Origin of the sequence: Paraburkholderia sp. GAS41, assembly GCF_050436545.1 — a bacterium.
Lineage (GTDB): Bacteria > Pseudomonadota > Gammaproteobacteria > Burkholderiales > Burkholderiaceae > Paraburkholderia.
This window is the reverse complement of the sequence record NZ_JBNDMK010000019.1, coordinates 1-57671: the sequence shown is the minus strand read 5'-3', so window position 1 is coordinate 57671 and position 57671 is coordinate 1. Positions and strand designations below refer to the sequence as shown.

The following is a 57671-nucleotide window of genomic DNA, read 5'->3' as shown; positions in this document are numbered from 1 at the left end:
TTTCTACGATAAGGAAGGAGTGCGTCAACATGTGGAATGAAGCAAGAAGCAATGCACCGGACGCGGCTTCGACGATCGTGCAACGCGCGCCATGCGAAGCCTGGCTGGAGTCGCCGCTGGTGGGCGTGGGCGATTTGCTGAAGACGCATCAGGCAGGCGCTTCGAAGAAATTCAATCTGAGCGAACGGCCGTTTCGCGATCTGGCGAATCTGCGCGGCGATGCGAATGATCCGGCTTTCGTCAGTGCCGTGGAAAGCGTGACCGGCTGCCGGCCGCCCGCCAAACCGAACACCGTGGCGCGTGGTAACGGCTACGACGTGCTGTGGCTGGGTCCGGACGAGTGGCAGGTGCGCTCGCATCAACAGCAGGGCGCAACGCTCGAGGCCCGGCTCACGCAGGCGCTGGCGGGACTGTTTGCGTCGGCGGTCGATATCGGCAGCGGTTACACGCTGCTCGAAGTCAGCGGCGAAAAAGTGCGCGACGTGTTATCGCGCGGTTGCCCGCTCGATCTGCATCCGCAGGTGTTGGCTGTGGGTCAATGTGCGCAGAGCCATTACTTCAAGGCCTCGATCGTGCTGATTCCGGTGAGTGACGATACCTTCGAACTGGTCGTGCGCCGCAGCTTCGCCGATTACTTTTGCCGCATCATGCTCGACGCGGCCGCGCCGCTGCTGGTGTGAAGGGGTTCGAAGCGGCCGTGACTTCGTTCTTCGCGGCGCCGCTTGTGATCGACGCGAGTTCATCGACTATCGCGGGAAATCCAGATGTCACGCGCACGCACCTCTGAACTGCTCAAACGGGCTTACGAAGCGGGCGATCGCGAAGCGGCGCTTGCCTTGCTGGAGCAGAGCATCGCATTGGGGCATAGACGGATCGCCTTGCTGCGATATCTGCAGGCGAGCTATCTGCGCGCCGCGCTCGACGCGCGTCATCATGACTATGTACGCGAGGTCGCTGCGCGCATGAGTCCGGCGACGTTGTCCAGACTGGTGGGCGAGGCCCGCGTGCGTGCGGCACGCGGCGCGGATGAACTGGCCGACAGCACGCGGACTGCGCGCGCCGCTTGCGCCGCGCAAGTGACGACCTAAAGAAATTCAACGGAGTTGCCGATATAAGAGCTAGCCGAAGAGCCTCACTTTACTGATCTCTTGCGGTTCCGAAGGGAATGGGAAGGAAAGGGAGGGGGATGACTAAGCGCGGCACAGCGAGCGTCGGTTCGATGAACGGCTTGCGTCGTAATCGATCGTCCGGGCGCATGGTTGCCCGTCTCAAGCTGGTGGTTCTGCTGGGAACCCTGGCGGGCTGCAGTGACGGCATTTCGCAGTCCGACGTGCAATTCGTGGTCGCCGCGCTGCCGTCGCAGTTCGTGTCGTTGCGCATGTACCATACGGCGCCTGACAACGCCCCGGCGTTCGGCAGTTCGGCGCCTCGCGTGCCGATGCGGCTACAGCAGGGGTGTGAGGCGATTCTGCATCTGCCCGGCGGTGACAGACGCGAGGCGGTGATACTGGACACGGGCAACGATGCATCCTTCGATCTCGATGCCATTCGTACCGCCGATGGCTGGAACGTGACATCCGACGGCCTCGCGCCGCCAGGCGACAACCCCGTCGCGTTTCGCACGCGGTTCACGAGCTGCCTGAGTGCGATCGAAGACAAGTATCGGGCGGAGCCGAACAAGGCGCCGTTCTCGGAGCCGCTGGTGTTCAAGTAACTCCGCCCAACTCTCGTCACTTCGCCGCCCTTCACGCCGGATGCAGCCCGCCGCGCAGCAACTGCCGCACGCGCGACAGATCCTGATCGACGTTCTCGGCCTGTTCGAACAGCATCGCGAGCCAGTCGACGAATGCCCGCACCCGTGGCGACACGCGCCGGCTCTTGACGAACGCCACCGACACCGGAATCGACGAAGGCCTCCATTGCGGCAACACTTCGCGTAGCTGACCCGCATCGAGGTACGGTTGCGCAGCAATGCGCGCCGGTTGAATCAGCCCCAGCCCCTCCAGCCCGCAGGTCAGGTAAGCCTGTTCGTCGCTCACGTTCAGGAAGCCGTCGACTTTCACGTTCAGCGCCGTGTCGCCCACTTCGAAATCCAGATCCACCGCGCGCCCGTTGTGCGGCGAGAGGTAGTGCACGGCAACGTGATTCTCGAGCGCGTCGAGATCCGCGGGCATGCCGTGCCGTTCGAGATACTCGGGACTGGCACAGGTCACCCGTTCGAGCATGCCAAGGCGCCGCGCTGCCAGACCGGAATCCGGCAATTCGCCCAGCTGGATGCTGCAATCCACCGCTTCGCCGACCAGATCCACCGCGCGATTGCTGACGCCGATCGCGAGATCGACGTTCGGAAAGCGCGCATGAAAATCGTCGAGCGCCGGCAACACCAGCGCGCTCGCCACCGCACCGGGAATCTCGACGCGCAGGCGGCCGCTCAACTGGTCGGTTGAATGACGCAGGCTCGCTTCCATATCGTCGATGTCGGCGAGAATCTGCGCGCAACGTTCGTAGTACGCAGCACCTTCGGGCGTGAGGCTCAGTCTGCGTGTCGTGCGTATCAGCAAGGCGGTGCCAAGCAACGCTTCGAGACTCTGAACCAGCGTCGTGGCCGTCGCGCGCGGCATATCCAGCGATTGCGCAGCGCGTGTGAAACTATGGGTATCGACGATACGGATAAAAGTGCGCATCGCCTGAATACGGTCAATCACGGGCAATCTCCTGTCATACAACACATACGCGGGACAATCCGAATCAAGGACAGACAGCCAACGCACCTCGTCCCGGCGGGGAGGCGTGTCGGCTTGCAGAAGCGAGGCGGGAGCAGGGCAGGCCGCCGCGACGGGCGCGGCCTGTGCATCACGGCTGGCGGGCGCTTGACCCGCCGGCGTGACGACCTGTTGAACTACCGGAATAAATCCTTGGGGTAAAACGACCGGCAGTTATTTCCGGAGCGAGTCGAGATCAATCACAAAGCGATATTTCACATCGCTTTTCAACATCCGCTCATACGCCTCGTTAATCTGTTGCATCGGAATAATTTCGATGTCCGATGTAATACCGTGCTCGCCGCAGAAATCGAGCATTTCCTGAGTTTCGGCAATGCCGCCAATCAGCGAACCAGCCAGACGGCGACGCTTCATGATCAGGTTGAACACCTGCGGCGACGGGTGATCGTGTTCCGGCGCGCCCACCAGTGCCATCGTGCCGTCACGACGCAACAGGTTCAGGAACGGGTTCAGGTCGTGCTGGGCAGCCACCGTGTTGACGATGAGATCGAAGCTGTTGGTATGCGCTTCCATCTCTTCGGGGTTCTTCGAAATCACCACTTCATGCGCGCCGAGACGTTTTGCATCTTCGACCTTCGATTGCGAGGTCGTGAACAGCACCACGTGCGCACCCATCGCACGTGCCAGCTTCACGCCCATGTGGCCCAGACCGCCGAGGCCGACGACCCCGACCTTCTTGCCGGGACCGGCGCCCCACGTGCGCAGCGGCGAGTAGGTGGTGATGCCGGCACACAGCAGCGGTGCCACACCGGCCGGGTCGAGGTTCTGCGGCACGCGCAGGGTGAAGGCTTCGTCGACGACCAGCTGGGTCGAATAACCGCCGAAGGTAATCGCACCGGTCTCGCGGTCCGCACCGTTGTAGGTGCCGACAAAACCGTTTTCGCAATACTGTTCGAGGCCTTCCGTGCAACTCGGGCAGGTCCGGCAGGAATCGACGAGACAGCCCACGCCGACGAGCTCGCCGGTCTTGAACTTCGTCACGTCAGGACCCACCGCCGTCACACGGCCGACGATTTCGTGCCCGGGCACCACCGGGAAAATCGAGTTCTTCCACTCGTTGCGGGCCTGATGCAGGTCGGAATGGCAGACGCCGCAAAACAGCACTTCCATCTGCACGTCATGGGCGCGCAGTTCGCGGCGCTGAAATTCGAATGGGGCGAGCTTCGATTGGGCGTCGTTCGCGGCATAGGCATAAGTCGTGGTCATGAGTGCTCCTGATGAGAGGGGTGACGCCAGGCGCCAGCAGCGGCGGGGGATGGGTGATCCGGCAGGGTTCCCATCGTAGGCGGCGAGCGGTACTTGGGGAATACCTGAATATCTCGAAGGTTTGCCTATTTCTCCTGAGGACGAGCGCTATAGGCCGTTTGATGCTAAATTTCAAGCCTTATTCTCTGCTGCATCAATAGGCACTGTCATGCAAACGACTCAAACCTGCCGCGCTGCCGTCAGTCCCGCCCAGCAGCACATGGTCGAACTGTTCGACGTTCTCGCGCCGGGCGAAGGCTTCACGCCGTCGTGTCTGGAGGGCGTCAAGTTCATGCGCTCGAACCGTCCCATGCCGCGCATGCCCGTGCTCTACGAGCCGAGCATCGTGATCGTGTGCCAGGGTCGCAAACGCGGCTATCTGGGCGAGCAGACCTATTTGTATGACGCGCAGCAGTACCTGGTATTGTCGGTGCCGCTGCCGTTCGAGTGCGAAACCGAAGCGAGTCCGGAGGAGCCTTTTCTCGGCATCTCGGTGCGGGTCGACCTGACCGTGGTCGCGGAATTGCTGATGGCGCTAAACGATACCCACGGCGCGACGTTCACCGAGCCGCGCGGCATTTATTCCACCCCGCTCGATCCCATCATGAGTAACGCGGTGCAGCGTCTGCTGGAAGCGCTGGCTTCGCCGCTCGACGCAAAGATTCTCGCGCCCGCCATCATGCGCGAGATCTGCTATCGCGTGCTGACCGGCGAGCAGGGCGACGCAATCCGCGCGGCGCTCACGCATCAGCATCACTTTGGCCGCATCGCCAAGGCGCTGCGGCGCATTCATGCGGACTATCAGGGCGAACTGGATGTCGATACGCTGGCGCGTGAAGCCGGCATGAGTCTCGCGGTGTTTCACGCGCAGTTCAAGGGCGTGACGTCGACCTCGCCGATGCAGTACGTGAAGACCACGCGCCTGCATCATGCGCGGCTCCTGATGGTGCAGGACGGTCTGAACGCGGGCGCGGCCGCGGCGCGGGTGGGCTATGAAAGCGCCTCGCAGTTCAGCCGCGAGTTCAAGCGGCTGTTCGGCCTCAGCCCCGTGGACGAGGTGAAGCGCATGCGCGCGGTATTCGATTCGCCGCCGCCGCGCGTCGCGCCGCCGGCGGCGAAATACGTGACGGCGGTGTGAGCGCCAGAGCGTCAGTCAGGTGCCAGGCGCTGCACGCCGCTGGCTCAGCGGATTTCTCTCGCCACGTTCTGTAACTGCTTGAAGGCGCGAAAGCGCGCCTCGTGCAGGGTCGCGATGTCGCCGCTTGCCGGTTCGTAGGTCTTGCTGATCTGCGACATGCTGGCCATGGCGGCGCGCACGTTCTCGAAGCGGCCGCCCGCCACACCGCCGAGCATGGCGGCACCCAGCAGCACGGGCTCTTCTGCCTGCGTGGCGAGCACGGGCTTGCCGGTTGCATCGGCGAGCAGCTGCCGCACGACATCGAGCCGCCCGGCACCGCCGCTGATCACCACACGCTCGATTGGCGCACCCGCGGTGGCCTGTGTTTCGATGATCTGCCGCAAGCCGTAACCGATACTGCAAAGGCCCGCCACGTAGAGGGCGACCAGGCTGTCGAGGTCGTCTTCCATGCCAAGGCCCGCGATCACGGCTCGGGCGTGCGGGTCGGCCAGCGGGGCACGGTTGCCGAGAAATTCCGGCACGACGTGCAGACCGTGCGCGAGCTTCACCGTCTCCGACAAGGCGTGCGCCGACTGCACCGCAAGGGCCGCGAGCATCACCGGCAGGGACTGGCCCGCCTGGTCCGCTTGCCGGCGGGCCTCGGGGGTCGCGGGATGCATCGAAAGCAGTCGTTCGATCGCTGCGCCGGCGACTGATTGGCCGCCTTCGTTGAGCCACGCATCGGGCACCATCGCCGAAAAATACGGGCCCCACACGCCGGGCACGAAGACCGGACTGCGGGTCGTCGTCATGGTGCACGACGAGGTGCCGAACACGTATCCGAGGCAGGCTTCGGGCGCGCCGTCCGCGCCCACTGTGCCAATCCCGCCGGCATGCGCATCGATCACGCCTGTCGCCACCGGCGTGCCGAGGTTGAGGCCGAGTTCGGTGGCGGCTTCTGCCGTTAGCCCGTTACCAAGTGGTGTTCCCGCATCGACGACCATCTGGCCGATGCGCGCAAACGCCTCGTCCGCCAGCACACCGAGTCCGATAGTGCGAAAGTAGCTTTCGTCCCAGCGCCGTTCGTGTGCGAGATAGGTCCATTTGCAGGTGACGGTGCAGGTGGAACGCGCGAGATCGCCGCTCGCGCGCCAGGTCAGAAAGTCGGTCAGATCGAAGAACTGCCATGCTGCCTCGAACACGGCGGGTCTGTTCTCGAGCAGCCACAGCAACTTGGGTGTTTCCATTTCCGGCGAAATCTTGCCGCCGACAAACTTGAGCACGTCGTGCCCCGTCGCGTTGATGCGCTCGGCCTGCTCCACGGCGCGATGATCCATCCACACAATGATGTCGCGCTCGGCCTGTTCGGAAGGACCTACCGGCAGGGACCGGCCATCCGCACCCAGCACGACGAGCGAGCAGGTGGCGTCGAAGCCGATACCGGCGATCTGATCCGCCGGCACCGCGGCCTGCGCCAGGGCGTCCTTCACGGAGTCGCAGACGGCCTTCCAGATCTCCGCGCTCGACTGCTCGACGATGGAACCGCTCGCATGGAACAGCGTGATGTCGCGTTTCGCCGAGGCGACCATGCGGCCGGCGAGGTCGAAGATGCCGGCCCGGGCACTGCCCGTGCCCACATCCACGCCGATGACATAGCGCGCGCCGGGCGTGCTGCCTGCCGCGCCGGAGGTTGGATTTTCGAAGGTCATAGCTTGCTGCCTGCTCGTTGCGGGTTGCTTGTTGATGGAGGCGTTCGAGACTGACCGCCTCGCGGACAGCGGGCCATGGCAGGCCCGTGAAGTTCACAGGTCTGCCGCGCGGGTCAGAGATCGACGCTATTTGGAAGGATAACGATATCGCGGATCGTCACATTGCGGGGCCGCGTCAGCATGAAGAGGACCGCATCGGCAACCTCTCTCGGCTGCATCAGGCTGCCGTTGGCTAGCGCCTCGTCCATCTTCGCCTTCGGCCAGTCGTCGAGCAGGGCGGTCACCACGGGGCCCGGAGCCACCGCGCCGACCCGCACACCGTGTTTGGAGAGTTGACGCCGGGTCGTATGGACGAAGGCCTGCACCGCAAACTTGGAGGCGGTGTAAATCGGCTCCCACACGACCGGGACGATGCCCGCGATGGAACTCGTGAAGATGATGTCGCCCGATTTCTGCGCGACCAGGTGCGGCAGCACCGCGTGGACCGAACGGAACGCCGCGTTGACGTTCAGGTTCAGCACCCGGTCCCATTCGTCCGGATTGCCGTCCACGATCTCGCCGCCCACGTAGGCGCCGGCATTGGCGTGGAAGATGTCGAGCCCGCCGGCGAGGTCGAGGATTTTCGGCAGCATTGCGGAGACTTCCGCCGGCTGCAGCAGATCCACGACGAGCGGCAGGGCGTTCGGCCCCAGTTCCGCGCACAGTTTTTCGAGCCTGTCCCTGGCACGGTCGATCAGGACGACCTTCGCGCCTTCCCCCATCAGCACGCGCGCGCACTCGAGGCCGATACCCGATGCCGCACCCGTAATCGCGGCAATTTTTCCCTTAATGGATTCAGACATTGACTGCTCCTCTATTGATTGGCTTACGCGCGGCCATGTGAGACGCGGGACTGACGGGCGAGCGAGTCGACGATCACCGCGATGGCCAGCACCGCGCCGGTAATCATGAAGCGCAGCGACGACGACAGGTTCAGCAGCGTAAGGCCGCTGGCAATGGACTGGATCACGATAATGCCGAGTACTGCTGAGTACGCGCTACCGCGTCCCCCGAACAGGCTCGTGCCGCCGATCACGGCCGCGGCGATCGCGTTCAGGTTGACGTCGCCGGTGCCGGCCTGCTGACTCGCCGAGGCAAGCCGTGCCGCTGTGAGCACACCGCCGAGTGCGGCGAGACTCGCACACAGCACGAACGCGCTGGTGTAAATGGCGCTGACGTTGATGCCGGCCCGCCTCGCGGCCTCGTGATTGCCGCCGACCGCATGCATCGAGCGGCCCCAGCGGGTACGCTTCAACCCGTAGTCCATTGCGACGGCGATGCCGAGAAAGATGCCGAACATCAGCGGCACACCGCGTCCCCGGTTCAGGTAAGCCACCACCGCTTCCAGCAGCACGGTGATGGCGAGGCTGCGCACCAGCAGGCTGCCCACCGAGGGCGCCGAGAGATTCGACGCATGGCGCCGTTCACGTGTACGCATCCCGAGCAGCAGCATCACGGCGCCCGGCACGAGCGCGAGCAGGTACGAAATGAGAGCCGGGATGATGATCAGTTGCCCGAGGTTGACCATCGCCGTGTCGTAGGGCAGGTTGATCGATCCGGTGGCGCCCAGGACGTAGAGTTGCATGCCAAGGATCGCGAGCAGGCCGGCCAGCGTGGCGACGAAACTCGGCATACCCAGGCGGTTGAGCAACAGGGCATACACCGCGCCGACCACCGCGCCAACGACGACGGCGGCAACGATGGCCAGTAGCACAGGCCAGCCATGATTGACCCAGAGCATGCCGACGAGGGCCGAAGCGAAGCCGCTCATCGACCCCACCGACAGGTCGATTTGTCCCACCATCAGGACGCAGACAATCCCTAGCGAAATCACGCCGACGGTCGAGCAGTCGAATAGCAGGTTGACGAGGTTGTCGGCGGAGAGAAACACTGGGTTCAGGCTGGTGAACACGGTCCAGATGATGACGAGGCCCGCGATGACCGGCAACGATCCCAGATCGCCTGAACGCACCCGTTCGACGAAGGCGGCAACGGTGCCGCCCACTCCGGCGGCATGCTTGACGCGCACATCGCTGCGATCGAGCAGGGTGGAGGGTTTGGCCGCGCCCTGCGGGTCAGGGTGAGGGGCGCCTTGCATTTCGTTACTCATGATGGTTCCTTTGACTAGGCGCCCTGTTCGGCCTGGCGCCGGCCGGCGCGACGCGACACAGCGTTCTCGGTGGCGCCGGTAATCGCGGCCACCAGTTCCTGATTCGAAGAGTCGGGATAGAAGACACCGTTGTTGCGGCCGAGGCGCAGCACGACGATGCGATCCGCCACGGCGCGGACGTCCTCCATGTTGTGGCTGATCATGATCACGGCATGGCCGCGGTCGCGCACCCGTTCGATCAGGTTCAGCACCTCCGCGGTCTGAGCCACGCCGAGCGCCGCCGTCGGCTCGTCGAGCATGATCAGCTTCGGATCGAGCAACAGCGAGCGGGCGATTGCCACCGTCTGTCGCTGGCCGCCCGAGAGCGAGGCAACCACGTCGCGCACGCTGGGGATGCGGGCGGATAGCTCGTTGAGCAGGGTCCAGGCTTTTACCTCCATGGCGACCTCGTCGAGGCGTAATGGATTCAGCTCGCGCCCGAGGTAGATGTTGGCGACGACATCGAGGTTTTCGCACAGCGCGAGATCCTGGAACACCGTGGCGATGCCGAGATCGAGCGCCGCGCCCGGATTGGATAGCGTGACTTCCTTGCCGCCGAAAGTGATCGTTCCCGCGCTGGGTTGATGGACGCCGGCGAGCACCTTCACCAAAGTCGATTTGCCGGCGCCGTTGTCGCCCACCAGGGCGACCACTTCGCCCGCGTGCACGTCGAGCTCGATGTCCGTCAGGGCCGAGACCGCTCCGAAGTGCTTCGAGACGCCGCGCAGGCTCAGCACCAGTTCACCTCGCGCGGACCGGGTTGTGGAGTTGTCAGTCATGGGACGGATACCTCTTCAGGAGTAGTGAGACCCGGCGCGAGCCAGATCCCTTGCAACGTCGTGCCGGATCAGTTCGTAATGCCAAGTTTCTTGCAACCGTCGGCGTAGCGGTCGGTGCACAGATCCTTTGCGCTCGCGAAACCCTTGTCGACGACTTCCGCCTTGAGGTTCTTCGCCGTGATGACCGCCGGTTTGAAGAGTTGCGTCGGCGTGTTGAAAAGCGTCGTTTCACCCTTCGGGGTCTGGCCGCTCAGGAAGCCCACGGCCACCTTCGCCGCCGCTGCCGCGACGATTTCGCTTGGCTTCAGAATCGTGTTGTACTCGTCACCTGCGATGATCAGTTGCAACCCCGCGAGCGTGGCGTCATTCCCCGTCACAGGCGGCACCGGGTTGACGCCGGCTGCCTTGAAAGCCGCGATCGCACCGCCACCGGTGCCGTCGTTGGCGGCCACCACGCCGACGATCTGCGAGCTGAATCGCGTGATCTGCCCGCTGACCCACTGCTGGGCCTTCGGCGGTGCCCAGTCAGGCGTGTCGTATTCGGCGAGCGTCTTGTAGCCGCTGCCCGCGAGGCCGGCGTGAATGCCCTTCTTGATCAGGCCCGCTGCCGCATCGGTCGGCGAACCGTTGACCTCGAGCACGCCGCCCTTGCTGGTCGGCACGTTGGTTTCCTTCAGATGTTCGACGAGCGACTGCGCGATGGCCTTGCCGATGCCTTCGTTGTCGAACGATACGTAGTAATTGGCAGGCGTCGAGGGCACCGGCCGGTCATAGGCGATCACCTTGATACCCTGGGCCTGGGCCATATGAACCAGCGACGCGGCGGCCGTCGAATCTACCGGGTCGAGCACGATCACCTTGGCGCCTTGCGCGATCACCGAGTTGAACTGCTGCTGTTGGGTCGAAACGTCGGCATTGGCGTTCTGATAGAGCACCTTGCAGTCAGGGCAGAGCTTGCCCATTTCAGCCTTGAAGCCGGGGAAATCGTGCTGTTCGTAGCGCGTCGAGGCCTGGTCGGGCATCAGAAAGGCGACCGTGCCGCTGGGCGCCGCCAGTGCTGCCGTGCTGCCCAGCAGAGTGAGGCTCAGGCTCAGCGCGCCCGCGCCGAACAGTGGGTGAGAGAGTCGGGTCATCAGGTGTCTCCGTTTATTAGAAAAATCCCGGCGTATTGGAGCGCCGTGGTTGGGCTACGGGTGAGGCTTCGGGAAAACAGTGGCTAGCTGAACGCTTGCTGGTCCCAGGCGGCGTCGGACGATTCGGTGGCGCTGGCGGCATTGAGTTGCTGCCAGCTCCGCCATTTCGAAGGGGACATCTCCTTGAGCAACAGGAACTGGCGGTTAAAGTTGGAGAGGTTGTTGAAGCCAACCTGATAGCAGATATCGGTGACGTTCAGTTCTCCCGACATCAGCAATTGGCAGGCCAGATTGATGCGCAGGCGATTGACGTACTGGACGAAGGGCACGCCGGTGTGGCGGCGGAAGTATCGTGAGAAGGCGCTGACGCTTTGCCCCGAGAGTTCAGCCAGTTCCGTTTCGCGTAATTCCTGCGACAGGTTCTTGCCGATATAGGTCAGCACATGATTGATGCGCGCTCCCGCGTAGCAAGCCGGATCGGCCTGATAAGCGGCACTCGCAAGCTTCGTCGGCTCGGCACTTTGCAGGAGCAGGTCGAGCAAACCAATAAACAGCGTGATACGCCGTATGCCTTGCGCACCTAGCATTTCGCGCATGACCGGTTCGGCGGCGGCGCCCGTTTTCTCCGTGAACAGGACGCCCCAACGCGACGCATCCAGTAAGCCTTCGAGGCGTTTGAGCTCGGGAAAAGCGAGGGTGGCGCGGGCGAGAAACTCGGCATCGAACTGCAGCACCATACCGCGTTCATCCACGCGGCCGCCGTGCGGCACACTGCTGACCCAGTTGTGCGGCAGATTCGATCCGACCATCACGAGATTGCCGGGCGCGAAGTTGCCGATGTAATCGCCGACAAAGTATTTACCCGTAGTCGCGGTAATCAGATGAATTTCGTACTCGGGATGGAAGTGCCAGCGCACCGTGCGATAGGGGTAGCCGTGCGACCAGACCTTGAACGATTCGTCGCGCGGCACGGCGACCAGTTCCAGATCCGGCTGGACGATGTTGGCGCTGCGGGCCTCCTGACGCGCCGTGGCACCCCGGGTGGTGTGCATGTGTCTTCCTCCTGAGCTGGCTTTTTTTTCGGGCCGTTCGCTTGAACCGTCTCGCGCAACGCCATGACTGGAAATTAGCGCTGTTGGAGCAGTCTCACCACTGAAAATAGGACCGCAAACTGATACTTTTTTGCATTCGGGTTAGTGCGTAGGGGGTTGGGAGTCAACTTTTGTGCAACGCAGCAGCCCAACTGCGGTGGGTTGCACTCACAGCAGATTGACTTTACCCGTGGCGAGATCGTAAACACCGCCGACCACGTTGTCTTTGCCCTCGCTGACGTAGCGGCCGATGATGGGCTTCGATACGCTCAAGCGGTTGGCGTTGAGGCGCACGTTCTCGACGGTCGCGCTCACCGCGCCGCAGTGGGTATGACCCAGCACGATGATGAGCGGCACGTGCAGGAATTTCACCCCGTACTCGAGACTGGCGAGGCCATCCTCATTGACGAAGTTGCCCGCCACGCGCACCACGAAAATATCGCCGGGCCCCTGATCGAAGGCCAGTTCCGGAGCGACGCGCGAATCCGCGCAACCCACGATCGCGGCAATCGGATACTGCGCCTCGGCGCGGTTCGCGCGGCCCGCCGAATAGTCCTTGTTGGAAGGCGCATTCGCGACGTAGCGCGCGTTGCCGTCCATGAGACGCGTGAGCGCCTCGGCCGGGGTGATCGCGTTGGGGGCATCGGCGTCCGCAGGTGCGGCGGCTCGCGTCGGGTTGGGGGCGAGGCCGGCCAGCGTCAACAAGGTGGCGCCTGCGAACAGCAATTGACGACGTGACGCAGAGAGCAAAACAGACTTGCACATGGCGCTTCTCCTTGCAAGAAGGGCAGCGCCGTGTGTGGTGCCGCTTCAATCCTCGTTGGACCCGCTCGCGACCAGATTCGCGTAGTGCGCGCGCTTTTCCTCATACATCAGCAGATCCGCGCGCTGTACTACGGCCTCGAGCCGTTCGCCATACTGACAGGTTGCCGCACCCATGGAAAAGCTCAGCAGCGAACCTGGGTAGAACTGATTGTTCAGTTCCACCAGTTGCCGGATCGTATCGATCATCGCCGCGCCGCCATGCTCATCGGTGCTGGGCATCAGGACCGCAAACTCGTCGCCGCCAATGCGCGCCGCGTGAAAGGGCGTTTCCATCGCTTTCGCCAGCACCTCGCCGGCACGCCGCAGCAGCGCGTCGCCGGCGGCGTGGCCGAGCTGGTCGTTGATCCGTTTCAGGCCGTTCAGATCGGCCATGATGACCGTCACCGGAAACGGCCCCTTGCGTTCGAGCCGGTTCAGCTCGTCGACATAGAACGAGCGGTTGCGCAGCTTGGTCAGCACATCGTGCTTGCCGAGAAACTCCAGATACGCCTCGGCTTTTTTGCGCGCGGTGATGTCGGTGAGCGCCACCAGAACCAGGTCCCAATCCTGCTCGTGCCCCGGCAGCACCGAGAATTGCAGATGCACGTGAACCTCGCTGCCGTCGAGCGAGTAGTTGACGACTTCACGTTGCTGGAACAGCTTGCCGTCCCACAGATCGACGAGTTGCTCGCGGAAATGCGGCCGCATGTCGTCGCGGAACACCTGCGGCAGATGGGCCAGCAAGGTCTGCTTGTCCGGCGCGGCGAACATGGCGAGCGTGTGCCGGTTGACATCGAGCACGTGAATTTCCTGCATGCAGCGTTCGACGAACTCCGGATGCACGTCTGTAAACACACGGAAGTCCGCGATGCCGGCCGCCCGCGCTTCATTGAGCAGACGTCGGACCGCGCTGAAATCCTCGACCCAGAGCGACACCGGCGAGTCTTCGAACAGGCCGCGCGCGTATTGCTCGGCGTTGACGAGGCGGTGACGCGCACCTTCCAGTTCGCTCACATCCTCCAGCGAGACCAGCACCCGGTCCCAGCGCCCTTCGTGGCCGGGCAGCACGGCGCCTTTGAGCAGGACATCGACCCGCCGGCCGCCAAGCGTGTAATTGACGGTCTGGCTCATGAAGTGCTGCTGGCCGGCCCACAACTGGCACAACTCTTCGAGGTGGGTCTTCAGCATATCGTCGCGAAACACGGCGCCGAGATTGGCGGTCAGCGTGGCGAGACTGTCCGCCTCGAACAGATCGAGGGTCTTGCGGTTGACCTTGATGACGCGGATGCTCTGCGCGCACTGCGCGACCCGCTCGGGATGCGCGCGGAAATGCGCGCGCAGATCGGTGACGCCAGCGGCGCGCCAGGCCTCGAATAGCGTATGCACGCCGCTGAAGTCCTCGAGCCAGAGTGAGACGGGGGCCAGCTCGAACATCTCCGAGTCGTCGCTGGCCGTCGCTACACCGCGCGGCATCTCTTCTGCACCAAGGGTATCCAGCATGACGAGTCCGTAATCGATAGTGTCGCTATTTTAAGACGACTTGGCGGACCGATGCTAACGCTGTTCCGGCGCGACCGGCCATCAGCCGATCAGTTTGAGTCCCGGCGGTAGCGATTCGCCGAACACACGGCCCTCGTCGGCCTCGTCGAGTTCGACGGTCTGGCTGACCATCTCGATCCAGTTGGCCGGCGCGTGCGCCGTTTCAAGCCGTTTGACGACAGTCGCCCGCACCGCATCGGGCACGTCGCGCGAGCGGTCGCCCGTCATGCGCGCAATCTGCACCGCCGCAAACGCGGCCGGTTCGACCTTCTTCCAGTCGAGCGCCAGGATGGCGTCGAGCCACGTCATCGCGACGTCCGGCGGCACGACACTGTGCGCGCTGCCGTAGAAGGGCCGGCGTGCGCCGATGCGGCCGACGGCCCACCACCCCTGGTGGTTCTCAGAAGGCTTCCTGAGCCGCTCGATGAGCCGTGCGCCGAGTTCGATCTTGCGTTGCGCGGGCACGCGTTCAAGCGAGGCTTCGAGGCGCACCATGTCTGCGTAGCCGGACTTGGCGGGATCGAACGGCAGCTTCGAGCGTGCCGTGCCGGCGGCCTGCATGAAGGCCACCGCGTCGAGCACGTCGAGTTGCTCGCTCTCGCCGAGGCCGCCCGCTGCGCGCCGCCACAACGTCCACCATTCCGACCAGACCTGGCTGTCGTTGATGTATTGAATGCCGTCGTCGAACAGCGTCCAGAGTTGTTCGACCCGCCATTCGTCGAGCGGATAGCCGAAACCTGGACGCATGCAGAACCCCGCCAGGTTCAGCCAGAGCCGCTCGTGGTCCGCCGAGCGGCGCCGCCGTTTGGCGCGCTCCCATAGCGCGTTGAACAGCTCGCGTAGCAGGGCGCTATTCCAATGGGCGCGGGGGCCGAGAATCTGCTCCAGATCTGCGCGCGTGCGCTTGACCTGTTTGGGGTCGACCTTCTGTGAGCGCGAGCCGAAGGTGCGCTCGATCAGGTCGAGCGCACGGGGCAAGGCGGGATGTGCGGCTTCGCCCGCGAGCGTGACTTTCGCCTCGCCGCGGCGCAACTGGAATTCGAGCAACCAGCGCCGGGCGGGGTCGCTTGCGTCGAGGCAGTGCACTTCGAGCGTGCCCACTTCCGTCAGCGATGCGACGAGCTGGACTGGCGTTTCGCCGGACTGGCTGGCATCGCGCGGCGGTACGACCGTGGCGATCGGCGGCAGACGCACGAATTCGCTCAAGGGGAGTTCAGCCAGTTCTCCCGGCTGCCATTGGGTGTCCGATACTGAGGAAACCAGATGAAACTGCACCGGGTGTCCGAGCCGCAGCGCAAACGTGCGGTCTGCCAGATGAATTTCGTGACCTTCCTCGGTGCCGCGTGGCAGCACGCAGACCCCGCGCAATACTTCGCTATCCTCATCGAGGACGAGGAAGTAGCTGCGTGGCGAACCGCCGCCGATGCGCGGCGCCTGACCCTTGCGCGCCAGCGCATAGGCCACCGCACCGCGTGCGACCGCCACGTCGGGATTGTCGTTATGCAGGACCTGCAATGGCGCGCCGCGCCATGTGCCCAGCGTGGCGGCGAGACGTTCGCTGAGCGCCTCGGCGCGAAACACGCCGCCGTTGAGCAGCAGGGTATCGGGCACGGGCAACGCGTCGTCGGCGGCGCTGGCGGAGGTGCCGGAGGCTTCGCGCGACTGCGCCGCCAGCCGGCTCAGAAACGCGGCAACGTGCCGGGTAATGCCCGGATCGCTCGCATAGGGCAAACCAAATTCCACGATCGCGCCACGCGGGCGGCCTGGGCGCGCATCGGCGGCAACGCTCGGGAAAAAGCCGTCGACGATGATCTGCTCCACTTCCTGCCGCGTGATTTCCGTGGTCCGTGCACCACCGATCAGCTTCGAGCCCGCACCCAGCAGCGTAATCGACGTAGCGTCCGGGGCATCGGCGCCGAGCAGTTGCTCCTTCGCGCCGCGGCAACGCTCGACGAGTTGCGAGAGGCTCGCCGCCGACAGCCGCGACTGCGGCGTCGACAGCCGGCTCTCGGCCAGATGCGCCAGCGCGAGGTCCATGTTGTCGCCGCCGAGCATCAGGTGGTTGCCTACGCCGACGCGCGTCAGTTGCGGCTGGCCGTCCTGCATCTGCACCTTGATGAGGGTGAAGTCGGTGGTGCCGCCGCCCACGTCGCAGATCAGCACGAGGCGGGTGTTGGCGAGATCGGTGGCGAGCGTGCCGCGATGCCGGAACAGCCAGTCGTAAAAAGCCGCCTGCGGTTCTTCCAGAAGTCGCAACTTCGGCAGCCGGGCTATGCGGGCCGCTTCGAGCGTCAGCGCGCGGGCGCCGTCGTCGAAGGATGCGGGCACGGTGAGCACCACGTCCTGCTGTTCGAGCGGCGCATGCGGAAAGTGCTGATTCCACGCGGCGCGCACGTGCGCGAGATAGCTGGCGCTGGCGGTGACGGGAGAAACTTTATAGATGTCCTCGCTGGCGCCCCACGGAAGGATCGGCGCCGTGCGATCCACGGAGGCATGCGAGAGCCAGCTTTTGGCGCTGGCGACGAGCCGGCCCGGGACCTGTGCGCCGAGGCTGCGCGCGAGCCGGCCAATCACGACCGGGTGCTGCGCGTCGCGCTCGAGCTTCTCCGATGCCGCATCCGGCCACGGCAATTGCACATCGCCGGCGCTCAGTTCCCCTTGCGCCGTGTGATATCGCACGGACGGCAGCAACGGCCGCGCGGCGACCTCGCCGGGACTGACGAGCTGGTCGATATCGAAGACGCGGATGTCCTCGGAGCCCGTTTCGACGTACGCGACGACCGTGTTGCTCGTGCCAAGATCAATCCCGACGATGTACTGCTTCATCTGGCTCAGGCGTGGGCGTTGCCGCGTACGTCGAACTCGACTTTCCAGCGCTCGCCGGTGCCGCGCGGGATGGCTTCCAGTTCGAGCGTGCCGGCTTCGGTGACCCGCGCATGCAGCTTGACCGCGACGATCTCGCCTGGACTGCGGCCTTCGGGCGGCAAGGTGGCCTGGATCTCGTCGAGTTCCTGCAGTTCCTCCGGCGACCAGTAGTCGAGCAGCGTGCCGACCTGATCCTGGCGGCGCACAGACGAACCGAAGAAACGGAAGTGCACCGGTTCGCCCACCACGAGGCCGAATTCCTGCGTGGGCAGTTCCGCCTCGGTGCCTTCTTCCATGCCGAACGGCGCCACGCACAACGCCTGGATCGGCGGTTCGAGGCCCGGCACGGCAGGCATGGCGGATTCGACCGCGATATAAAAGGCCCGCGCAATGCCGCCGCGAATCCGCACTCCCTGGCCGTGCTTCACGTAGCCGTAATAGGCCGCGCCGCGTGCCACCGCCAGGTCGAGATCCGCGCCTTCCAGCAGACGCGCGGGTGCCGCGCCTTCCGCCGCAAGCCAGCCGTTGAGCGTGTGCAGAATGCGCTCCACCAGCAGCGGCGACTTGAACACGCCGCCATTGAAGAGCACCGCGGTGGGATGCAGGAAGCTGGCGCCTTCGGGCTGCGCGCCTTGCAGGCCGTCGAGTTCAGCCAGCGCCGCGACCTGACGGCCGAGGAACGCCGCCAGATGACGCGTGACGGCGGCGTCCTGCGCGTAAGGCAAACCCAGCTGCGTCAAGCCTGCGCGAGCGCGGCTCTGCGGACGCGCGGCGCTGTCCACCTGCGGGAAGAACCCTTCGAGAATCGTCTGCGTGAGTTCGGCGCGAGTGAGTTCCGTGCGGATCGAGCCGCCGATCAGTTTGGCGCCGCGACTCGGTACGACGAGCGGCACGGTGTCGGCGCTGGCGTCGGTCAGGAGGGTTTCCTTGGCCGCGCGGCAGGCGTAGGTGAGTGCGCGCAGTTGCCACGGATCGGGCTGCGTGCCCTGCGCCGCGAGCTTGCGCGCCACCACATGGGCCAATGCCAGATCCATGTTGTCGCCGCCGAGCAGGATGTGCTCGCCCACGGCGACGCGGTGCAGTTCGAGATTGCCCTCGCGCTCGACCACGGCGATCAATGACAGGTCAGTCGTGCCGCCGCCGACATCCACCACGAGGATGATGTCGCCGACCCGCACCTGCTTGCGCCACTCGCCGCCACTCTTCTGGATCCAGCTATACAGCGCGGCCTGCGGTTCTTCTAGCAGCGTCATGCCGCTATAGCCGGCCGTCTGGGCCGCTTCGGCGGTGAGTTCGCGCGCGGCCGGATCGAACGACGCGGGAATCGTCACGGTGATTTCCTGCTCGCCGAACGGCGCGTCGGGATGCACATGGTCCCAGGCTTCGCGCAGATGCGTGAGGTAGCGAATCGAGGTTTCGAGCGGCGACACGCGCGTCACTTCGGGCGGAGCGTCGTTCGGCAAAATCGCCGCACGGCGATCGACGCCCGGGTGGCACAGCCAGCTCTTGGCGCTCGAAACGAGGCGGATCGGCGTGCCGGCGCCGCGGCTGCGGGCCATTTCGCCGACCGCGAAGTCGCGCCCGCCGGTCCACGGCAAACCGAGGTCGAAGGGTGCCAGTTCGCTCGGATGCGGCAGGTACAGGAACGACGGCAGCAAGGGCAGATTGTCGATGGTGGCCGGCGCGGTGAGCTGCGTGATGGGCAGTACCTCCTGGGTGGTCTTTTCGCCGTCGCTGCCGGCGAAGTCGACATACGACAGGGCGCAGTGGGTCGTGCCCAGATCGATGCCGATCGAGTAACGCGGCGCGCTCATAGTTCCACCTCGGCGGCGGCGATGACGGACGCATCGTGGTTGGCGGCCAGCTTCGGCAAGCGCACCTCTTCGACGCGCCAGCCGCGATGACTGAGGCTGCCGGTAAACGGCGCCTTGCCGACCACATTGCCGGTCAGACGGATGGCGGTGGCGTCGAAGCCTTCGGGCAGCGTCAGGCGGCTGCCTTCGGCTTCCTCACGCACGGGGCGAATGGTGAAATGCTCGCGCAGCACGCTGCGGCAGCCGCCATGCACGACGCGGGCGGCGGCGCCGATGTCGGCGTCGGAGTAGCCGGCTACGTCTTCCTGGACGAAGTCGATAAAACGCGCGTCGTGCTGCAACAGGCCTAGCAACTGGAGGGCAGCATCCGGACTCGCCTCTTTCAGGGCGGGCGCCGGAGCGGGGTGCGGAGCGGGCGCAGGTGCAGGTGTGGCCACTGGCGCGGCTGCTGCAACTGGCGTGACGGGCGCGCCGCTGCGCAGGCGCTGTACGCGGGCGGCGAACTCGCCGTCGCCCAGAATGCTGAAGAACGTTCCGACGGCCAGCGAAATCCTGCCGAGGAAAGACACGTTCGAGTCGGTCATGAAGTGGCTCCTGAGGGGCTCTGTTAAAGGACGAGCTGTCCTCGGGCGATGCCGGTTCGGGCCGGGTCGCCGCGGGTTATCGGGTTGCGGACGTCGATGCGCGACGGGGCGTCATCGGTGGGTCTGGCGGTCCGGTCTGGACATGGCCCAGCGGGCCTCATCCCGTATTTTACCTTTCGGGCGCGGCGGCATCGGCCAAAGGGTGTAATGAGGCGGCGGGGAGGGTGGTCGAAAGCGAGAACCGGCGCCGGCCAGGCAAGGGGGAAGGGTTTCGTGATGAAGCGTACAGACGCAGCATGCACGCGATGCTGCAATAACCTCGACGCCGCGCGGATTCACGCAGATTCACGCGGATTGGCCCGCCGCGGCGTCAAGGTCGGGAAATTACCCATGAAGCGTTCAGAACATTGGCCGATAAAATGTTAGCGCATTCGTCATGGCTGGGTCACGCGGCGGTTGGCGCCGCAATTCACACCCGGGCCACGCCAGAAACGGGCGCAGCCGGTCTGAGAGGTTGGCCGGTACCTTATTGCGAAGCTCGCTTGGCGCAGCCTGATTCACGCTCAGGCATGCAACAGGCGGGCTTCTTTTCGTTTCACGCGTGCTCGACTGCATTCTTGCGTGCCGGCGCACCGCCTGCCACGAAGTAGGGCGTCTCGACGCGGGCGAGCGCTGCCTGTCCGCGCATGCGCGCGGCGATCTTTTCGGCGAGCATGATGGTCGGCGCGTTCAGGTTGCCGGTGGTGATGCGCGGCATGATCGACGCGTCCACCACCCGCAGACCTTCCAGCCCGTGCACGCGACCCTCGTTGTCGACCACCGCCATCTCGTCATAGCCCATCGCGCATGAGCACGACGGGTGATACGCCGTTTCTGCACGGGCTCGCACGAAGGCATCGATTTCCGCGTCGCTTTGCAGGTCCGCGCCGGGACTCAGTTCGCGGCCACGGAAGCGGTCGAGCGCCGGCTGCCGGATGATTTCGCGCGTGATCCGGATGGCGTCGCGGAACTCGCGCCAATCGAGTGCTTCGGCCATGTAGTTGAAGAGAATCGACGGATGCTCGTGCGGATCGCGCGAACGCAGCCTGACGCGGCCACGGCTAGGCGAGCGCATCGAGCCGACGTGCGCCTGGAAGCCGTGCATCCTGATCGCATGCGTGCCGTTGTAGTTGATCGCCACCGGCAGGAAGTGATACTGGATGTTCGGCCATGGATCGTCGTCGCGAGTGCGGATAAAGCCGCCCGCTTCGAAGTGGTTGCTCGCGCCAATGCCAGTACCCCTAAGCATCCATTCGAGCCCGATAGCCGGTTGGTTGTGCAGTAGTAGCGCCGGATAAAGCGAAACGGGTTCCTTGCACGCGTACTGCATGTACATTTCCAGGTGGTCCTGAAGATTCTGGCCGACACCAGGCAAATTGAGCACGAGCGGTATATCCAGTTCACGCAGCCATGCCGCGGGACCCACGCCCGAACGTTGCAGGATGTGCGGCGAGGCGATCGCGCCGCCGCATAGCAGCACTTCGCGGCGTGCATGCACGGCGACGCTCGCGCCGCCACGCAGATAAGCGACCCCGTTGGCGCGTTTGCCGCTGAAGAGGATGCGATCGGTGGTGGCGTGCGTGACGATGGTCAGGTTGGAGCGCTGCCGCGCCTGATCCAGATAGCCGCGCGCGGTGCTGGCGCGACGCCCGTTGGCGGTCACGGTGCGGTCCATCGGGCCGAAGCCTTCCTGCTGGTAACCGTTCAGATCGTCGGTGCGTGGATAGCCGGCCTGCACGCCGGCCTCGACCATCGCGCCGAACAGCGGATTCGCGCCGGGTTGGCTGGTGGTGACGTGGACCGGGCCATCGCCGCCGTGATACGCGTTCGGGCCGATATCGCGCGTTTCGGCCTTTCTGAAGTAGGGCAGGCAGTCGAGGTAACTCCAGTTTTCGAGGCCCTTGCGTTCGGCCCAGCCGTCGTAATCGAGTGCGTTACCGCGGATGTAACACATGCCGTTGATCAGCGACGACCCGCCGAGCCCCTTGCCGCGCCCGCATTCCATGCGGCGGTTGTTCATATGCGGTTCGGGGTCGGTCTCGTAGGCCCAGTTGTAGCGCCGTCCTTGTAGCGGATAGGCGAGCGCGGCCGGCATCTGCGTGCGGAAATCGAAACGGTAGTCCGGGCCACCCGCTTCGAGCAGCAGCACGCTGACGGCCGGATCTTCAGTCAGGCGCGTGGCCAGCACATTGCCCGCCGAGCCCGCGCCGATCACGATGTAGTCGTATTCTTTGGCCGCCATGGCGCCTCCTCAGAAAACCGCCTGGTACTTGCCCAGTTCGACCTGGATGGATTTGATGCGCGTGTAATGCTCGAGCGTCGTGAGGCCGTTTTCGCGGCCCACGCCCGATTGCTTGTAGCCGCCCACCGGCATTTCCGCCGGCGATTCGCCCCACGTGTTGATCCAGCAGATGCCGGCTTCGAGGCGATGAATGACGCGGTGCGCGCGCGACAGGTTTTCAGTGACGACACCCGCTGCGAGGCCGTAAAGCGTGTGATTGGCGCGGGCGATCACTTCTTCTTCATCGGTGAAGCTCAAGAGGCACATCACCGGGCCGAAGATTTCCTCGCGCACGATCTTCATGGCGTCGCTGCAATCCGCGAAAACGGTGGGCTGCACATACTGGCCGCGGGCGTAGTCGCCTTCAACAACGCGCGCGCCGCCAGCCACGAGACGCGCGCCTTCGCGCTTGCCGCTTTCGATGTAGCCCAGCACCTTGTCGAGTTGCGCCGCGCTTGCCAGCGGCCCGAAGTTGGTGGCCGGATCGGACGGCTTGCCGATGCGGATCCGCTGCACACGTTCGACGATCTTCGCTTCGAACGCCTCGCGCACGATGTGATCGACGAACACGCGCGTGCCGTTGGTGCATACCTGGCCGGCACTGAAGAAATTGGCGGTGACGGCGATATCGGCGGCGCGGTCGAGGTCGGCATCGTCGAAGACGATCAGCGGCGATTTGCCGCCGAGTTCCATCGTCACTTCCTTCAGCGACGAAGCCGCCGCGAGCGACATCACCTTCTTGCCCGTTTCGACGCCACCGGTGAACGATATCTTGGCGATGCCCTCATGCGCGGCGAGCCATGCGCCCACTTTTCCATCGCCCTGCACGACGTTGAATACGCCTGCCGGCACGCCGGCTTCCAGATAGATTTCCGCCAGCTTCGATGCGGACAACGGCGTGATTTCGCTCGGCTTGAAGATCATGGCGTTGCCGGCGGCGAGCGCCGGGGCTGATTTCCAGCAGGCAATCTGGATGGGGTAGTTCCATGCGCCGATACCGGCCGTGACGCCCAACGGCTCACGGCGCGTATAGACGAACGATTCGGCGCGCAGCGGGATCTGCTGGCCTTCAAGCGCAGTCGTAAGGCTTGCATAATATTCGATGACGTCCGCGCCGGTCACGATATCCACGGCACGCGTTTCGGCGATCGGCTTGCCGGTGTCGAGCATTTCAAGCTCGGCGAGTTCGTCGTTGCGCTCGCGCAGCAATTCCACCGCGCGGCGCAGGACACGCGAGCGTTGCATGGCGGTCAACGCGGCCCACACGCGCTGACCCTGGCGCGCGGATTGCACGGCACGGTCGATATCCGCGGCGCTCGCCTGCTGCACGGTTGCGAGTGTCTCGCCGGTGGCCGGGTCGAAGGTGTCGAAGGTCGTGCCGCTGGTGGCATCGACATACTCGCCGCCGATATAGAGGCGTTGCAGGCCGAACGAGGGCATCAGGTTTCTCCTTGAAGGCTTGGGACTGCGCGTGGTTGTGCGCGAGGCATCACGCGCCGGGTGCAAGCAGCATGTCGATGTAATCGTTGGCGAGCCGCAAGGCCGCTTTGGTGTCGAACGGAGCGCCCGCGAGGGCGCCGCGCAGCCACAGTCCATCGATCATCGCGGCGAGCCCGCTGGCGGCGCGCCGTGCCTGGGCACGCGGCAAGGTTCTGGCAAATTCCCCGCACAGGTTCGAAAACAGCCTGCGCGTATTGACGCGTTGCAGTCGCCGTAACTGCGGCTCGTGCATGCTCTGGGTCCAGAACGCGAGCCACGTTTTCATCACCGGGCCGCTGAGCTGGCTGACGTCGAAATTGGCCGCGACGATGGCGCGCAGCCGCGCGCGCGGCTGCGGTTTCGCGGCGATGCGCCGGCGCGTGGTGGCTGCCCACAGATCGCGCAGGATGTGCCGCATGGTGGCTTCGAGCAGACCGTCCTTGTCGCCGAAATAGTGGCTGACGATTCCGGTTGAAATGTTGGCGCGTTGCGCTACCGAGGCCAGCGTGGTGCCAGAAAGCCCCGCTTCCTCGATCGTCAAAAGGGTGGCGTCGATCAATTGCGCGCGACGCACTTCGCGCATTCCGACTTTGGGCATGTCTCTCAGGTCCTGGCGTCGAAGGACTTCACTCTAGCGGTTTTTTATTGATCGTTCAATCAACAAAAACCGCTCAAAAGCGGGTTTGTCGGTTTGGGCAAAGCCCATGTCGGTTTTTGCACACTTGTCGCAGGGGCTCAGGGAATACGCTCGAAGCAGCGGCGTTTGCCGGATGCGGTGACGAACCGCGCTGTTATTCGTGCAGCTAATCGAGCAGCCAGACGAACATGGAGACGAGACAATGAGCAGCAATCGCGGTGTGGTGTATCTGGGTGAGGGCAAGGTCGAAGTGCGGCCGATCGACTATCCGAAGATGGTCGATCCGGGCGGCCGTGCGATCGGTCACGGCGTGATTCTGAAAGTGGTATCGACCAATATCTGCGGCTCGGATCAGCATATGGTGCGTGGCCGTACGACGGCCGAGGTAGGACTGGTGCTGGGCCACGAAATCACCGGCGAAGTGGTGGAACTGGGCCGCGATGTCGAAACGCTGCAGATCGGCGATCTGGTTTCCGTGCCGTTCAACGTGGCTTGCGGACGCTGTCAGACCTGCAAGGAGCAGCATACCGGCGTGTGCCTGAATGTGAACCCGTCGCGCGCGGGAGGGGCCTATGGTTACGTGGATATGGGCGGATGGATCGGCGGTCAGGCCGAATATGTGCTGGTGCCGTACGCAGATTTCAATTTGCTGAAGTTTCCGGATCGCGATCGCGCAATGGAAAAGATTCGCGATCTGACGTGTCTGTCCGATATCTTGCCGACGGGCTATCACGGCGCCGTGATGGCGGGCGTGAAGCCGGGCGCGACGGTGTATATCGCCGGTGCAGGTCCGGTGGGAATGGCGGCGGCGGCTTCCGCGCGCCTGCTGGGCGCGGCTTGCACGATCGTCGGCGACATGAACGCGGAACGGCTCGCGCATGCGCGAGCGGTGGGCTTTGAAACCGTCGACCTGTCGCTCGACGCGACGCTTGGCGAGCAGATCGCACAGATCCTCGGCAAGCCGGAAGTGGATTGCGCGGTCGACTGCGTGGGTTTCGAGGCACACGGTCATGGCAGGCATGGGCATCACGAGGAAGCGCCCGCCACCGTGCTGAATTCGCTGATGGACATTACACGGGTGGCCGGCGCAATCGGCATTCCGGGCCTCTACGTCACTGACGATCCAGGCGCTGCCGACGCGGCCGCACGCAGGGGTAGTCTGAGCATCCGCTTTGGGCTCGGCTGGGCGAAGTCACACTCGTTCCATACCGGCCAGACGCCGGTCATGAAATACAACCGCAACCTGATGCAGGCGATTCTGTGGGACCGTCTGCCGATTGCGGATATCGTCAACGTGACCGTGGTGTCGCTCGATGAAGCGCCGGAGGGCTATCGCAAGTTCGATGGCGGTGCGCCACGCAAGTTCGTGATCGATCCGCATGGTTTGCTGAAAGCGGCTTGATGGTCCGAAAGACGATCTGAAGAGACTGACCCGTTGCGGCATTTTTGAAAGCAACGGGTCAGTTAGCAGCCCAAAAATCAGAGTCGGTTGTGCGTTGACGCATAAGCTGAAATGGTAGACCTAATAAAATCAACCAATTACACAGATGTTAGTCACCATATATTGCAATCAACGGACCCCACAAGATGAAATTTTCACCACAAGTTGATGCATAAAGCGAAATTTTCTCCAGAGCGGGCGCAAACCCTTACCCAGCGGGGCGCGTACGACTCTGGGCTTTTTCGTCTGTGCGGTTGCGGGAGGAACTTTGCGTGCGATGCAAGCTTTGTGCGTCTCGCTTTGGCGGCACTCACGTCCTTGCCGATGGTCGTTTTGCGAGGTATGGGTTCACGTCTTCCGTTTTCGATTCGAGCTTAAAGCACAGGGAGGGCGTCGTAGTTCTCTACTCGCAGATTTTGCACGGGGAAGCGTGATGATTTTTCGACTCTTCACCGCTCGTCGCTCATCACAGGGCCAAGGACAGCGGTCGCAGGTCGAAGAGGCGTAAGAGCGTCTGCCGACGATCACCTCGAATGGCAGTAGCTTGTCGGTTGCCGCCCCATGCGTTTTGCATGTGGCCGGGCGTGTGCGTAGCGCGTCGATCGCCGGAGTGCGACCCCGGTCCGCCATAGGCAGCCTGGTAGCAGTGACGACCGGCGAACAGCGCAAAGCGGACGCTCCCGATCGCTACATTTGGTGCGTCCTAAGGAAGAGGCGTCCAATTCGCCGCGCCATCAGGCGCCTTGCCAAACGCCCCTCTCATTGCAATGAAAAAATCCGCGCCGGCACGTTTGACCGTGCACTGCGCTGGGCGTCGCCAGGCGAGATGCCTGGCGACATTGGCATCGCTTTATTAACGCTTATAAGAGGCGTTAACAGAATGAGTTTTGCAGCTGTCGCCAGCAAATGATGCAGCAGGCCAGCTTCAGGAAAGCTTCATGGATGAAAGCCAGGCGCTCGAAACGGATACGCAGTCGACGGAAGTTATGAAGCCAGGAGATGGTCCGCTCTACGACCCAGCGGGTTTTGCCCAGACCACTGCCGTGAGGCTGGCCGCGCCGTGCTATTTCAGTTGCGATGCCGGCAGCATGTAACGGACGGCGGTATTTGTCGTGATCGTAGCCTCTGTCGCCCTGAACGACCTGCGGTTTCGATAGTGGTCTGCCGCGTTTGCCGCCGATCGGCGGGATGGCATCAACCAATGCATGAAGCTGGGTGACATCGTGACGGTTGGCGCCCGTCAGTATCACCGCGAGCGCGATATCCTGCGCTTCGGTAATGAGGTGGTGCTTTGAACCTGGTCGCGCGCGGTCTGTGGGATTCGGTCCCGTTTTTGACCAGCGCCGATGGCACGGATTGAAGAGGAGTCGACGATGACCCGGGACCAGTTGATCTGGTCGGCCGCGCGCAAGCGCGCAAGCAGAACCTGGTGAAGCTCGTCCCACACGCCGGCTGCCTGCCAGTCGCGAAGGCGGCGCCAGCAACTCATACCGCTGCCACAGCCCATTTCCTGTGGTAGCAGGTCCCAGCGCAGACCAGTCTGCAGGATGAACAGGATGCCTGTCAGTACCGCGCGGTTGTCCAGCGGCTTGCGCCCGGGATGCCGTGAGCGCCGAGGCTTCGGCGGCGGCAACAACGGTTCGATGAGTGCCCATAGGTCGTCGTCGAGTATCGGTCTGGCCATGTCCTTTTCGCCGTCGAAACAACGATCAGGTTAGCAGGAACGATCGAGAGTTAACAGCCCCGAACATCATTTTGTTAAGGGTTCTAAGCCTGCAGGATCACCGAATTTTCTCATGCTTCTCGTAAGTCGCTAGCATTTTTTCTGCTTTGGCATCGTCGTGAAGGACGCTGCGGTTGATCCCACAGTTTCGCGCAACAGCTAGCTTGTTCACGCGGCCCGCTCGGCGCGGAAGAGGCGTGCCACTCTTCCTCAGTTGCTCTAAGTAATCGCCTAACCGCGCAAGTGGCGGCTTCACTATGTAACCTTGAGCGGCAAGTAACTCTTGCTCCTGAAGCGTGAACTTTTCGAGAATGCGCATCGCATCAGAATTGGTGTAAAAAAAGTCGCGGGTAACGCCACACGCCAACGCTATTGCTCGCTTGTTGGGCCGGCCGAACCGTCGCGGGAGTGGCTCGTTATTTTGCGCCAGATTCTGGATGTATCGGTGCAGGGATGATATCGCTTGATTTGGGCTATTTTGATTTCTGCGCCGGTACCTCTTTTGAGTATCTTCGTCGTCCATAGCAGACCGGAGCGTGTCGATAGCGCTTTGTCGAATGAATCCTGCATTGCCGCCATCGCCATATGGGACCTGTATCAAGCGAATTCTGGTCTGTTTGCACAGCCTTTTGAGACGCGCGGAACTGGTTTTCCAGCTAGATGCGCATCTTGCAAGTGCCACATAGTCTTGTCTAAACCTCTCAACGGAACCGGCATCGATCTGCCGCTCCTGGCCTGTGGCCGACTTTTTGATAAGCCCGCGAGCGAGAAGGCCATGTATCGTCATACTATCGCACCCGATAACGAGAGCTGCCTGCTGCTTCGTCAGGATCTCGGATGAGGCGACGGCGTGACCTGCGGAAACGAGTGCTGCAACATGCTGCGGATCAAACATGATATCTGCTGTTGTGTCTCCTGTTCTTCCCATAGAACGAAGATCGCCGTTCAGATATGCGACGAGGATCTGCATTTTTTGATCAGAGCTGCGCAGCTTGAACGTCGCCAAAATATGGTGCAAGCTGATCGCCGTCCGCTGAAGATGCCTACGTTTGATCGGTGGGCTGAGTGCAAGTAGTCGATCAAGAAAGGCCCGAAGATCGGCCCGATGGTAGCCGCGACTGAACGATGTGTGATGCTGAACTTCGTAGTTGCCTGTGCCCTTAAGTCTGGACAGGGTGCTTACTGGAATTTGTAGATACGCCGCAGCCGCGCGCTCACCGAGAAGGTCTGCTTTCTGAAGGTTGTGTGGCAGTCTGATCTCTCTGGCGTCAGCGATGTATCTGGTGCTTGAACCTGATCCGACGCGCTGAAGCGGCAATATGCCCTTCCTGTTCCATGATTCGAGCGTACGGCGATCCAGGCCGGTACGTTTGGAAAGTTCTCTCAGAGAAATGAATCGACGCTCAGTCGTCTTGGCCGGAGCGAATCTTGCATCAACGATTGAATCGTTTGCATAGGTTAGACCAAATTGAAGGAATTCTTCGTGTAGCCAGTTGAATTCCTTGCGAGCTTCCTGACTGGAGAAGAATTGATCGAGGAACGCTCCATAGCGCCTCCTGAATACGACCGTCTGTTCGGTCCGGGACAGGTCGTTCAAAAACTCATGAAACCCTCGAGGCCAATTCGCCAGCGCCTGAGCAATTCCGTCCGCGATTTCAGGGGAGTCTTCATGTACACCCTTGCGATTAAACGCAGCAAACTTGGGTAGATGCTGGAGCAGTACCCTGAGCGGCATGGCGAGCAGTGCTTGTGCAGGCAATCCCGCCGGTGCGGGATCGGTCATACGTGTACCCTCAAGCTTTGCCTTCAACACAGCCATCAATGCGACTGTCTGTTCGCTTGCAGGCCGTCGGGATGACTCTGCTAGCGATGCTCCACATTGGCAGACAAGCAGGCCGGGTCGAAACATGGAAAGCGGGTTTCGACAGGCGTCGCATCTGAATAGCACTTCCTTGCCATGAATCGGACAGGCAACGGCAATGCGCAGATCAAAAAATGCTTCAGCAAAACCTTTCTCCGAGATGCAGTCCGGGCACGCGGCTGGGTGTTTCAGTCTAAGGGGGCGATACCGAAGGCCGCTACCTAGAGAATGACTCAGGATCTTGAAGCCCCTGTCACCGGATTCGGGCAACGAATACGCAATATCGTCCAGCGCGTCTGGAGCACGACCAAGAATCGGCGCGAACGTCCGGGTGGGAAAGCCGGCGGAACTCATAGCTCCCTGAGCGATCCCGAGCCGATTAAGGATATTCCACGGACTTTCATATCCATTTGTTTCGGAGACACGGACGACGTAGCCAAGCAGGCTCTCAGTCTCCTTATGCGAGGGAGTGCGTACCAATATCATGCCGTACTTAGCACTTCAGTGACCTTCATTTTTTTCGGAGGGCTGACACGACGCCTTTTCTGAGTTTCCTGTTCTAAAGGAACACCGATCATTCGAATTCGTTCAATCAGATCTTCGTTAGGCGTTGATTGAAAGTTTTTTGTGAACGGATTCGGCAAACCTCGGGGTCCGTGCTTTGCCCATACAGCCTCGTCGTGAGCTATCGCAAGATCTCCCAATGTGATCTTCCTTTTGCCAGAGTCCAACGCGTTCCACACCACCTGTCGTAGGAATTTGGTTAGATACCCCATCAAACCTCCCGTCGCACAATAGCAGCGGAAGGCCATATCTGCGTTGTCAAGTTCGGGGAGATCGAAGTATCGACTCATTGACTCGTGGAACGCACTAAGGATGGCGATAAACTCTTCGCGATGTTCGTCGATTTTCCATTCAAACCGAGGCATCATGACTGGTGCGCTGAATCGCCCTTCAAGTTGTTCATTTTGTTCGAGAACGGCTTGACACGTGGGAAGGCCAGCGACAATCAGAACACATCGTATTCGATCGACAAGTGTTTTTAACCAGTTGGCGACATCGTGTATGACCTTATGTGAACCCTTGTCCACGAAGTGATGGAATTCGTCAATCATGACCATCTGGGTTCCGCATTCATCCATCAACTTTACTAGTCGCCGGGTTTTCGCGTTCTCACTTCCGCTTTCGGAAAGTTCGTCGTGCATTCGTTCCAGCATCAACTCAACCAGGCTTTTGACGGTCGGCTTGGCTGGAGTCGTCACACGCAGGATGGGTATGTACAGCCCTTCGCCGTTTCGTATGGAAGGATGGCGTGTCGAGAACTCCTCCATCGCTCGGCTCTTGCCAGTCCGTGTTTCGCCTATCAAAGCGATACATATAGGCTCTCTAGCGCTGTCGGCATAGGCGAAACATTGCTCTATTCGTCGCAATGCACCGTTGAAGGCGGCGTGGGGGACAAGGGTGTCTTCGACGATCGTTCTGGGCGCAGATTTCTTTTTCATTGTGAATACAGGTAATTTTAGTGATCTGAATTTGGGCGCCGCTCCCTGTATACCGGTGCGATGCGGCGTTTAGGTGAGGCAGGACTAGTCGCTGGCAGTGGCGTGGGTTCGAGCGGCGTAGATAAATCTTTCTGCTCTGAAGGCGGAATGGACGGAGCGGTTGGTGCAGACGGTAGCCCGGATTTCGAATCGTCTTCCGGCGGGGTAGGTGAGGCGTCCATGTTCTTGTATCGTGCGACTTTCGCGCGACTGCGAGTCTTTTTGAACATCAACTCATCTTCGACGATCTGCCTTATGCGCGATTTCGCTTCCAGCCAGGCATGCGGGTCGAAGGTCTCCCATTTGGATGCCGCAAACCGCTTGCAGATTCTGTGCTGATAGAAAGACAAGCCGTTCGCATATTCGTATTGCAAACAACGAACCTTGAAGGATTCCGAGTTCGTGGGCGAAATGACTGTAATGTGGCCGAGATCAGACTTGTCCCAGCGTATTTCGACTGTAAACTTGGCGCCGTGCCTGCGACGCAATGCTACGAGGTCTGGCGAATTGTAAAAGAGGCCATTCAACTCAATTCCTTTATGGGAAAGAGTCCGTGTTTCGCTTTGGCCCAACAGAAAGTCAAGCCGTGCCGGATTGTCTGGCAGAGGAATGTCCTCGTCCCTTATGCTGCTGGACCACATAACCGCCGGCGGTACACCTAATGAGCGATGGGGCTTCTGGTGATACTCGTCCACAATCCAGAGATAGGCGATTTTCTTGAGTGTGCTGTATCGGACAATGGCAAACTTCGATGGGTCATAGTCTTCCTTCTCCAGGATGTTACTAAATGTCGTTCCTGGGACGCCTTGTGCGACACCTTCATTGAAAGTTTTTAGAAATCTTTCAATCTTGCCTTTCAACCATGCCTTCCTGCGTGGCTGGTAGGTAATTTCCATCCCTACGGACAGAGATGCATTCTCTAGGCTTATGCTATGAAACTCCTGACCGTTGTCAACCAACAGTTCGATCGGGACGCCGTATGCTTCCCATGAGTGCCGAATCTCTGGATACAGCTTCAGTAGCTCGGTTTTGGGCGTGAATGCCTGCTTCAGGCACCTTGAGACGGTAAAATAGCTTGGCGGTTCGAAACTGATATACAGGCCCAATACGCAGCGAGTGAAGTCGTCAATGCAGGCCGTGGCGAAGGGGCGGCCGAGCGGAAGCATCGTTTCATCGTCGATGACGACGAGGTTTAGCGGCGTATGATCTATTTGGGCGCGTTCAAGGGGGGCGGAAGTGGTGCATTGATTGAGAACAGCGCGGAACATCTTCTCGGCCGCATCCCGACCATGGCGTGCCGCGTACCGATCGAACGCGGGTATCTCGCTAACCATACGCTGAACCAGGCGGCGTGTAGGCAATGGTAGCTGAAGCGATTTTGGCCGAAGATTGTTTTCCTGTTTGACGCAATTCGTGGCCTCATCCAGCGTGTCCTGGATGGTGTTGCGTTCAAGCGTAAGATAAACCGTGTTAATCGCAGCGTCGACGAAAGTGGTCACCTCGGAAGGGTAACGATCTCGCGTGTTGCCTTTCATGCCATCCCGAGATATCAGAGATCTGAGATCCTTGCCGGCTTCAAGGTAGCGACGTTTCCAGCGATACACGGAAATATAGCTTGGTGCGGCGTCCGGTTCCTCTATGCGGACCCAGAGCGCTTTAATGGCGCTTTCCATGACACGCCTGCTGTTCGGCAGGCCAATAACAGCAATGACATAAAGCCGTCGCACCTTTGCGATTTCCAATGCCGGATCGCTACCAACATTCTCCGGCGAAGAGTTGTCCTTAATCTTGCGCGACAGTGGAGGCAAGGTATCGACGAAGACGAGGTTGCCAGACTCGTAGAGGCCATACAGGGTAGTTAGCTTGTACTCGGTGATTCGCCTCGAAAGTTCATCTTCAACCTGCCAGAGATCGCCGTCCAATTTTCTGAGCAAGATTGCGGTTTTGCCATCGATCTTTAGCTGTGTGCCTGCGCGGAATCTGGAAGTGCCCATTTCGCTGATCCTTGCGATGAGTTCGGTGCGGGAATGAAGCGCGTTTGCGGTACTAACCTAGCGTCTGGATGCAATTGGAGAATGCCTTCGAGGGCAAGCCGAGCCAATATGGCCCTTCCGCGGAGGCCGAGCAGGCCGGTTTGTGCCGCTTCCCACGTTATAAAGCCGACCTTCTCAAGAATGTGACGAACGTGCTCGCGTTCGGTCAAGGTAACAGGCTGACGCCCGTGCCGCAGCAGCATAATTGACGTAGACAGGTGCGGTTCCCCAGCTAATGTTTCGCTTGTCACTAGACGATGGGTGAAACCAAACCGGGGTAGTTCTTTCTGAAGCAGACGAGTGAACGCGAGCGTTTCCAACGTTTGTGCGTCAGAATTGGTCCGGATGCTCCAGAGTTCACGCGAGTTGCCTAGTTCGACGAGTACGTCTGGATAGTGCAGGTGCGTCACACCATTCAACGACATATGAATAAGTAGTGGTTGCTCGTGGAAGCTGATGACAGCCGGGTGGGAGTCAAGTAGTCGATAGCTATTCAACTGATCACGCGACTGCCAGTGCACCATCCTGTTCATCTTCCACGATGGATACTTTCCAGTTGTCCGAGCGTTAGAACGGCTGATGATCTTTCGAATCAGGCTGGTTCCATCTTCGGGAAGTTCGATCGCGATAATTCCATCACGTGGACGTGTGGTGCCAGGTTCCATGGCTGAGGCCATATAAACTCATTGATGTTCGATTTTTCAGCGGTGCGGGAGGGTACGCGCCTGGTTGTAGTTTTCGAACCAGTTGTCGAGCTGGCCAAGGACGGTTGCCGCATCGGGTGGGGCATGAGCGTTGACGTAATTGCGCAGGAATCTGATGGCGAACGACTCTGCCAGATCTCTGTGTTTGGTACTTGGAAGCGAAAGCACGAGACCAAGGCTTATCGCAAAGTCCGCTGTTTCGCGTGAAGTGTTGGTATGCCCGTTGTCAGAGAGCCATTCGACCGCTTGCGCCGCTCGATGCTGTCCAAATCTCCGCCTTACACACATGAGCATCAAGTCTCGACAACGAATCCCAAGTAAAAAACCGCTGTACTTGCATGCCGTCCACCAAATGATTTCGCGGTCATCGGCGTCGATGGCGAACGTGATACACACGTCGTCACCGTTTGCACACTGCAATTTGAATCGATCCGATATCCAACGCAGATTCGAATCCGGTGTGATGACGTTGCCCTCATGCAAATGACCTGATCCTCGTTCCGTAAGACAACGGTGCAGCACATTGTTTTTTTTCATGGGTCGGTGGAGTAGTTTGCGGTTAAGGTATGTTGATCCAGTCGTCACGTCACAGGCGATTCGCGATGAACATAGATAAGTCATCCTAAAGTATGCCGAGAAAGACATCTCTGGCAGAGTCCGTCGCTTACGAAATTACTTCATCGCTCCATGGCAACGCGATTGATTGCCGACCAGAACTTCGTTGTTTTCCAGAAGCGCCGGAATCGATTCTTGTAGCTTCATTAAATATATGCGGAGTTAAATTATTTTGCAATAAATACTATTTTTCTGTATTTCAATTCTTTTAGAATTATCCATAAATGTTAAAAATGAATCGTGTAATTTTGTGCCACTCGCCGGGCGTTGGGGCGCGGCACAGAGCTTGATTCGTCAAGACTTTGGGGACGGTTGGAAGCCGGGATATCCTAGGCTGCTTCCAGGGTGTTCACAGCTCGGCACGGTGTCCGACATGCGTATGCGAGTGACAGGGTTGGAGATGAACCGCGACCGGCACACTCACATGTACGGGCGCTGCGGGATGTGTCCTACGACGCACGGGATCGAATCGACAGCCGGGGCAATGCCCGGCATCACCCGGGCGGCATCTACATTCATTCTGGTTTGAGAGTTATCCGTCCATTTTTTGTTTGGTTCGACCATCTTCTCCCGGCGCCGAGACGATCTACATGTTTCTGAATTCCCCGCGCCCACGAAAAACCGGCCTCACGTCCGAGGTTGCGCACGAGCCTGACAATCTTCACCCGGTGGCAGTGGCTCAAAAACTCTTCCAGCACGTCTGCGCGCAGGTTACGAAGGCTCGCCATCAAGTGACTCGCTTCCTCAAGCGACTGACCTTTGCCGATGTCACTGGCGAGTTCCAGAATGGCTCGCTCAGGCACTGACACCCTGACCTCCGGGTCGCCGGCGGGAAGCGGCTTAAGGCCCGTTCCGTAGGGCAGGTCATCGTCGAACAGGGCAGTGGTCTGAAACGAGTAGATCATGTGCTGCTCCACCCAGGAGGGAATGCGATAGGGCTTCTGCCCCCACAGCACGACCTTTTCGCGAAATGCGATGTTGTGACGGACGCCTTGCCAGGAAAGCGCCGTTTTTCCCCCGACGTGAAGCCCGGCGATGCGTCGAGTGAGGTACGCGATCGAACCGTCCCTTGTCGGGGTGTCCCCGGTTAAAAGGTATACGCCCTGCGAGAGCCGTTGCAGCCACCCGGATTTGACCATATGCGCCGCGAGCGCAGCGCTGACCCCCATGTCCCTGAGCATGGCGGAATCGATAGGATGACCGCGCTGGCTCTCCTGCATCAGCCGCTGGACAGTCTTGTTGCCCATAGTCTCCTGCCATTTGCGTTATCTGATTGCAGTATATATTAACAAGTTTTGATTAATTGAAATGTTTTAACGCGGCGTGAAGATTGAAGGATTCAAGGGATCTGCCAGAATCTGCAGGCAGCCCCTTCGTCTCAGGTCGTCCGTATCCGGCCGGTCCGGGGAAGTTCGATGCATGGCTGCCTGAAGGCTGTCAGGGAAACCACCGGAAACACGCGGCGCCGCCCATCCTCGCTCAGGCGCTCGTCTATCCCGCCACCGATGCCCGTCAGGAAGGGGCCTCACTGTCTGTCTATGCCGAGGGCTTCATGCAGCGCGCGGCGGACGTCACATACGCCTTCCGTACCTACGCGCTCGATCACGGCGCGACGTCAACGAACTGGAAGCTTTCGCCCCTGGTCGCACCCGATCATTCGGGCCTGCCGCCGGCCCTCGTGATTACAGCCGTGTGCGACGTCATACGCGACGATGGCGAAGCCTACGCGAGGAAGCTGGCCGATGCTGGTGTCGCGGTTACATGTGTGCGGTACCTGGGCATGCTTCACACGTTTTATGGCATGCGGAGTGAGGTCGACGCAGCGGCGCTGGCCCAACGCCACGTACCGCATTCCGCTGTGGTTCCGAAGCATCAGGAGGCTGGCGATATGGCCGCATTGAAGACAACCATACCCACGTTATCCTCGACCGATATCTGTCTAATCTCTGAATATCGCAGAAACATTGCTTAAGAGCTGGTCAACGTATTTTCATGATCAAACCGATTCGGCGAGGGCATAGCACACTTGGCGCTGGCCGGAATGCTGACAGGTTCTCACCGATGCGGCACACCGGCCCAATGGACGGAGTGGGCCAGTCGATCCGGAAATTGTGAACATACAGGATTTTTCTGGGGCGCTGTGGAGGTACCTACAGCGAAATATCCAGGTCAGGAGATCGTATGCGCGATGAGCTAATGATTGAAGCTCTATGCTGGCAAGTGGAAGCAAAGGTGAACGCGGACTATGCGTACAAGGCCACCCGATCCCGCAGGGTCGAGATACCCAGCGGCCTCAGCTTGCCATTGGCCTTCGGGATAAACACTCGTCTGATAGAGTCCGGCCGGTAAGTCTCCTGCCTGAGCGCGAGCGCCAGCTCGCCAAGCCACTTCTGTACCCCATACGCTTCAACCTCCGCGAAGTCCTGCCGATCGACACCCGGCGCGCGCCTGTTGGAGCGGCACTGAGCGTACGCATGCGCCAGCGCGTCGTCGCGATAGATCTTGTCGTACAGCGCGTAGAAGCGATACCCGGCTTCTGCCTTCGCTTTCGCGTGTAACGCCATCTGCAGTTTCTGAACACGAATCGGAGTTGATAGGTTGCCCAATCTCCACGTCCTCACCACGTATTGCGTCTGTCTTGAACTGAGGCCCCTTTCCTCCACCAGCATTACACCGGCTTCAACGGTAATACGGGCCTCTCCGTCACCCCAAGGCGCCCGGCCTGTCCCTCACGGGTGTCCGATTGGTCATCCCTGACCACGCCAGGGGGCTTCCCGTGTTGCGTGCGCGTCCCTTGTGTGCATGCTGTCGCCACTACCCCGGCGCAGCGACTGGGCGTCCAGCCTGCTCATTCACCCAGCCGTATCAGCCTTCCCCGACATGGCTCTCGGGTCGGCCTGCGCATCGTCCTTTTCGAGGCTTGCTCGGCGTTCACTCGCGTTACGGCCTGCGCACTCGCGCTGTCACCGTATTTCGTGACACACTTCACCGAAGGCTTCAACCGCTTCGTTACCTCCACGATTGCTCCGGTTGCTTCCGGCTGGAGCGGTTGCCGGGTGGGGCTTTCACCCACTGGAAAAGCGCCGCCTTTGCACGGCGCACGCCATGAAGGGACATTCGTCGCAACCACATTCCGGACTTCGAGGAGACGGCTCTTCCACGGCAAGCGGCCGTTCAATTGCCGATAGCGAACTGGTTATTGGCCCAGCAAGTTCTTCTCTCATGACCGCGTTACCGCCCGAGGCGCCGCTTGTTGCAAAGAGTCTCGGCAATGCCGGCGCCTTGGTCAGTCAAAAGAAAGGTTGCTAAGTCGGTTTGAGCGATAGGCGCTTCTCGGAGAACGGCCCACGAAGTGGGCAAAGTTGCGACCGGGTTCGAATACAATTGCTGCGTGTATTACACGGCGCCAAGGCGCGGCACACAAAGACTTCATGAGCTTGGTCGACGACATCATTACAGCGCTCAGCTCGCAAGACCATTCTCTGGTCGATGCGCTCCTGAAAACAAAAGTCCTGCTCCACGACATCGGGCACAAAGAGCTCGTGCCATGGGTCAACAGTGAGATCAACGGCTACCCGCAAGATGCCGAGCTGCCGGCGTATCGGCTTCTCTCCTCGCAAGTCTTGGGCAACGTTGCCGGCATGACCGTCCAATACACCGCTCACCCGTTGCCCATTGGCCATTTGACGGAAGAACAGCGGGCGCAAATTCAGATCGCGCGGATGCCCCAGTCTCTGGCGGTGCTCGAAAAATTCGCCGATGGCGAGGGCGGCAGATTGGAGGCGCCGATTCCCCTCGAAGCGAATGGCCTGCTCGGCAAGACGCTCGCTCATGGCCTGGTCATCCAACGGGCCTGGTGCCAAATCAGCCAAGCCGAACTCTCCCAGATTTTTGTACAAGTGCGATCGCGGCTGTTGGATTTTGTCCTCGAACTTCGGGATCGATTGGGCGAGAGCAACACGACTGAAAAGATCAAAGAGGCCGCCCTCGACGTCGATGCGCCGGGCCTTTTTCGCAGCGCGATTTTCGGCGACAACACCACAATCGTCCTAGGCAGCAACAACTCCACGCACATCGCGATCACCAACGGCAAGGGCGACTTTGACGCGTTGGCCACAGCCCTCCGATCACGCGGCATGGAGGAGCCGGACATTGTCGACTTAAAGAACGCCGTCGCAGCGGACGATGGCGCAGAAGAGGCGTCTGACGGCAGGCCCGGCCCCGCGGTGAAAGGGTGGCTCGGGCGCGTCGTCGCAAAGACAATGGACGGCACGTGGGCAATTTCGACCGCCGTGGCGTCCGCGACGATATCCGAAGCTCTGAAAAACTATTTCGGCTGGCACTGAGGCCCGGGGGCGGCAATGGCTTTGACGCAGATGCAGATAATCCAGTCGTTGGGCGAGGCGATGTCCTTGGTTCGAGCGCGAGATCAATTGGGGCGTGCCATCCACGGAGCTAAGACATCTTTGCGGGCGCATCGGCGAGCTTTATGCAGCGCTTTTGACCAATGGCCAAATGGCCACGGCTGTGAATCAAAAGGGCTATGACGTGGTCGCCGGTAACGGGGAATACATTTCCGTCAAGACGACAGCCAACATGTCCGCCAACGGCCATTTCGCTTTCAATCCGGCGACTCTGTCGCTCGCTCACCGAGTTATGATTCTGCGCGTAAACACCGACGAGATGCAGATCGAAACACTGTTCGATGCCTCCGTCGAAGACGCGCGAAAAAAGACGCGGCCGATGAACGGAAAGCTTTGCCTTCCCTTCTCGCAAGTGGTGGAGAGTGTGGCGTTGCCGAGCGATATCAAGGTGGTCCGCTCAGCGACCTATGGGGGCTACACAATTGACGAGATCGAAAGCGGCTCGATTGTCGTCGACCTAAATGGGGAGGAGCAAACGCCCACGCTGCGGGCGCTTCGCAAGCTGGCCGGCGAGCTGAACGTCAGCTTGCTGAACGGCAGCGGCACTAAGCGCAATACGCGCGTGCTGGGTAGCGCGATCATTCGCGCGATTCATGCGGCCTCGGGTGAGAATCCGGCCGCCGACAACGAAGGCGATGCGGTCGAAGTAGATGTGTGAAGAGGCTCCACGCCGACGGAAGACCCCGCGTCACAATAAGCCCTTTGGGCGCGCCTAGGGGCGCGATGTGGACCTGTTATTGAGCTATCTGCGCGGGGCCAGCGAGGTTCTCGCCAGTGTCGCGACACCGGCGCATCAACGGCGCTTCAGTTTGTTGCCGAGCTCGATGTCGAGTTGATAAAGAATCCGATCCGCGCTTTCAAAGGGCAATTCTGGCGAGCAAATCGCGCGCAAATCGTCCAAATATTCGAAGTAGTGATCGGCCACGGCTTCGGTGTATTCAGCCACCCCCGACGCCGGCTTGATGGGTGCCGCTGCGTGCCCGGGGCCCCAAAGCATGCGAGCGGCCCGCTCATCGTAAATTTGAAATGCTTTCGGATTGACGAACCGCAGAAACGTCGACGCCATTGGCAACTGAACGCCTCTGCAAGCCAACATCGCGCACAAGGTCTTTTTCGCACCGCGGTGCACTCCGGGCGCCATGTCTTTGAGTGCCCACAACTCAGCCAGAAGCTCATCGCTCAACACGGGATACCGATTCACTTTCCATAGTGCGATTTCAAACAGCCGCCGCTGATCGAGGCCGTCGTTTGGTACGGCGCGGCCAGCGCGGTGGACAAGAGCTCGCTAGCTGCGATATTTGCCTCGTCCCAAAGTCGATCTAATTTTTCGCGGATTAGGATAGCAGGCAGGCGAGATGCTTGGACATCGGTGAAGTCCTTTTCGATTTCTGTTATGGGTCGGTACGATGGTATGTGCGATCTGGTGAGGATTGCGATTCCTCGATTCTAGCGGTATCGATGGAAGCATCAAGCCGCATGCACGGTCGGATTCGATTGAAGTCGTTGCCGAGATTGGGGGCGGTTTGTTTAGCTCAGTGGGCGGTGCATCCTACGTGGCCGTTGTCATTCCCCCACACGGCTTTTCAACTTTAGGCAGGAGTCCGCCAAGGCCACGCCCAGTGTCGACGAGGAAATTATAGAGGCGATTGCCACCGACACCAATACCCCGGTGGAAACGGTCTCAAGGATGTTCGCGGAGACCTGGGCTGAATACAGTGAAGGAGCACGAATCACGGACTACCTTTCGCTCCTGGTCGCCCGTCGAGTAAGGGAAAATTTGCGATGGCAACAAGAGATGCATTGAGAGATATTCGAGAGCCCGACCCGATGAGGTGGCTTCGCCGCCGACGTTAGGGTGGTGTGCCAATCGGTGCGAGCACCAGTTCGATAAACGTGTCGCCCTGAGGGATGCTGCAATTCGTAATGGCAGCGTGCCAACTGTTTGAGCGGACCCTTGCTACCGGTCATAAAGCGACGCTTGCTCGACGGCGATAGATGGCTGAAATTCGACACACACTTTGGCCTTTCTGCGCACCTGGTATCAGGTAGCCGCGCTTACGCAGTCTATGGTTATATTGGGACGGTTGATGCATGAAACATAGACTTGATCGCTTCTCGTTCACGTGTCGGGACTGCGAGCAGGTAGTAGGCGCCCGCGCGATCAGCGAGCGGCATCGCCTGTGAGGACATATGCGCCCCAGAAGTACGGGTGACGGTAGAGCTCACCGTTCTTGCCACTGGCCATATCGCGCTCGGTGCGCGCGAGGGCGTCGGCCTTTGACAGAGTCGAATCGTCGGCATAGGTGCGGAACACGCCGGTTGTGATCTTGGTCGCCGAGCGCGATTCAACCGCCCACTGGGTGAGGAGTATCGAACGTGCGCCCGCCGCGAAAAATGCGCGGGACAGTTCTGAGATCGCGTCTCCCGCGTCACCCGTGACGAGCCCCGTGTTGCAGGCGGATAGCACCACCCAGTCGGCATTCAGCCGCAAGGTCACGATGTCGTCCGCGGTGAGAATCGAATCCGGTAGCCCACTGCCCTCATATGCCAATGCGAGTCCCGACTTGCGCCAGCCCGGCACTTCACCCGCCACGATACCGTGCGTCGCGAACAGGACCACACGGTCGTTCGACAGATCCCTTTTCATCACTTCGCTGCGCGAGGCGCTCGTCCCCCAAAGTACACTTTGATCGGGTGCATCGAGCGTTTTCGCAATTGAGTTCGCCTCATCGAGCGTCTCAGGAAGCGGCGCGACGCGACGATAGTCGAATGAAGCAGCAAGATTATCGACCGGAAAGGCTCGCGCCGGAGCGCTGTCCACTGGAGCGTCGGCGGCCGTGGTCGGTTCGCGGCCGTCGAAGCTCGGGTCCGCGAACGCGATGAGCGGCTCGTCGGCGTGCATTGCCGGATGACTACGGGCGAGCACGAGGGCAGAGGCACTCGGTACGCGCACCGGTGTTGCCGTGTTGATCCACCAGTTGGCATCCGCGAGACTCGACGCCGGATGAGTCACCAGCACGTCGAAGGGAAGGCTCGCGAGGATACCGCTTGTGCCGATGTACACCGTCGTCGCCCCCTTGATGTTGTCCTGCAACGGGGCGACCAGTGCCTGGTAAAGGTCTGCTGCTGCGGCCAGATCGAAGCCGGCGAGATCGCCGGGGAGCCGCGGGGGGATTCCCGCATCAAGGCTCGCCCGCAGCGCCACCACCAGCTTCGTGATCGCTGCCCGAGTCGTCGCCAAACGAACTGCGTGAAACTTGCCGCCCGGATAAACCACGAACGCATAGCTCGCATCACGCCCTGCATAGAAGTCCAGGTAAACCTCGCTTTCGTGCAGCACCTTGCCAAGGTCGGCGGACGTCGCCACGTCCGGAGAAACGAGTTGCCGGTAGAGCGGAAATTCCGACGCGATCTGCTTGCGCAGACTGGCCAGCTTGGTGTCGGTTAGCGAACTCGTCAAGAGCGCGGCGTGCGACGTGTTCCGCTCGTTCCGCAGCGCCTGTTCCTGTTCGACAAGCGTGCGCAGTCGCGGCGTCGAGGCCGCGAGGCGCGCGGCGCCGTCGGTCATCGCGCCTTGCGTGGCGTTCATGTGGAAAAGCTCTGCGATCTGGAACGCGAGGACTTGCCCCTGATCTCCCAGGCTCATCGCGCGGCTCATCGATAACTCAAGCGCGCCGTCCTGATCGTACGCACCGTACGTGCTGGAATCGTTCCATCGGTCCTGCGTACCAATCAGCGGCGTGACATAGCGGACGATTTCCGCATAGCCGACCTGGCCAGCGGGATCTTCCAGTCGGTACAGCATTTGCAGCGCGGCCCTGTATTTGTAATATGGGCGTTCTGGGTTGGGCGGGTGCCAGCTTAATTGATACGGCCAGAGAGCCCCAGGATGCGGCGGAAGTGGTCCGTCCCCAATGGATGCCGCGATGCGTGTTTCGGCGTCCCGCCATTGTCCGCGCGCGGCGTGGATCAGCGACTCACTTTCGTCCTGGTTGGTCGATTTTGCGACGAACGGATTGATGCTCGCCGCGGATTCGAGTGCAGTTGCGTCCGCCTGGTAGTCGCCAATGCGCCCCAGCGCGAGCGCGATCGTCAGACGATGTCGTAGCGCCGCCGCGTACGTCGTCGAGTACGGCAAGACGTTCGCTTTTTGAAAGCCGCCGATGGCGACGTTGATCGCCGTGAGCGCACCGTCGTAGTCGTCGTTCGACGACAGCGCGAACGCACGCCCCATATCGACCTGCGCACTCTGCACGGGACTCGGCTTCATATCTGGCCGATTGTCGGCGTCCCAGCGCATCTCGTTAGCGTAGCTCAACGCCTCGGCGCGGTGATTGTTCTGCACCATTGCGTAGACTAGCCACGGGGACTCCTGGAGGAGCACGTTCGCCGCTGCCCGGTGGCGCCGATCGCTGAGCGTCGGCTCGTTGAGGTCGTGCCACGCAAGGTCCGCCTGCTCGCGGCGCTTCAACAGCGCCTGGTCATATCGGGCCTGACTGCCGTCGAGTGCCGCTTCCGCTGAGAAGTACGCGTACGAAGGCACGTATGACAGTGTCTCGAGCTCAGCCGGTGTCGTCTCCCGCGCGAGCGCCCGAGCGTTTTCGAGCAGGTGCTGGCTCCGATTGTAATTGTCGCCTACATACGAGTTCGCGAGCGAAGCAGCTTCGAGTGAACGCCGACCAGCCGGAATGCGTGGGTCGTCGACGATTTCCTCACGGATGCGCATCGAATCGACGACCAAACCCGCCTTGAAATAGTCGGACGCGAGCGAATCGAGCAACGCGTAGCGCGCTTCGCCGTCTAGAGTATTGCCCAGTTGACGACGCACCGCCTGCTCGCGCTCCTGCACAGTGGGTTTTACAAGGGATACGACGGGCGTTGGCGAAGAGCGGGATCCGTTGTGTGAAGACGTTGGGACTGTCTCGCATGACATGCCGGACATCGCCGCGAGGACGAGCATAGCCAAATTGAGCAGACAACGGCCGCGCATCTGCATGATGCCTGGTTCCCTGCATTGGATTAGCGTTCGCGACAAGAGATGATCGTCGCCCTTTTTCTTCTATTCTTCCTATTGAAGCAGGGCCGGGGCTAGACTTCAAGACGCCATGCGCAGCCCGTATCCGGTAACGCGCGCGGGTCTGTGTGTTTGGCAGTTCGTCTTTGGGTGGAAGGCTTGGCACTGCGTGCTATTGAAGTGCCAAGCCTTGCGTGCCGAACACGACGCCAGTTTCTGTAGCGTGCGGTAGGTTTCACTGCACCCGGCTTGGTATGGGAGTACACCCAACAGTGTCTTGTTTGTTCACGAGACCGATTCGAAGTTGTTAGGAATCAGCTTTTCGAGCTAATAGATCACAGGTACTTAACATAAAATGTGAAGCGCCGCTGGAAAGACGACCTTCCGAAGCAGGCGGGTTAGCACGATTGACTCCATATCAGTCCATCGCCCGTTGCAGCCACGACTTCAATCCGGCCAATGTGCGGAATTCGTCCACAGTGCGGGCACGGCCATCCGGAAACAGCGGCGATGCCATACGGCTCAACGCTGTTCCGGGACCGAGTTCCAGAGCCGCCACCGCGCCAGCCGACCGGCAGCTCCCGAGGCAAGAAGCCCAATCAATGGTAGTGGAGATCTGACGGGCCAGCTTATCGATCCCGGTTTCCATGTCGTAGATCGTGTTGCCGTCGATCCCGCTCAGCAGTCGGCGGTCGGCGCCCCGCAACTGTGGAGACGCTGCGCGCAGGACGGCACCAAACTGCTTTGTCGCCTCGCGCAGGAGAGGCGTGTGCGATGGCACTGCGACCGGGAGCGTCACGATGTGCTTCGCCCCGCGCGTCGCGGCCTCCTGGCATGCGGCGTCGAGCCCGGCGCGAACGCCTCCGACGACGAAGCTGTCCACGTCGTTGACGATCGCGATGGAGAGTTCATGTCGCGCCAGGATCGGCTCCAGGTTCGAACGGCGCAGGCCGACGATGGCGGCGAGACCGCCGTCGCTTGGCGCGGCCGCATCCATGGCTGCCGCGCGGCGTTGCGCGAGGCGCAGAATGCCCGGCCCATCGACGGCGCCGGCACATCCCCAGGCCGCGAGTTCGCCAATGCTGTAGCCGGCGATCACCGTGCGTGCGGGCCACGCCGTGCCAAGCGCTGCCTGTAACGCCAGGGCTTGGGTGCAGCACAGGATCTGGCCGGAGCGGTTCGAAAACAGCTCTGCCGGAGCGGCTTCCCGCACGTACCGGCGAGGATCCTGGTCCAGCACCTCGGCCGCCGCGGAGAAGATGGGTTCGGCATCTTGGCAGTTCGCGACGAGGTCGAACATGGCGGGATGCTGGCCACCCTGCCCGGAGCAGAGTATCGCTATCAGGTTAGGCATGATCGGCCCCACGTCGTGCGGACAGCGTCCGAAAGTAGTCGCTCAGCATGCGCGGCACGATCAGTCCGAAGCTCATCGCCACGATGGTCAGGAACGCAGTGGCGCCGTTCGCGGCCACGCTTGAGACCAGATCCACCGGTGCCAGACCGCCGCTCGCGACCAGTTCGACCCGGGCGTTCGCTACGCGGAACAGAAAGAAGCCCGGCATCATGGAAACGACGGCGCAAAACGCGACGGCTGCAAAAGGCAGTCGCAAGCGATCGGCGACCGCCGTGGCCATCATGCCGACAAGCGTGCAGGCGACCAGCGCTCCGACCGCGACATCCATGCCCGCGAGCGAGATCAGTGCCCAGTGCGCGGCATGAGCGAGCATGCCCACCACGATTGGCAATGGCAGCAGGCGCCAGGGCATCGAAAAGGCCGTGCCATAGGCCACGACCGCGCACCCCGCCGCGATCACGTCCGCACCCAGCGGCACGTGCGCGGAAATCGCGGCGGCGGGAAGGGTTGAGCCACCGACGGCAAGCGCCATCAGCAATCCTGCACAAATCATCAGCACGATCAAACCTGCATACGTGGGACGCTCGATGCCGAGCGCGACGCGTGTGTGTGTAAGGTCGAACGCGCCGTTCAGGATGTGCGGCCCCGGGACGAGCACCATGCAGGGACAAAGCGCGATGAACAATTGCGTATCCGGCAAGTGCAAACGCGTGGCAATCGCGCCGATGGCTCCTGCGACGGCCGCGGCGCAAAGTGGCTGGATGAACGGATTGCCGCCGAGCGTCGCTAGCCAGCGGCGCGGGAGCCCGCCCATCCCGGCGCTGAACGCGATCAGCAGCAGGCTTGTCACGTCGAGCACACCGTAGATCACGCCCATCGACGCGGCCCCGATGGCCGCGAACAGAGCGAAGCGTAGCGTGGAGACCGGGCCCATACGCTCGACGGCTGCGAGCGCCGAACGTGCGGCGCTGCCGTTCAGTGAGCCCTCGCAGACCTGGTCGACAATTTTCATGGTTGCCAGTGCTTTGGCCATGTTGACGCTGAGCGGCGCTGCCGGCGTAATGGCAGAGTAGGGCGTTCCGTCGACGCGGAGCTCAAGCTCGCACCAGCGCGGGTGGAGCGTGAGTGACACGCCCTGAGCACGGCCGAGTCTTTCCGCGGCGATAAGTGTCCGCTCGGTGGTCTGCCCGTTGACGAAGAGGAGCGTCGCGGCCTGCGCGACGGTGTCCACTGCGTCTGGGAGCGACAACTGCATGGGTCCAGGCGCCATCGGCATGTCTGCGTCTATCATGGCGTCACAACGCGTCATGAGATGTTGCATGCTTCTCACTCCGTGATCTGGGTCATGCGGTTTTCCGCTGGTGCAAGCCCCCGTTTGCCTGGCTGTCAATCGGCCGGGACTTGCCCTTTTCCAGACTCCAGCGCATCGACGAACAGCGTCATGGCCAGCAAGTCTGCACAGCCCCCAGGGCTCAGGCGCCGGGCAACGAACGCTGCATGGACTGCAGCGGCGCGCGCCTGCCAGTCGGAGGCGCCGACCCCGCCCTGCGCCAGGAACGAGGCGGCGGCCTCGGAGGCATAGCGCATCCCATCGGTGCCGCCGCGGTGCAGAAGGTTGGTGTCGCAGACCGCCGCAATCAGCGCGAAGCAGGTTTGCACAGGCGGTGCATCGGATTCGTTGGGCTGCAATGAGCGGCCCCGGCGCAGGGCCGGCCAGCCCACTTCATAGACGCTGCGAAATCCACCGGCTGCTTCGCCCCGGGCGCCGCCGGCGCCGTAGCGCCGTAGCGCCCCAGTGCCGTGGCTGAAGAGCGGGATCGGACCTCGCCAGATCTCCGCAGCCCAGTGTCGCATGACGACGTCGCCGAGACACATTGGCGCGACCACTGCGCTTTCGCTCAACAGGTCGGCGACGACGCCTGCCGCAGCGCACAGCAAGCCCATGCCGAAGATGGCGCCGCGATGCGTGTTGATGCCGCCCGTGACGGCCAGCATCGCGGCCTCTGCCCGCAGCCCGATAGTCCTGAGATGGCCCATCGCGGCGCCGTCCCGACCGGCTGTCGCAAACTCCCCGAAAAACGGGCGCAGCGACTCGGCGCTGGCCTGCATCATCGGCGCATCCATGTCCGTATGACTGCCGCTATCGACGTGACTGACGAGACCGGGCTTGGGCCAGGTCGCCAGTTCATGCAGAAGCGCGAGCACCGCCTCGTTGGCGATCAGTTCCGCGATGAGGTGGCGTTCCCGCCCTTGCGCGGGTCGGGCAGACCGGATTGCGAATTGGGATACCGTGCTCATGTCCGCCCCCTGGCGCCCGGCAGGGACGCGATGTCGAGGAGTCGAACGCCGCCCATCGTTTTTGCCAACACCGTGGCCCGGTCCTCTGCCCAATGGCCGGACCGGTTCGCTGGCCGGTATGCGTTCCACAGTTCCCGCCAGTTCACGGCGCTGCCGTCGGGAAAGATGACTTCGCCATCAATGCGGATCGGCGCATCGCGCTGGACCTGGCCGATGCCGAAGACAAGGGAGAGGATGTCGAAATTCTCTGGAATCGGCCAGAGGACATCGAGATCCGATTGCGGCGACAAATAGGCGAGGCCGGTCAAGTACTCCCATAGGAGACTTCCGAAGGCCGAAGGCTCGACGCCGGTGCGCGCACCAAGGGCGAGAAGCGAGGCAGTCGTCGATTGCCGGCCTGCATCCGCAACCTTTGCGGCCGCGCCCAATAGCGGGGGTGGTGAGCGTTGCAGGATGCCGCCGGGCGGAAGAACGAGGGCGACCCGGCACTTGCCGGCGGCCGGCGGCAGCGCGACACCGACCGGCACCAGACCCGAGTCCTCCTCCTGCGCGCGGCGTCGGACGATCACTGGCCATTCCCGCTCCGCCCAGTGCTCCAGCAACGGCAGGTCGGCCAATGCAGGGCGCTGGGCCAGGGCCGATGCCCAAACATCCGGCGCCACATGCAAAAGTTCATGCCGTCTCCACGGAGGGCTCGGCATCTGTGTGCCGTCACGCATGGCCGGCCTCCGCCGCCACCTGCTGGGCGATGTCCCGGGCGAGGAGCCGTCCCTTGCGTTCGAGACCGATCTGATCGCGCCGGTCGGAGACGGGTGCGGCCTGACCCAGGAGTGTCGCAAGACGCTGTGCGAATGGTCGGCCGACCGCCCAGGTCTCTGTCACCGCGCCAGTTGCGAAAAGCGGTTCCACGCCTGGCGCGAAGATGGGGGTCGACTTCGCCAGCTCCTTGAGTTGCTCGAGCGGCAGCTTCGTGACTCGAGAGATGGAGGGAAGATCCATCACGCTAGGCTCCGCGCCCGGCAGCGTCACCAGAGACTGGCTAGACAGCGCAGTGGCGATGAATGCGCCAGCCGCCGCGTGGCCGTAAAGAACGCTTACCGTGCGATGGTCATTGGCCGCCGCGAGCTCCAGACTCTTGGCGAGATGGGCGAGATATTCGTTGAGCCCTAGTAGCTCGTCCCGACGCGCCATGTTCTGACTCGAAGTATCGACGAGGACAACGATTGGCGCGCGGCTCCCAGCCTCCACCGCGGCGAGGACATGACCGGCCAGCAGGATCGCACCGTCGACACCGAGCGGCGAACCGTCCACGATACCGACGACCGTCACGTCCCCCTGATTCTCGACGTTGGCGGTGCCATGCAGCGTCCCAGAGGGTCCACGTTCCACTGCATGACCGGATGGGAACAGCGAGTTCAAAACTTCATCGAGCGTCATGATCAGCTCCCTTGATTCGTTGAATGGTCAAGAACGCGTCGTCTGTGATGTCGGAGATGCGCTCTGGCCCCGGCACTCCCGCCTTGCGCCAGATCTCAGGCGCGTCGCGGCAATCGCCGAAGCGCCGCAGGCGCTCCGTCAGGCGCTGTTGCTCGGCCTTCAGTGTCGCCAGCGCGAAGGGCGGGGCATGCTTGATGAGGGCAATCGCCGCCTCGCGGTAATCCTCGATGCCTCCCTTCACATAGCGGTCCGTACTGCCGCTGAGGTAACGCGTGCGGGCGCCGCAAACTCGCCAGACGAGAGCGCGATCCTTCGCATCGAATTCCTCGACGCCCTTGTTGGTTTCGATCACCTCCGGACCGCTAACGCTTACCCGCCCGTGCTGGGAAACGATGATGCGGCTGCAGCAGGCGGTGATGATGCCGCCGCCACCGAAGGCGCCCGCCCGGCCGCCGACGAGAGCAAGTACCGGGATGCCGGCGCTGCGCACCTGGACGATAGCGTGGATGATCTCCGAGATGGCGAGTTCACCTGCATTCGCTTCCTGAAGCCGGACGCCGCCTGTATCGAGCAGCAGCAACACCGCGCGGGGGCCGTCCCGTCCAGCGCCATCACGCGCCGCCCGCAGGAGACCGAGGAGCTTTGCGCCATGCACCTCGCCGAACGCGCCTCCCATGAAGCGCCCCTCCTGCGCCGCCACGAAAACCTCTTGTCCAGCAAGGCGACCTCGGCCCACTACGACGCCATCATCGAAGGCGCCTGTGAGATCGAACTGGGCGAGGTGCGGGCTCATGGTGCGTCGTTCAGGCCCGAAGAACTCGTTGAAGCTCGTCGCATCGAGCAGCCCGGCGATGCGCTCGCGCGCCGAGGCTTCGTACCACAGCGCTTCATAGACTTGTGACAGCTTGCTCATGATTCGATCTCCATCAACCGGACGCTCTGCATCAGCCGCAGGCTGACCGTATCGGGGTGCGCTCCTCCGTCGTTGATCCAGAACCGCAGACCGCCCGGCGCGCCGCGCCTGAAGAATTCCTCGATCACCGCCTCCCAGATCGCGCGGAAGCCGTTCACCGCCGTCGCGACGTTGACCTCGCATTCGTGGTCCGGCAGCACGCGCTCGACCAGAACCTCGAGATTGCCTGAGGCGTTCACGCCGGTGATGGCGTGATGGCGATGGCCCCCCGCTTTTCTGTCTACCTTGCCCTGCATTTGAAAATGTTCCATGTTTTGCATTCCTACCAATTTCTGAACTTGGAAGGCGGCTGATAGAGGCCACCGGACCAGGTCACCAGATCTGCGATCGAATGGGCCGCCAGCAGCTGGCGGTTCGCGTCCAGCGGATCGATACCGAAATCTTCGGGACGGCGGATCACGCCGCGTTGCCGCAGCGCCTCGACGGCCCTGTGATCCCGCTTGCGACCCACGTCGGTGAAGCCCGCCACGCCGCGAATGGCCTGTTCGCGCTCGGCCGGACTGCGGCATAGCAGGAGGTTGGCGATCCCTTCTTCAGTCACGATGTGAGTGACGTCGTCGCCATAAATCATGACGGGCGCAAGATCGAAGTTCAGTTCCTCTGCCATCTTCACGCTGTCGAGCGTCTCGACGAAGTTCGGCTTCATCTTCTCGCCGAAGGTCTCAAGAATCTGCACCACCAGCTTGCGGCCGCGGGTCAGCGTACTGTCGCCGCCCGACGCCTCGCGGCCGGCCTTAAGCCAGGGGACCGAGAGGTGCCGGCGCCCGTGGACGTCCGAACCCATGTTCGGGGCACCGCCGAAACCCGCGATGCGGCCAGGCGTGACGGTCGAGCTGTTGCCGGCAAGATCGATCTGCAGGCTCGAGCCGATGAACATGTCGCAAGCGTAGAGGCCGGCGACCTGACAGATCATGCGGTTTGAGCGCAGCGTTCCGTCATGGCCGGTGAAAAACACGTCGCTGCGCGCCGACATGTAACCGTCCATGCCCAACTCGCTGCCGAAAGAGTGGACCTGCTCGACCCAGCCGCTTTCGATGGCCGGAATCAGTGTGGGATGGGGGTTTAATGCCCAGTGGGTGGCAATCTTTCCCTTGAGGCCAAGCCGCTCGCCGTAGGTCGGCAGCAGGAGTTCAATTGCTGCAGTGGGAAAGCCGATGCCGTGATTGAGGCGCTTCACACCATATTCGATGTAGATGCCTTTGATCGCCATCATGCCCATCAGGATCTGGCTCTCGGTGATGTTCGCCGGATCGCGGGTGAACAGCGGCTCGACGTAGAAGGGCTTCTCCGACCTGACGACGAAGTCGACCAAGTCGCAGGGTATGTCGACGCGGGGAAGTTTGTCGACCACCTCATTCACCTGGGCGATGACGATGCCCGACTTGAAGGCGGTCGCCTCCACGATGGTGGGCGTGTCCTCGGTGTTCGGACCGGTATAGAGATTGCCGTCGCGGTCGGCCTGCACGGCGGCGATCAGCGCGACGTGGGGCGTCAAGTCCATGAAGTAGCGGGCGAACAGCTCTATGTAGGTGTGGATGGCGCCAAGCTCGATCTTGCCGGCGGCAAGTGCACGTGAGATCCCGGCGCCTTGCGGGCCTGAATAGGAAAAGTCAAGCTTGCGCGCGATGCCGCGTTCGAATAGATCGAGATGGGCCTGGAGAACTACGCCCGATTGCACGATATGGAGATCGTGGATTCGCGACGGATCGACGTCCGCCAGAACCTCGGCGAGAAAGTCCGCCTGCTTCTGATTGTCGCCCTCGAGACAGACCCGGTCGCCGGGACGGATAACTACCTCAAGCAACGCCTTCACATTCGTCGGCGGGACCATCTTGCCGCTGGCGAAGCGGGACGCCGCCGTGAGACGGTCATGTCGCGCGCTACGCTCCTTCTGCCAGTCTCTTGCGTCGCAGTGACGGTCTGGCTTCGCCACTGCCTGATTCGATGTTCCGTCCAAGGTAAGCGCTCCTTTGCTGAGTTGATCGACTGATGGCCAGCATGGCCGTGAGAATCTGCGTCTCGTTGATCGCCGTCGGGTCGCGTGTAAAGAGCGGCACGAAGCAGAACGGTTTGCCGGTATTGACGAAAAGTGCATCTAATCGCTTGGAATATCGACACGGGAGACCCAGTCGACGATCTCTTCGGCCTGCCTCTGTTTGTCGCCCTCCAGACAGACGCGATCACCCGGCTGGATCACTACGCCAAGAATTCGGCCAGCCGGTTTGAATCAATCTCCTTGCGTGATGTAAATGTCGAACCGGCCGTCATGCGACGCCGACGCTCTTCGCTCTGAATGTCCCATTGCTTCATTGCGGCTGCCCTCGTTGGTCTGTCGAAACCGGGCCGCTCGCCTCATGGCTGCGGGCCCGCGCCTTGCCGACGTGCAGATCGTTGTCGCCAGTTCCGGGCAGTCATGTGAACGCACCATGCGCACGCTCCTTTCGAAACGGCCTCACGTCGGATTGCCCTTGGACACATTACTGCTGGGAGCGCTTTGCTGCGTCTTCGATAACCGCCGCCACTTCCTTCGGACGTGATTCGTAGACCGAGTGGCTCGCACCGGCCAGCACCGTGGTGCGGCTTTGGGCACGCTGATAGTAGAAGCGTTCGAGATCCGGATTGATGATCTTGTCTTCAGCGGCCACGACGCCCCAGCTCGGCTTGGTGGCCCATGCGGCGACCGTCATCGGCTGCGAGAAGACCTTCGCGGCCGTCATGATCTGCGACTGCGCTTCGAATTGGGCTTGCCTAAGCGGCAAATCAGCAGCGAAGTCTTTCGGGAAGTCGGTCGGAGTCAGGTACGTATAGGCGTCGTCGGTCTTCCTGATCGCGCCCGGCTGCTTCGAGGTGTAGCTGGGGTATTGCTTGCCCAGATCTGACTCGTCTTCGCCGACAGCCGGCGCATGCGCGGCCACGTACACCAGGCCAGCCACCTTCGGATCGACACCGGCTTCGGTGATGATCGAACCGCCGTAGCTGTGCGCCACGAGAATGGTCGGACCGTCCTGCAGGTCGATCACGCGTTTGGTGGCGGCGACATCATTGTCCAGTGAGGTCAGCGGTTCCTGCACCATGGTGACGTGGTAGCCGTGCCTGCTGAGAATGTCGTAGACCGGTTTCCAGCCCGAACCGTCCACCCACGCACCATGGACCAGAACAATATTCCTGATCGGGGTGGTGGCGGCCTGGGCCTCCTGCGCCATGGCAGCTGTCGAGGCAAACAGGCAAGCGGACAAGGAAAGAATCGATGCGGCGATAGGCAAGATCTTCAAGGCGAAACTCCATCAATAAGAGAGGGGAACCTAGCTACCAAAGAACACATTGCAGAAGCTGACCGGTCCGACGCAACTGGAGCGCATCGCCGTATGGGATGCCGATCCTGCCCCGATTCAGTGCTACCACTCAGTGCGACACTGCCGGCGGACTGTTTGGTCAAGTGCTGATCGTCCAACACAGCACCTATAAACTATGAATATGGAATCCTAAATGTAGAAACCGGAAAGGTTGAATCAGCCGAGACGGAACTTACGCAACCAGATACTTGTCGAGTGCCTGAAGCAGCGGACCCGGTACCTCTTCCGGAATCAGGTGGCCGCTCGGAAGGGCATAGCCAGTCACGTTTTCGACCTCTTCTCGCCAGAGGTCAAGCACATTGAACGTTTTACCGACCGTACCCTTCCCGCCCCATAGTGCAAGGAGCGGTGGTGTTGCCTTGTGCTTACTGCTTTGAATGTCCTCACGGTCTACCGTAACCGTTGCGCGATAATCCTCGCAAACAGCGTGGATACACGCAGGATCGTTATAGCAGCGGAAATATTCTGCGAATGCTTCAGGGGTCACTGCACCGGGAGTCTTGCTTTGCACGTCGAGATGTGCGCGCAAATACTGTTCCGGAGCCGCCCCTATCATCACTTCCGGTAGCGGCGCATCCTGGATATGAAAGAACCACCAGAAGTAAAGTGTTGCAAATTCCTCATCAGTATGAGCATACATCCTGTCGGCAGGAGCAATGTCGAGCGTGACGGCACGCTCGATAGCGGTGGGATAGTGCAGCATCATCGCATGCAACACGCGTGCGCCGCGATCATGACCTACGGCCTGAAAGCGCTGAAAACCCAGTGCTGTCATCACTTCGATCTGGTCCAAGCCCATCACGCGCTTGGCGTAGTTGATGTGGTTTTCACCGCCATCAGGCTTGCTGGAGTCGCCGTAGCCGCGCAAATCGGTCATGACGACCGTGAATTTATTAGCCAGTTGCCCAGCGACCTTATGCCACTCGACGTGGGTTGCCGGGTGACCATGTAACAATAGCAGCGGTGGTCCTTCACCGCCAACGAGCGTATTGATAACTGCGCCGCTCGTCTTGATAAATTGCTGCTTGAACCCCGGGAAAAAAGTGGCGTTGGCCTGCTGCGCGGCTGCGCTCAGTTGGCCGGTCTCTGCGCTCAGGTTGGCTGCGGTCGCGCTTGCTGCCGTCTCGACAAAGCTGAGCCCCAGCGCTGCCGCAACTGCAAAGCCACCGGCAATCAGGTGGCGACGGCGCAGACTTTCGACATCGGATTCAGTCATGATTTAAGCCTCAAAGTAGGGGAATTCGAACTATATGTTTCGCAATTTTTTCAAGTTTGATACATATTCCACAGGACGGCTGCCGGACATGAGTCGATTCAGTCCATCGACACACAACCGTTCTAAATCAATAAATTAGTTATACATATTAAGTATTATATAAATTGGAAACCAACAGCGAATGCGCGTGCTTCCGAATTGAAGCGACCTTATGGCGTCGTCGACCCCCAGTGGGGATCGTTACAAACCCTTTAGGCGCAAGCTTGAGCCGATTCCCGGGAGCGGGTGCCAAAGCGCATCAATTTTAACGACGCGAGAAAAATTTCCACACTTTCCACGGCGCCTTAACTTCGCGTCAGGAAGGACGCTAGGGGTTGTTTGTATTCCGATCACCGCCGATCCATCTTTCGAGGTCGCGGTGGGCTGACGAAGCGCGTTCGGCATAGATGCTTGCGGAATCATTGTGGTCCACTGCGAACTCGAGGATCAGACCGTTTGGATCTTTGATATAAAGCGAATGACAAAATCCGTGCTCCATCAAAAAAGGCTTCAGGCCGGCCGCTAGCAGACGGTTCTTGATTTCTTTCTGAGTCGACGGCTCGACTAACAGCGAAATATGCACGAAGAGTGACTGCTCCTTCGCTTTCCATGCTCGCTGCTTTTCTGGATTTGAGAAGTTGAAGAATGCTAGAAAGCTACCATCTCCCAAAGCGTAAGATGCGTGACCCAGGTCGACGTCTTCACCGTCAATGTGCTCTTGCTCTATCCACATCGCTTTCAGCGGAAGGCCGAGAACATCCTCGTAGAACTTGCGGTTTTCCTCATGATCGTCCGTGGTATACGCATGATGATGCAAACGAAGTGGAAGTGTCCTGAGTTGAGACATGGTAGGGAGGTCTCTCTGTATGCCCGTGAAATCGAGCAGTGGTCGAATCGTCCGCGCGATTGACGTCTTGCGAAAAGCGCAGGCGAGGGAAATCAGATCTGTGCGCGTCCGCCATCGACAAACAACTCGATGCCGGTGATGTAGCTGGCGTCGTCCGCCGCGAGGAATGACACCGCTTTGGCAATCTCGTCCGCCTCGCCTACCCGGCCAAGCGGAGTTGTTTCGGCGACCTCCTTACTGTAAGCCTCAATCTGCTCGTCGCTCATCTTGAGTTCCGTTTTGTAGGCCGGCGTGACGATGACGCCCGGCGACACGACGTTGACGCGGATATCGCGCCCTTTGAGATCGGCCGCCCAACTACGGGCGAATGACCTAAGGGCAGCCTTTGTCGCCGCGTAGACGCCGAACGCGGCGATGCCCTGTATCGATGCGATGGATCCTGTTATCACAATGGCGCTTCCAGCCGGCATCATCGGCAGCGCGCCCTGTACCATCAGCAACGTCCCTTTCATGTTAATGCCGACGTATTTGTCAAATTGCGCTTCCGTTATGGCGCCAAGAGGTGCGAACTCCCCGCCGCCAGCATTCGCGAAGAGGATGTCGATCTGTTTGTGGGTCGACGACACGCGTGCAATGATTTTTTCGATGTCCGCTGCTGACGAATTGTCCCCGCGAATCGCCTTTGCGCCGTGCCCAATCTCGTCCACTGCGGCGTCCAGCGCTTCCTGACGTCGCCCGGTAATGAAAACCGTTGCGCCTTCATGCGCGAGGCGCCTGGCGGTCGCAAGGCCAATACCGGTGCTGCCTCCTGTCACCAGGGCAACCTTCCCGGCGTGTTTCGTGGAGTGAATGTTGAAGTAAGGAGAAGGGGTCATCTTCAGGTGCCTCGTCAAAATCGTTGATCACAGGTTGCAGATTAGTGAATACAGGAAGGTCTTAAAAGGCGCTTCGATGGATTCTTTATTCACGGATGTGCATAATGAAGTGCAGTGAGGCGGATAGCGGGCAATCAGTCCGGTCGGGACGAGCTTGGCGGCGGTCGTGGCGAATCATTTTCGAGGTGAGCGATGGATCATTTGCAGGCCATCCGGATCTTTGCGCGGGTCGTTGAAACGGGCGGATTCGGACGAGCGGCGCTTTCGCTGGATATGCCAAATGCGACCGTAAGCAAGTGGATAAAGTCGCTCGAAGCGCACCTTGGCGTGCAGCTACTGGAACGAAACACCAGAAGTGTCAGCGTAACGACCGATGGCGCGGCTTACTACGAGCGCACCCGACACCTGCTCATGGAGCTTGATGACATAGAGTCGACGCTGGGTCGCTCCCAGTGCAGCCCGCGAGGCACCCTCAGAATCGACGCGAGTGGGTCGACTGCAAGCGGTATCATCATTCCGAATTTGCCCGGCTTTTGTGGGCGCTTTCCCGACATTCAGGTACGGCTCGGGGTCACCGACCGCACGGTTGACCTCATTGCTGAAAACATCGACTGTGGGATTCGAAGCTCGGCCGACGATCCCGCTCTGGTAGCGCGTCAAATCGGCGCTTTCGCGTGGACGACATGCGCGAGTCCCGACTATTTGGCCAAATACGGCGTCCCGGAACATCCGCGACAGATCCTTGAGAAGAACCTGCCAGTCGTCGGATACTTTTCTGCAAGCACAGGCCTCGTGCAGCCGCTGCAGTTCCGTCGATCCGATGAAAAAATCACGTTGGAACGTCTGCGCAATGACGTGCTCGTCAGTGAAAGTAATGCTCATATTGCAACCGCGCTGAGCAGTCTGGGCATCGTTCATACATTGGATTTCATGGTGCGGCCGTTCATCGAAAGAAGGCAGCTCGTGCCAATTCTCGTGGACTGGCGTCCCGATCCGCAAGCTGTCTATATAGCGTATCCACCCAGCCGAAGGTATAGCACCAAGGTCAGGGTATTCGTCGAATGGGTGACGACAATCGTTAGCGCTATCTAGCGCGCGAGACTGCGGAACGCGAATAAGTCCTGCTTCGCATTTGTCGCGAAAAATTAGACCTGCTCACTCGCGATGTTCGCTGACGACGCATTCGAAATTTCCCGCTGCTGCCTGCTCGTTTGTGCCGGGCAACGCATGCAATGGAATGGTCACCGTGCGGATCAGGCTCATGTCGAGCTTGCCCGTCCTGATGAGCGCGAGCCGGCGCCGGTAAGCGACGCGCGGATAGACAAAGTCGGCCTTCGTGAAGAGACCTTTCTTCCTTGATGCGGAGGTGAGTGGCTTGGGAACGTACGCACTGATGTTTCCCAGATCGCATGCCCGTATCTCCGGGCCACTGTAATAGCCGCGATCGGCCACCACCTTCGGCCTGGCTTTGCCCATCGCGTTTTTCGCGGAGATTGCCATTCTGCTGAGTTGCCCGTGATCGTTTCCGACGTTAGTCACCTCGTGTGCGACGATCAGATGATGCTTTATGTCCACTGCGGTTTGAACGTTATAGCCCACTATGCCGGAGCCTCGTCCGCTTGTTGCCATGGACCGTGCGTCGGGATCCGTCATGGACAGCTGTTTGTCCGGTTGCTACTTCAACTGCTTTCTGACCTGGTCGAGCTCGCGCATCTGCTGGCGCAAGCTGGCAATCTTCTCGGTAACCGTCCGACCGCGACCGTTCTTGACAGCGTGTTGAGTCAGGCGGCAGCGTGGTGAAGCTGATCGGCGACGACCCATGGCAACAGTTCGTCG

49 protein-coding genes and 3 pseudogenes (1 of these 52 running past the window's edge) are annotated in these 57671 nt (G+C 61.2%); 11 read left to right on the top strand and 41 right to left on the bottom strand.

What is annotated here, in order from left to right; genetic code table 11:
* The 4 genes from P3T43_RS23730 to P3T43_RS23715 all read left to right on the top strand — a co-directional run.
* Positions 1-40, top strand: the final stretch of a protein-coding gene (locus P3T43_RS23730) for a sarcosine oxidase subunit alpha family protein (RefSeq protein WP_429283482.1). It extends 2960 nt beyond the left edge of the window; only the last 40 of its 3000 coding nucleotides appear in the window; the start codon falls outside the window, past its left edge; its stop codon occupies positions 38-40.
* Positions 30-680 (top strand): sarcosine oxidase subunit gamma, encoded by a 651-nt coding sequence (locus tag P3T43_RS23725; protein WP_429283481.1) that lies wholly within the window; start codon positions 30-32, stop codon positions 678-680. Before P3T43_RS23730 ends, P3T43_RS23725 begins: the two co-directional genes overlap by 11 nt.
* A gap of 84 nt (positions 681-764) precedes the next feature.
* Complete coding sequence (locus P3T43_RS23720; RefSeq protein WP_429283480.1) at positions 765-1088, top strand: hypothetical protein; 324 nt, start codon at positions 765-767, stop codon at positions 1086-1088.
* A 98-nt stretch (positions 1089-1186) separates the two neighbouring features.
* Positions 1187-1714 carry a hypothetical protein gene (locus P3T43_RS23715; protein ID WP_429283479.1) on the top strand — a complete coding sequence of 176 codons (528 nt, stop codon included), beginning with the start codon at positions 1187-1189 and terminating at the stop codon, positions 1712-1714.
* 31 nt (positions 1715-1745) lie between these two features.
* Here the strand turns inward: P3T43_RS23715 and P3T43_RS23710 are convergent, their stop codons facing one another.
* Positions 1746-2705: a LysR family transcriptional regulator gene (locus P3T43_RS23710; RefSeq protein WP_429283478.1), complete on the bottom strand. Its 960-nt coding sequence runs from the start codon at positions 2703-2705 to the stop codon at positions 1746-1748.
* Positions 2706-2936: 231 nt separating this feature from the next.
* Entirely contained in the window at positions 2937-3989 is a 1053-nt protein-coding gene (locus P3T43_RS23705; RefSeq protein ID WP_429283477.1) for an NAD(P)-dependent alcohol dehydrogenase, read from the bottom strand.
* A 208-nt stretch (positions 3990-4197) separates the two neighbouring features.
* Between P3T43_RS23705 and P3T43_RS23700 the strand changes: the two genes are divergently transcribed.
* Positions 4198-5166, top strand: a complete 969-nt coding sequence (locus tag P3T43_RS23700) for an AraC family transcriptional regulator N-terminal domain-containing protein (protein ID WP_429283476.1) — start codon at positions 4198-4200, stop codon at positions 5164-5166.
* Positions 5167-5210: 44 nt separating this feature from the next.
* On the opposite strand, the gene P3T43_RS23695 is transcribed toward P3T43_RS23700, so the two are convergent.
* The 14 genes from P3T43_RS23695 to betI all read right to left on the bottom strand — a co-directional run bounded on the left by P3T43_RS23695 (position 5211) and on the right by betI (position 24048).
* The gene (locus P3T43_RS23695) at positions 5211-6854 is read right to left on the bottom strand and encodes an FGGY-family carbohydrate kinase (protein ID WP_429283475.1); all 1644 of its coding nucleotides are present in this window, start codon (positions 6852-6854) and stop codon (positions 5211-5213) included.
* A 113-nt stretch (positions 6855-6967) separates the two neighbouring features.
* On the bottom strand, positions 6968-7696 hold the full coding sequence (locus P3T43_RS23690) for an SDR family oxidoreductase (protein ID WP_429283474.1): 729 nt from the start codon (positions 7694-7696) through the stop codon (positions 6968-6970).
* 23 nt (positions 7697-7719) lie between these two features.
* Complete coding sequence (locus P3T43_RS23685; RefSeq protein WP_429283473.1) at positions 7720-9003, bottom strand: sugar ABC transporter permease; 1284 nt, start codon at positions 9001-9003, stop codon at positions 7720-7722.
* 14 nt (positions 9004-9017) lie between these two features.
* On the bottom strand, positions 9018-9821 hold the full coding sequence (locus tag P3T43_RS23680) for an ATP-binding cassette domain-containing protein (RefSeq protein WP_429283472.1): 804 nt from the start codon (positions 9819-9821) through the stop codon (positions 9018-9020).
* A 68-nt stretch (positions 9822-9889) separates the two neighbouring features.
* The gene (locus tag P3T43_RS23675) at positions 9890-10954 is read right to left on the bottom strand and encodes an ABC transporter substrate-binding protein (RefSeq protein ID WP_429283471.1); all 1065 of its coding nucleotides are present in this window, start codon (positions 10952-10954) and stop codon (positions 9890-9892) included.
* Positions 10955-11037: 83 nt separating this feature from the next.
* A complete protein-coding gene (locus P3T43_RS23670) occupies positions 11038-12006 on the bottom strand; it encodes an AraC family transcriptional regulator (protein ID WP_429283470.1) in 969 nt (322 codons plus the stop codon).
* A gap of 207 nt (positions 12007-12213) precedes the next feature.
* On the bottom strand, positions 12214-12810 hold the full coding sequence (locus P3T43_RS23665) for a carbonic anhydrase (RefSeq protein ID WP_429283469.1): 597 nt from the start codon (positions 12808-12810) through the stop codon (positions 12214-12216).
* Between the two features lie 45 nt (positions 12811-12855).
* Positions 12856-14349, bottom strand: coding sequence for a diguanylate cyclase domain-containing protein (locus P3T43_RS23660; RefSeq protein WP_429283468.1), 1494 nt, complete (start codon positions 14347-14349; stop codon positions 12856-12858).
* An 81-nt stretch (positions 14350-14430) separates the two neighbouring features.
* Positions 14431-17214 (bottom strand): Hsp70 family protein, encoded by a 2784-nt coding sequence (locus P3T43_RS23655; RefSeq protein WP_429283467.1) that lies wholly within the window; start codon positions 17212-17214, stop codon positions 14431-14433.
* Between the two features lie 5 nt (positions 17215-17219).
* Positions 17220-19067 carry an Hsp70 family protein gene (locus P3T43_RS23650; RefSeq protein WP_429283466.1) on the bottom strand — a complete coding sequence of 616 codons (1848 nt, stop codon included), beginning with the start codon at positions 19065-19067 and terminating at the stop codon, positions 17220-17222.
* Positions 19064-19651, bottom strand: a complete 588-nt coding sequence (locus P3T43_RS23645; protein WP_429283465.1) for a DUF2760 domain-containing protein — start codon at positions 19649-19651, stop codon at positions 19064-19066. Before P3T43_RS23645 ends, P3T43_RS23650 begins: the two co-directional genes overlap by 4 nt.
* A 595-nt stretch (positions 19652-20246) precedes the next feature.
* Positions 20247-21932, bottom strand: coding sequence for a choline dehydrogenase (gene betA / locus P3T43_RS23640; RefSeq protein ID WP_429283464.1), 1686 nt, complete (start codon positions 21930-21932; stop codon positions 20247-20249).
* Between the two features lie 9 nt (positions 21933-21941).
* Positions 21942-23411: a betaine-aldehyde dehydrogenase gene (betB, locus tag P3T43_RS23635; RefSeq protein WP_429283463.1), complete on the bottom strand. Its 1470-nt coding sequence runs from the start codon at positions 23409-23411 to the stop codon at positions 21942-21944.
* Positions 23412-23460: 49 nt separating this feature from the next.
* Positions 23461-24048, bottom strand: coding sequence for a transcriptional regulator BetI (gene betI, locus P3T43_RS23630; protein WP_429283462.1), 588 nt, complete (start codon positions 24046-24048; stop codon positions 23461-23463).
* A gap of 241 nt (positions 24049-24289) precedes the next feature.
* Between betI and fdhA the strand changes: the two genes are divergently transcribed.
* Entirely contained in the window at positions 24290-25489 is a 1200-nt protein-coding gene (gene fdhA / locus P3T43_RS23625) for a formaldehyde dehydrogenase, glutathione-independent (protein ID WP_429283461.1), read from the top strand.
* A gap of 911 nt (positions 25490-26400) precedes the next feature.
* On the opposite strand, the gene P3T43_RS23620 is transcribed toward fdhA, so the two are convergent.
* From P3T43_RS23620 to P3T43_RS23585, 8 genes and pseudogenes are all read right to left on the bottom strand, one after another.
* A protein-coding gene (locus P3T43_RS23620) for an IS5 family transposase (RefSeq protein ID WP_429283460.1) occupies positions 26401-27212 on the bottom strand; the annotation gives its coding sequence in 2 pieces (ribosomal slippage) (positions 26401-26864 and positions 26864-27212; 813 coding nt in all).
* Positions 27213-27309: 97 nt separating this feature from the next.
* A complete protein-coding gene (locus P3T43_RS23615) occupies positions 27310-29034 on the bottom strand; it encodes a helix-turn-helix transcriptional regulator (RefSeq protein WP_429283582.1) in 1725 nt (574 codons plus the stop codon).
* Between the two features lie 183 nt (positions 29035-29217).
* Positions 29218-29598 (bottom strand): annotated as a pseudogene (locus P3T43_RS23610) (hypothetical protein); the annotation flags it as partial.
* Positions 29595-30614, bottom strand: a complete 1020-nt coding sequence (locus tag P3T43_RS23605; protein ID WP_429283459.1) for a TniB family NTP-binding protein — start codon at positions 30612-30614, stop codon at positions 29595-29597. The gene P3T43_RS23605 and the pseudogene P3T43_RS23610, both read right to left, overlap by 4 nt.
* A 17-nt stretch (positions 30615-30631) precedes the next feature.
* Positions 30632-32647: a Mu transposase C-terminal domain-containing protein gene (locus P3T43_RS23600; RefSeq protein WP_429283458.1), complete on the bottom strand. Its 2016-nt coding sequence runs from the start codon at positions 32645-32647 to the stop codon at positions 30632-30634.
* Positions 32611-33351 (bottom strand): hypothetical protein, encoded by a 741-nt coding sequence (locus P3T43_RS23595; RefSeq protein ID WP_429283457.1) that lies wholly within the window; start codon positions 33349-33351, stop codon positions 32611-32613. Before P3T43_RS23595 ends, P3T43_RS23600 begins: the two co-directional genes overlap by 37 nt.
* A 36-nt stretch (positions 33352-33387) precedes the next feature.
* A complete protein-coding gene (locus P3T43_RS23590) occupies positions 33388-33927 on the bottom strand; it encodes a hypothetical protein (protein WP_429283456.1) in 540 nt (179 codons plus the stop codon).
* 593 nt (positions 33928-34520) lie between these two features.
* Entirely contained in the window at positions 34521-35252 is a 732-nt protein-coding gene (locus P3T43_RS23585) for a type IV toxin-antitoxin system AbiEi family antitoxin domain-containing protein (protein WP_429283455.1), read from the bottom strand.
* Between the two features lie 83 nt (positions 35253-35335).
* Here P3T43_RS23585 and P3T43_RS23580 point away from each other — a divergent pair, with 83 nt between their 5' ends.
* Complete coding sequence (locus tag P3T43_RS23580) at positions 35336-35977, top strand: alpha/beta hydrolase fold domain-containing protein (protein WP_429283454.1); 642 nt, start codon at positions 35336-35338, stop codon at positions 35975-35977.
* A gap of 271 nt (positions 35978-36248) precedes the next feature.
* On the opposite strand, the gene P3T43_RS23575 is transcribed toward P3T43_RS23580, so the two are convergent.
* Positions 36249-36569 carry a hypothetical protein gene (locus tag P3T43_RS23575; RefSeq protein ID WP_429283453.1) on the bottom strand — a complete coding sequence of 107 codons (321 nt, stop codon included), beginning with the start codon at positions 36567-36569 and terminating at the stop codon, positions 36249-36251.
* Between the two features lie 867 nt (positions 36570-37436).
* On the opposite strand from P3T43_RS23575, the gene P3T43_RS23570 reads away from it, so the two are divergent.
* Together P3T43_RS23570 and P3T43_RS23565 are read left to right on the top strand one after the other, a co-directional pair.
* Positions 37437-38351, top strand: coding sequence for a hypothetical protein (locus P3T43_RS23570; protein ID WP_429283452.1), 915 nt, complete (start codon positions 37437-37439; stop codon positions 38349-38351).
* Positions 38352-38445: 94 nt separating this feature from the next.
* Positions 38446-39087: a DUF6998 domain-containing protein gene (locus tag P3T43_RS23565; protein WP_429283451.1), complete on the top strand. Its 642-nt coding sequence runs from the start codon at positions 38446-38448 to the stop codon at positions 39085-39087.
* A 135-nt stretch (positions 39088-39222) separates the two neighbouring features.
* Here P3T43_RS23565 and P3T43_RS23560 read toward each other — a convergent pair whose 3' ends face one another.
* Complete coding sequence (locus P3T43_RS23560) at positions 39223-39612, bottom strand: hypothetical protein (protein ID WP_429283450.1); 390 nt, start codon at positions 39610-39612, stop codon at positions 39223-39225.
* A gap of 450 nt (positions 39613-40062) precedes the next feature.
* Here P3T43_RS23560 and P3T43_RS23555 point away from each other — a divergent pair, with 450 nt between their 5' ends.
* Positions 40063-40233 carry a DUF3562 domain-containing protein gene (locus P3T43_RS23555; RefSeq protein ID WP_429283577.1) on the top strand — a complete coding sequence of 57 codons (171 nt, stop codon included), beginning with the start codon at positions 40063-40065 and terminating at the stop codon, positions 40231-40233.
* Between the two features lie 357 nt (positions 40234-40590).
* Here P3T43_RS23555 and P3T43_RS23550 read toward each other — a convergent pair whose 3' ends face one another.
* The 14 genes and pseudogenes from P3T43_RS23550 to P3T43_RS23485 all read right to left on the bottom strand — a co-directional run bounded on the left by P3T43_RS23550 (position 40591) and on the right by P3T43_RS23485 (position 55835).
* A complete protein-coding gene (locus P3T43_RS23550) occupies positions 40591-43257 on the bottom strand; it encodes a CHAT domain-containing protein (RefSeq protein ID WP_429283449.1) in 2667 nt (888 codons plus the stop codon).
* Between the two features lie 604 nt (positions 43258-43861).
* Positions 43862-44743: a malonate decarboxylase subunit epsilon gene (locus tag P3T43_RS23545; RefSeq protein WP_429283448.1), complete on the bottom strand. Its 882-nt coding sequence runs from the start codon at positions 44741-44743 to the stop codon at positions 43862-43864.
* Positions 44744-44789: 46 nt separating this feature from the next.
* Entirely contained in the window at positions 44790-46118 is a 1329-nt protein-coding gene (locus tag P3T43_RS23540; RefSeq protein ID WP_429283447.1) for a threonine/serine exporter family protein, read from the bottom strand.
* Positions 46119-46183: 65 nt separating this feature from the next.
* Positions 46184-47095: a triphosphoribosyl-dephospho-CoA synthase MdcB gene (gene mdcB, locus P3T43_RS23535; RefSeq protein ID WP_429283446.1), complete on the bottom strand. Its 912-nt coding sequence runs from the start codon at positions 47093-47095 to the stop codon at positions 46184-46186.
* Entirely contained in the window at positions 47092-47814 is a 723-nt protein-coding gene (mdcG, locus tag P3T43_RS23530; RefSeq protein WP_429283445.1) for a malonate decarboxylase holo-[acyl-carrier-protein] synthase, read from the bottom strand. The genes mdcB and mdcG overlap by 4 nt, the downstream gene beginning before the upstream one ends.
* On the bottom strand, positions 47807-48532 hold the full coding sequence (locus tag P3T43_RS23525; protein WP_429283444.1) for a biotin-independent malonate decarboxylase subunit gamma: 726 nt from the start codon (positions 48530-48532) through the stop codon (positions 47807-47809). Before P3T43_RS23525 ends, mdcG begins: the two co-directional genes overlap by 8 nt.
* Positions 48519-49445 carry a biotin-independent malonate decarboxylase subunit beta gene (locus P3T43_RS23520; protein WP_429283443.1) on the bottom strand — a complete coding sequence of 309 codons (927 nt, stop codon included), beginning with the start codon at positions 49443-49445 and terminating at the stop codon, positions 48519-48521. Before P3T43_RS23520 ends, P3T43_RS23525 begins: the two co-directional genes overlap by 14 nt.
* Positions 49442-49756, bottom strand: a complete 315-nt coding sequence (mdcC, locus tag P3T43_RS23515) for a malonate decarboxylase acyl carrier protein (protein WP_429283576.1) — start codon at positions 49754-49756, stop codon at positions 49442-49444. The genes P3T43_RS23520 and mdcC overlap by 4 nt, the downstream gene beginning before the upstream one ends.
* An 11-nt stretch (positions 49757-49767) precedes the next feature.
* Positions 49768-51438 (bottom strand): malonate decarboxylase subunit alpha, encoded by a 1671-nt coding sequence (mdcA, locus tag P3T43_RS23510; protein ID WP_429283575.1) that lies wholly within the window; start codon positions 51436-51438, stop codon positions 49768-49770.
* A 55-nt stretch (positions 51439-51493) separates the two neighbouring features.
* A pseudogene (locus P3T43_RS23505) lies at positions 51494-51654 on the bottom strand (malonate decarboxylase subunit alpha); the annotation flags it as partial.
* A gap of 328 nt (positions 51655-51982) precedes the next feature.
* Positions 51983-52777, bottom strand: a complete 795-nt coding sequence (locus P3T43_RS23500) for an alpha/beta hydrolase (RefSeq protein ID WP_429283442.1) — start codon at positions 52775-52777, stop codon at positions 51983-51985.
* A gap of 253 nt (positions 52778-53030) precedes the next feature.
* The gene (locus P3T43_RS23495) at positions 53031-54074 is read right to left on the bottom strand and encodes an alpha/beta fold hydrolase (protein WP_429283441.1); all 1044 of its coding nucleotides are present in this window, start codon (positions 54072-54074) and stop codon (positions 53031-53033) included.
* A gap of 367 nt (positions 54075-54441) precedes the next feature.
* A complete protein-coding gene (locus tag P3T43_RS23490; RefSeq protein WP_429283440.1) occupies positions 54442-54960 on the bottom strand; it encodes a VOC family protein in 519 nt (172 codons plus the stop codon).
* A gap of 92 nt (positions 54961-55052) precedes the next feature.
* On the bottom strand, positions 55053-55835 hold the full coding sequence (locus P3T43_RS23485) for an SDR family NAD(P)-dependent oxidoreductase (RefSeq protein ID WP_429283439.1): 783 nt from the start codon (positions 55833-55835) through the stop codon (positions 55053-55055).
* A gap of 192 nt (positions 55836-56027) precedes the next feature.
* Between P3T43_RS23485 and P3T43_RS23480 the strand changes: the two genes are divergently transcribed.
* Entirely contained in the window at positions 56028-56927 is a 900-nt protein-coding gene (locus P3T43_RS23480; RefSeq protein ID WP_429283438.1) for a LysR substrate-binding domain-containing protein, read from the top strand.
* 225 nt (positions 56928-57152) lie between these two features.
* Here P3T43_RS23480 and P3T43_RS23475 read toward each other — a convergent pair.
* Positions 57153-57575: pseudogene (locus tag P3T43_RS23475) on the bottom strand (transposase); the annotation flags it as partial.
* Positions 57576-57671: the final 96 nt, after the last annotated feature.

Coding starts and splice junctions, on each gene's coding strand:
- P3T43_RS23725 (WP_429283481.1), top strand. CDS start 30: ATGTGGAATGAAGCAAGAAGCAATGCACCGGACGCGGCTTCGACGATC.
- P3T43_RS23720 (WP_429283480.1), top strand. CDS start 765: ATGTCACGCGCACGCACCTCTGAACTGCTCAAACGGGCTTACGAAGCG.
- P3T43_RS23715 (WP_429283479.1), top strand. CDS start 1,187: ATGACTAAGCGCGGCACAGCGAGCGTCGGTTCGATGAACGGCTTGCGT.
- P3T43_RS23705 (WP_429283477.1), bottom strand. CDS start 3,989: ATGACCACGACTTATGCCTATGCCGCGAACGACGCCCAATCGAAGCTC.
- P3T43_RS23700 (WP_429283476.1), top strand. CDS start 4,198: ATGCAAACGACTCAAACCTGCCGCGCTGCCGTCAGTCCCGCCCAGCAG.
- P3T43_RS23695 (WP_429283475.1), bottom strand. CDS start 6,854: ATGACCTTCGAAAATCCAACCTCCGGCGCGGCAGGCAGCACGCCCGGC.
- P3T43_RS23690 (WP_429283474.1), bottom strand. CDS start 7,696: ATGTCTGAATCCATTAAGGGAAAAATTGCCGCGATTACGGGTGCGGCA.
- P3T43_RS23685 (WP_429283473.1), bottom strand. CDS start 9,003: ATGAGTAACGAAATGCAAGGCGCCCCTCACCCTGACCCGCAGGGCGCG.
- P3T43_RS23680 (WP_429283472.1), bottom strand. CDS start 9,821: ATGACTGACAACTCCACAACCCGGTCCGCGCGAGGTGAACTGGTGCTG.
- P3T43_RS23675 (WP_429283471.1), bottom strand. CDS start 10,954: ATGACCCGACTCTCTCACCCACTGTTCGGCGCGGGCGCGCTGAGCCTG.
- P3T43_RS23670 (WP_429283470.1), bottom strand. CDS start 12,006: ATGCACACCACCCGGGGTGCCACGGCGCGTCAGGAGGCCCGCAGCGCC.
- P3T43_RS23665 (WP_429283469.1), bottom strand. CDS start 12,810: ATGTGCAAGTCTGTTTTGCTCTCTGCGTCACGTCGTCAATTGCTGTTC.
- P3T43_RS23660 (WP_429283468.1), bottom strand. CDS start 14,349: ATGCTGGATACCCTTGGTGCAGAAGAGATGCCGCGCGGTGTAGCGACG.
- P3T43_RS23655 (WP_429283467.1), bottom strand. CDS start 17,214: ATGAAGCAGTACATCGTCGGGATTGATCTTGGCACGAGCAACACGGTC.
- P3T43_RS23650 (WP_429283466.1), bottom strand. CDS start 19,067: ATGAGCGCGCCGCGTTACTCGATCGGCATCGATCTGGGCACGACCCAC.
- P3T43_RS23645 (WP_429283465.1), bottom strand. CDS start 19,651: ATGACCGACTCGAACGTGTCTTTCCTCGGCAGGATTTCGCTGGCCGTC.
- betA (WP_429283464.1), bottom strand. CDS start 21,932: ATGGCGGCCAAAGAATACGACTACATCGTGATCGGCGCGGGCTCGGCG.
- betB (WP_429283463.1), bottom strand. CDS start 23,411: ATGCCCTCGTTCGGCCTGCAACGCCTCTATATCGGCGGCGAGTATGTC.
- betI (WP_429283462.1), bottom strand. CDS start 24,048: ATGCCCAAAGTCGGAATGCGCGAAGTGCGTCGCGCGCAATTGATCGAC.
- fdhA (WP_429283461.1), top strand. CDS start 24,290: ATGAGCAGCAATCGCGGTGTGGTGTATCTGGGTGAGGGCAAGGTCGAA.
- P3T43_RS23615 (WP_429283582.1), bottom strand. CDS start 29,034: ATGACCGATCCCGCACCGGCGGGATTGCCTGCACAAGCACTGCTCGCC.
- P3T43_RS23605 (WP_429283459.1), bottom strand. CDS start 30,614: ATGAAAAAGAAATCTGCGCCCAGAACGATCGTCGAAGACACCCTTGTC.
- P3T43_RS23600 (WP_429283458.1), bottom strand. CDS start 32,647: ATGGGCACTTCCAGATTCCGCGCAGGCACACAGCTAAAGATCGATGGC.
- P3T43_RS23595 (WP_429283457.1), bottom strand. CDS start 33,351: ATGGAACCTGGCACCACACGTCCACGTGATGGAATTATCGCGATCGAA.
- P3T43_RS23590 (WP_429283456.1), bottom strand. CDS start 33,927: ATGAAAAAAAACAATGTGCTGCACCGTTGTCTTACGGAACGAGGATCA.
- P3T43_RS23585 (WP_429283455.1), bottom strand. CDS start 35,252: ATGGGCAACAAGACTGTCCAGCGGCTGATGCAGGAGAGCCAGCGCGGT.
- P3T43_RS23575 (WP_429283453.1), bottom strand. CDS start 36,569: ATGGCGTTACACGCGAAAGCGAAGGCAGAAGCCGGGTATCGCTTCTAC.
- P3T43_RS23570 (WP_429283452.1), top strand. CDS start 37,437: ATGAGCTTGGTCGACGACATCATTACAGCGCTCAGCTCGCAAGACCAT.
- P3T43_RS23545 (WP_429283448.1), bottom strand. CDS start 44,743: ATGTTCGACCTCGTCGCGAACTGCCAAGATGCCGAACCCATCTTCTCC.
- P3T43_RS23540 (WP_429283447.1), bottom strand. CDS start 46,118: ATGCAACATCTCATGACGCGTTGTGACGCCATGATAGACGCAGACATG.
- mdcB (WP_429283446.1), bottom strand. CDS start 47,095: ATGAGCACGGTATCCCAATTCGCAATCCGGTCTGCCCGACCCGCGCAA.
- mdcG (WP_429283445.1), bottom strand. CDS start 47,814: ATGCGTGACGGCACACAGATGCCGAGCCCTCCGTGGAGACGGCATGAA.
- P3T43_RS23525 (WP_429283444.1), bottom strand. CDS start 48,532: ATGACGCTCGATGAAGTTTTGAACTCGCTGTTCCCATCCGGTCATGCA.
- P3T43_RS23520 (WP_429283443.1), bottom strand. CDS start 49,445: ATGAGCAAGCTGTCACAAGTCTATGAAGCGCTGTGGTACGAAGCCTCG.
- mdcC (WP_429283576.1), bottom strand. CDS start 49,756: ATGGAACATTTTCAAATGCAGGGCAAGGTAGACAGAAAAGCGGGGGGC.
- P3T43_RS23495 (WP_429283441.1), bottom strand. CDS start 54,074: ATGACTGAATCCGATGTCGAAAGTCTGCGCCGTCGCCACCTGATTGCC.
- P3T43_RS23490 (WP_429283440.1), bottom strand. CDS start 54,960: ATGTCTCAACTCAGGACACTTCCACTTCGTTTGCATCATCATGCGTAT.
- P3T43_RS23485 (WP_429283439.1), bottom strand. CDS start 55,835: ATGACCCCTTCTCCTTACTTCAACATTCACTCCACGAAACACGCCGGG.
- P3T43_RS23480 (WP_429283438.1), top strand. CDS start 56,028: ATGGATCATTTGCAGGCCATCCGGATCTTTGCGCGGGTCGTTGAAACG.